We start from the raw sequence: 57671 nt of genomic DNA, 5'->3' as shown, positions 1-57671 counted from the left end.
TGAGCAATCGCCTTATCGTGCTACTGGCAACGGTTGCTCTGGTTGCTGCGGGCCTGTTTAGTGTTAAAAATACTCCCGTCGACGCTATTCCGGATCTTTCCGATGTGCAGGTCATCATAAAAACCAGCTATCCGGGACAGGCACCACAGGTTGTAGAAGATCAAGTCACCTACCCACTCACGACAGCAATGCTGGCTGTACCTGGGGCGGAAACCGTTCGTGGCTACTCCTTCTTCGGTGACTCCTACGTTTATATCATTTTTAATGATAAAACTGATATGTACTGGGCTCGCTCCCGGGTGTTGGAATATTTAAGTCAAGTTGCGCCTAAACTGCCTGAGAATGCCAAACCCACACTTGGGCCAGATGCGACTGGTGTCGGTTGGGTGTTCAGTTACGTATTGCAGGATAAAACCGGGCAGCATGACTTAGCTCAGCTGCGCAGTTTGCAGGACTGGTTCTTAAAATATGAACTGCAAACCGTCGATGGTGTATCGGAAGTGGCTACCGTTGGCGGCATGGTTAAACAGTATCAAATCCAGATTGATCCGGCAAAACTGCGAGCCTATGACCTAACGCTTCAACAAGTGAATATGGCCATTAAAAGCGGTAACCAGGAGGCCGGGGCATCCGTTATTGAAGTTGCTGAAGCAGAGCATATGGTCCGTACCACTGGTTATCTGACAAGTATAGAGGACATCCAGGCGTTACCACTCAAAGTAACGAAAGAAGGGACTCCTTTGATGCTGGGTGATCTCGCTGATATCTCAGTCGGCCCGCAAATGCGCCGTGGTATTTCCGAACTCAACGGAGAAGGTGAAGCCGTGGGTGGCGTTATTGTGATGCGCTTTGGCGAGAATGCGAGCAAGGTAATCAGTAATGTCAAAGCCAAACTGGAGGAGTTGAAACATGGCCTGCCAGAAGGTGTTGAGATTGTTCCGACTTATGACCGTTCAACGCTTATTAATGCAGCCGTAGATAACCTATGGAAAAAACTGGCGGAAGAGTTCATTGTAGTGGCGATTGTCTGCGCACTGTTCCTGTTCCATATTCGTTCATCTTTAGTTATCGCGCTGAGCCTGCCTGTCGGGATCCTGTCCGCATTTATCGTTATGCACTTGCAAGGTATCAACGCCAATATCATGTCACTGGGTGGTATTGCCATTGCGATAGGCGCTATGGTGGATGGTGCCATCGTAATGATAGAAAATGTGCATAAGCACATCGAACGAACGCCTCTTACCGATGAAAACCGTTGGCAAGTGATCGGAGATGCAGCTCAGGAAGTGGGTCCTCCGTTATTTTTCTCACTACTTATCATTACGCTAAGCTTTGTCCCTGTGTTTGCCCTAGAAGGGCAGGAAGGAAAGATGTTTTCACCTTTGGCATTCACGAAATCCTATGCAATGGCTGCATCGGCGGGCTTGTCGGTGACATTAGTCCCTGTGTTAATGGGTTATTTTATCCGCGGTAAAATTCTCCCTGAGCATAAGAACCCAGTAAACAGAATACTGGTTGGGCTGTATCGTCCGTTGCTAAATATTAGCCTTAATTATCCAAAATCTATGATAGTAATTGCGATTGCACTAATGGCTTCCGCTTACTATCCAACCAGCAAACTTGGCAGTGAATTTATTCCACCTCTGGATGAGGGCGATTTGATGTATATGCCAACTACTTTCCCTGGTATTTCCATTGGTAAAGCCCGTGAATTATTGCAACAAATGGATAAGCTAATAAAAACCGTTCCGGAAGTAAAATCGGTGTGGGGTAAAGTTGGACGCGCTGATACAGCAACTGATCCGGCGCCACTGACGATGATCGAAACAGTTATTCAATTGAAACCTCACGAAGAATGGCGAAAAGGAGTAACAACAGAATCTCTGCGTAAGGAATTCAATAGTCTGATCCAGTTCCCCGGTGTCACCAATGCTTGGGTAATGCCTATCAAAACCCGTATAGACATGCTATCTACTGGGATCAAAACGCCTATTGGTATTAAAATTGTCGGTCCGGAGCTAAAAACGATTGAACGTATTGGCTCGGAGCTTGAACCTATCTTAAATGGTGTTAGCGGTACCGCTTCTGTCTACGCAGAACGTGTTGCCGGTGGGCGCTATGTGACTGTGGATATCAAGCGTCGCGCCGCCGCACGCTATGGGTTGAGTATTAAAGATGTTCAGCAAGTGGTATCAACGGCTGTTGGCGGAATGAATGTGGGTGAAACCATTGAAGGGCTTGAGCGTTATCCTATCAATGTTCGCTATCCACAAGACTACCGCGACTCTGTCGATAAACTGCAAAACTTAACATTAGTTACGCCAAACGGTGCTCGAATAGCATTGGCAGATGTCGCAGATGTTCGCTATGAAGATGGTCCTCCTGTGATTAAAACCGAAAATGCTCGTCCTAATGGCTGGGTGTTTGTCGACATTGAAGACCGTGACCTCGGCTCTTACGTTAGTGAGGCTCAAAAGCGTGTGGCAGACGAGCTGAAACTCCCAGCAGGTTATTCACTTGCCTGGTCTGGTCAGTATGAATATATGGAGCGTGCTAAACAACGTCTCAGCATTGTTATTCCAATTACCCTCACAATTATTACGCTACTGCTGTTTTTCAGCTTTGGTCGTGTGGGAGAAGTACTGATCATAATGACGACATTACCACTCGCGATGGTTGGCGGGCTGTGGCTGATGTACGTTCTCAACTACAACATGTCTATCGCAGTAGGGGTCGGTTTTATTGCTCTGTCAGGTGTGGCCGTAGAGATTGGAGTGATCATGCTGGTTTATCTCAATCAGGCCTGGCATTTCACCAAGCTGAAAGCTCAGGATAAAAAAGTTCCCATACTGCCTGATGACCTCAACAACGCCATTCGTGAAGGCGCAGGATTGCGTGTCCGTCCAGTAATGATGACTGTCGTCACCGTTATTATTGGCTTGATCCCCATTATGTATGGAGAAGGCGCCGGCTCCCAAATTATGCAGCGAATTGCCGCTCCTATGATTGGTGGTATGGCCTCGGCCCTGCTACTGACTCTGCTCGTTATCCCAGCAATGTTTAAGCTGTGGAAACAGCGCGAAACAAAGTAAATATCAGCTCCAATATTAAGGAATATATACATGAAAAAACTCGCACTAGCTATTGCCCTGACGATAAGTTCTTCTATTGCACTAGCGGATATGACAATGACTAACCAAGGATCAATGGATCATGGTAATACGATAAATTCAGAAGGGATGTCTGATGTCGGCATGCCTGCGCCTAGTTTAAAACCGACTAAAATCGCTTACGTCATGCTCTCAGACGATATGAAAATCACCTTTAAAGAAGAAATAAAGATTGAACCAAACGATGTTGTTCAGTTTGTGGTTATGAATACCGGAAAAATCAACCACGAATTTTCGATTGGTTCTGAAAAAGAGCAATTAGAACACAGAGAAATGATGAGAAAGATGAGCAGCCAGCAAATGCATCATTCAGGCAGTTCAGGCAATTCTATCACCGTCGAGCCAGGTAAAGCGGAACAACTAATCTGGAGTTTCCACGGTGATAAAAATGTAGAGCTTGCATGCAACATTCCGGGACACGCTGAAGCGGGGATGACTAAAGACATAAAACTTTAACCCCGATGAGCCCCAAGAGCTATCTTTTGGGGTTCTAGACCCTGTAAATAATTCTGTGTAACTGCTCTTGGTTACAAGTATTCAGTTAGTTGCTCTTCGAACATAATCATAAAACGGTTTAGAGCTTGCTTCCAGTGATGGATTGGCATTGTCCACCTCTTGGAAGCATTCATTATCGCTAGGTACACCACCTTTCTAGCCGATTCATCTGTCGGGAATAGTTTACGTTTCTTGGTCGCTTTTCTGATCACGCTGTTCAGAGATTCAATCGCATTCGTTGTATAGATAGCTCTACGGATATCTTGAGGGTAGCTGAACAGAGTATTGAGATTATCCCAATGAGCCGTCCATGAGCGACTGATTTGAGGGTACTTTTCATCCCATTTATCACCAAAGTGCTCTAGCGCCAACAGAGCTTCATCTTCAGTCGTAGCTTGATAGATTTCCTTTAAGTCTGCGGTAATGGTTTTGTAGTCTTTCCACGGAACGTATTTCATTGAGTTTCGTACCATGTGTACGATACAGAGCTGGATTTGAGTTTTTAAACGGTATTGATGGCATCAGGAAAGCCCTTGAGGCCATCAACACACGCGATGAGGAGATCATTCACACCTCGATTTTGAAGCTCGGTGAGTACGCTAAGCCAGAACCTCGCCCCTTCAGTCTCGGACGTCCACATCCCAAGAAGTTCTTTCTGACCTTCCATATTGACGCCGAGAGCAAGGTAAATGGCTTTGTTAATGACTTGCTTATTTTGGCGCACCTTCACAACAATGCAGTCCAGATAAACGATGGGATAAACCGAATCAAGAGGGTGAGATTATCACTCCACAACTTGTTCTAAAACAGCATCAGTGACTTTAGATATTCGACTGGCGGATATATCAGCATCGTACATTTCTTTGAAGGTTGCGACGATTTCTCGGGTAGTCATTCCTTTGGCATACAAGCTTAAGATCTTGTCGTCCATCGATTGGAATCGAGTTTGATGCTTACGAACGAGCTTGGGTTCAAAGGACGCGTCACGGTCACGAGGGATTCCTAGCTGGAGCTCACCATCGTCAGTAATTAGGCGTTTAGAATAGTAGCCATTTCGACTGTTACTATCGTTGGTCGGTGAGTGTTTTTCGTAGCCAAGGTGAGCTCAAGTTCAGCATTTAAAGCTGTCTCAACAGTCACCTTGGTTAACATTTTCCTGAAGTCATCAAAGGAGTCTTAATTGAATTAGCAGCTTCGCGAGCGAAGGCTTCTAAAGCTTTCTTATCCATATTGCTTATCCTTAGCCATGACGGGCTCTATTTAGAACACTAAGCTATAATAAAAGTAACTTTTACCCATCAAGCGGCCTTGTTGCGTATATAGTGAGTTTACGCAGAAACCACATGTGGATTCAGAATAAAACTCTAATGACGCTTCAGTTATCTTCCAAGCAATAAGCCTTTCACTGTTTGATAGGCAACTGTTGAAGTAGATGATTCTTTTACGCAACAAAGCCCAAGAGTGAATGAAAAATACGATTACGTCGATGTACTTTTTTATCATCAGTAAACTAGGAACAGTGTCAGTATAAAGAGCCACACCTGAACTTCGCCTGACCAAAAAAATGACAATAATGCCATAAAAGTATTTTACTTTTTCGATGAACCCCAATAGACATCATTACATCTAAAATGAAAAAGTTCAATCATATATAATTAATAGTGCTGCTCATAAATTTCATACATAAAAATCCGAGTGACTGAATACCACTCGGATTATGGTTTTCTATAAAATGATGTTTTATCTGATTACCACCAAACCTCAGCTTGTACACCTAAATTAAATTCACTGTCTTTTCCTGGTCCTAAAGCATCCGTATTATCGAAGTCGGTAAAATGACTGGCATACAAACGGATTTCTGGTCTTGCCCAATAACTTAAACCCGCGGTCCAAGCTTGAGCCACTGTAATTTTACTCCCTGACTCTGCGGAGCCGTCGCCTACATTTCTATTAAAATATCCTACTTCAAACAAGGTCTTCATATTCTCGTCCCATTTGTAAACCGGGCGCACAACGGAAGAAAAATAAGAGATATCTTTTGTCTGACCAACATCAATATCATCGGTTGAAGATGACCAGACTAGCTGATGCCCCATTTCCCATTGATCTGCAATTTGGATAACCCCCCAGTTAATAATTCTGTACGCTGCTGCTCCGCTCTCAGCTTCAGCCCCATACCAGGAACCGTCACCATAGTCAGCTATTGTTTTACCGTAGCCTTCTGTACCGTACTGGAAAACCGTTTTGTTGTTACCAAAACTAAAATTTTGCGTTAGCTCTACATTGAATAAGAAACCATTTCTCACATCCCCTTTATAACTACTACTTTCATTAGCGATTGCATAATCTCCCCCCACCTCTAAAGACGCATTTCTCCAAAGTGGGATATCTGCCAATCGAGCATCCAAGACATTGACGTTCAAGACTCCGCTCTTGCTTCCTTCGTCGATGACTTTATCACGGTCTGTTCTTATCCAGGCAACTGAGAGTTTGCCTGATTCAGTTTGGATGCCTTCAACACCAGCACCTGCTCCAGAAATATTCCAATAGTAAAAGTCCGCCAAATCGACATTATGTCTTTGATAATAACGTTTCCCAGCCCAAAGCGTTGCTTCAGGATCGGACTTGATTATCCCCTTCGCCTGAACATTAATTTGAGGAAGAACAACGGTGAAATCTTTATCATTGCTGGTTTCCCATCCCGTAGAACCATCGGTATAAATAGCAGCCATCGACTCAACGTCGAAAGATACACCATTTTGATTGTATACCTCATTCTTAATGCCCCATTCGCCATAGGTATCATTCTCATTACCTAAGCGACCTAATTGGTTCTTGTGGAACTGAACATCCTGTCCATTGTTTCCACTCATACCAATACCACTACGAATATACCCAAAATAGGAAGTATCAGAATCAGCTAACGCATTAAAAGCACTAAATACGGACACCACTAATATTGTCTTTTTGAGTTTCATTATTAACACCTCTTTATTGACGTTTTATTTACTAATTGGTGTCAGACTAAGTTTTTGAAAGTGACGAGAATCTGTCAGAAAAATGACAAAACCATCATATGAGGTGCCTGCGGATAAAATTGCTCACTAAAATGTGGTTACAGATTATATAATGTAACTTAACGCTCAAATAAAGCATCCGCCCCATGAACTAACGGGGCGAGAGTGCTAGTGCTTGAAGTCCAAGGTAGGAGTCCATCGATACCTGGCTCAGCTTTCGCTAGCTCTTTTATACAATTGACCATGTAGTCATAGAGGATAAGGCCGTTGGCTTCCGCTGTCTCGACGATGCTGTAAAGCATCGCGCTCGTATCAGCACCATTGGGTGTATTGGAGAATAACCAGATGGTATGACCTTATATACTTAGACTTACCTACTGGTGTGTTTTTGGAGGTCATCAATATGGAATCCGTCAACTATTCTGCTTATATCGGGCTTGATGTGCACAAGGATACAATTGCTGTTGCAAGTCCAGAGCTATGGAAAGTAATGAATGAGAAGTCGAGGAACAACGTTTACTTCAAAAGAAAACGGGACTTCAAGGCAGCAATAGACCAATTTTTTGCAGTGACTCTTCCAGAGAACGCAGGCTCTTTGACATCTCGAATTAATGATAATTTTCAGATTCTCAAGCTTGCATCTTCAAGTTGATTCGGTATACCTATGCAGCATAGTATGGAAATTAACTCGGATTTAATGGGTTAACCAGACGTGATGGAGCATGATTGTGAAGCGAAGTATTAATACTATTGACCTTCCCCTAAGGGAAGGGTTTATAATTTCTTTTAGGTTGTGTCATAAACACAATTTTGTAAGGATTTCTGAGAGGTTGTGATGCTAAAATCGTTGTACACAATTTGGTTAACTGGACTCACACTGTTTGCTTTATTGTTCTCTAGTGTATCTGCCAGTGCCTCTTTTAATATACCGCTCAAAAACAGGGGCGACTCTTTAACTGTATCGTTTCTTTCACATTATGAGCATTTAAAGTGTTTGTCATCACAACTAGAATCAATAACGACCGAAACAGATTGTCATGATTCAACCAATGATATGAATCCAGAGCATCCGTGCTACTCTTCGAGCTGTGCAGCTAGCGCTCTGCTCATTTCTCAAGTCATCATTACAAACTATCGAATCCCCCAACGTATCCCTTTCTTCAAGGAAACTTCTGAGTATGTTAACTCGGTAACAGGCACTTTGAATCACCCTCCAATAGTCTGATTTCTTCTAAAGGGCTAATATCCTCGTTAACATTGACTTTGACATGTTTATCTTACATGAAGTTTGTCTGTATAACCTGCTCAATTTCGTTATTAACTAACGATTATTTTTGTAGTGTCTATCAACTCGAAAAGGGGAATCATCAGTGGGTATTCGAAAACCTTTAGTTTGCTTTGCTGCCTTGCTACTTGTATTGAATTCGATCACAGCATTCGCTCATGAGGGGATGCATGACTCAGAGAGGGACTCTGGTTTGAAAGAAGTGAACCAAGACGTACCAGCATTAGCACTGGATTCTGCTGAATTTAAACAAGCCCAAAACCTTTTTCGTACGGTTGGTGGCTATGGATGCACCGCATGCCACGGGCTGTTTGCTCAAGGGGGCGGTAACGTGGGGGGAAATATAAGAGATCATTCACTAAGCCAGATAAATTATGCCCTTCAGAATGAGCCAACAATGAAGCTACTGAATAATGCGCTTAGCGATGGAGATAAATATGCTCTGGCTGGATATCTCAAAGCTTTGGGTAAATTGGAAATCATTGAGTGGACGATTGATGGAGAGGCTTCATACACCAAGGTGGAAATTGATAAAGAATCAGATAATCAACTGGTTATCTTCAACAAAACTTTTGACTCTATCGATTTGTCTTTGATGCCGATTGGTGATGGTTACACACTTTCAATCGAACCCTATGCAACAGAATCGTATACGTGGAAAGCACAACCCGATGAATACAGATTGCAATACAACCAGCATGTTCTTGATATGTCCTTCAGGTTCTGAATAAAAGGAAAATTATAATGAATAAGTATCTTAATATTACCGCTATTTCAGCTCTTATTTTTAGTGCAAGCACTTTCGCTAAGCCTGTCGTGGAGCTTTATAAGTCACCGACATGTGGCTGTTGCAGTCAATGGGCGTCCACAATGGAGAAGGCGGGATATCACGTCAATATTCACAAACAAGAAAATTGGGATTCAGTAAAGGTCCCATTCAATATGCCTAGACAGCTCGCTTCATGTCATACGGCGCTTATCGATGGCTATATGATTGAAGGCCACGTTCCTGAAGCAGATATTGCTCGTTTATTAAAAGAACGACCTCAGGATATATCAGGTTTGTCAGTCCCGGGAATGCCTCGCTATTCGCCGGGTATGGCCCGAGATGAAGAAAAATATCAAGGATTTAATGTTGTAGCTTTTGATAGTGAAGGTAAACCCAGTCTGTTTAAAAAATACTAGTACTCGATAACGGTAATGCTGATGTTTTAGAGCCTCAGTACGGCGCAATATTCAACAAATGATATGGAGAAAATATTATTTGTTGTAATCGGCCTCCAGCTGGAGGTCCCAATAGTAATAAAATGGGTACCATCCTTAAAGGGTTAGGTGTGTTTTTAGTATTGGCTTATTTCTTTGGCTAACGAGCATTTTGCTGCCAAATAGTCATTCCGGCTATTCCTTTCAGTAGCTGTATTATATCAAATAATAATTATTTCTGTTCAATATACAAGGTTTTTAGTACATGTGCCGTTAACGCATCGGGGCAGCGCAATAATATGGATACGTAGGTCTATCAGGTTTCTATAAGCTGGGTTTAAAAATACGAAGAGGTCGGTGATTATGTAAAATCTATAGGGAATGTAACTTGGCGATTAATAATCAATTTATTCTAAGTTACTCATCTTCATGTTCTCTTCTTGTATTGTATAGGGTTAGACCCTAATGAGCACCGAAAAAATTGACGATATTCTCTTGACATATGTGTCGCACACAGGTTTTAAACTCAGAATGGAAATATAGATAAATATGTAAGGAGTTCGTTATGAGTTGTTGTAATAAAGCGCCTAATGGCGGAACCAGTGACCCTAAATTATTGTTGAAAGTGACTTTAGGCATGTTAGCGGTCATTGTGTTGTTAGTTTTTTTATTTGGTTGATTATCTATAGAAATTTTGTGTTATCTCATTATTTCTTTGCCATTCGGAGGGTTAAGTATGCTGACAACTGAAATTGCCCGGACAGTCGGAGTTACAGCGGAAACGGTTCGCTTTTATACCAGAAAAGGACTTATCTCTGCGACAAAAGACCCAAGTAACGGCTATAAGGTTTACCCACCGAGTGCTGTGGATAGATTGCGGTTTATTAGTCATGCACGAAGTATTGGCTTTAGCTTAAGCCAGATTGAAGAGATCATAGAATATTCTCAGCAAGGAAATTCTCCCTGTCCAAAAGTACGGAAAATGCTGAGTGATATAATTTTTGAGACACAACAAAAAATTAAAGAATATCAGATTCACCTGGCTGTTATGGAAGAAACTTATTCCGAGTGGGTACATGAACCAGACATGACTCCTGACGGGAAGGCTATATGCTGCCTGATTGAAGACTGGTCAGATAAACATCCATCGATTACCTCTCAGGAGGAAAAAAATGAAGGTTAAACAATATTCTCTTGCGTTATCAGGTGTCAGTTGCGGCAATTGTGTTACAAAGATCATTTCTGCTTTAAGGGAAAGCGATCCTGATATCTCGCTAGTTATTAATAATAGTAACGATGAAGTAGATCTTATTACCACATTGGAACCAGAAACCGCCATACAAATTATTTCCAGTACTGGGTATGCTGTTACTTTGCCCGTAATTCACCAATACGAAACAACATTGGCTAACGTTTCTTGCCAAAACTGCGTTAAAAAAATCACGTCTGGCATTAGATATGTTGATAACAACGCTGATGTGTCAGTGGACATTTTTGCTCAGCGGTTAGTTGTCAATAGCCATGTCAATGATTCAGAGGTGGAACGTATTTTACTAGAGTTAGGATACAGTGGCCTAAACGAAGAGCGGAATACCGCTGTTTCCGATGTGGTTGAAGCTAATACGACCAGTGTTTATATGGATTTATTTGCTCAAAAACAGACGGTGAATCTGGCTTTAGTGGGAGTGACATGCGCCAGTTGTGTCAATACCATTGAGGTAGCTCTGACAAATCTGGAAGGCGTTGAATCGGTGGATGTCAACTTTGCCAACCGTACAGCGACCGTTCAGTATCATCAATCAACACTTTCACTTATTCAGGCGATTCAGGCGGTTGGTTACGATGCCAGTGAAATCGTTGATGCTGATGAGACGGAAGATATTAAAGCAGAGCAGGAAGCCCAAGAGTATCAGTTTAAAATCAGGCAAAGTATTATCGGTCTGGGATTGGGTGTTCCATTGATGGGGTATGGTCTGCTGGGTGGCCCTATGAACGTAAATACCCTCTCAGAGCAAGCTCTCTGGCTTGGTATAGGTTTGTTGACATTGGTTATTTTGTGGCGAGCTGGCAGACATTTTTTTAAGGGTGCCTGGAAAGCTTTCTTAAATCGTAACGCCAACATGGATACCCTTATTGCACTCGGCACAGGGACGGCTTGGCTCTATTCAATGGTGGTAGTTTTAGGACCTCAATGGTTACCTGAAAGTGCCAGACACCTCTATTTTGAGGCGACCGCAATGATAATCGGTTTGATTAACCTTGGGCAAGCGCTTGAGGTTCGGGCCAGGGGCAGAACGTCTCAGGCTATCAGACGGTTACTTGATCTGAGAGTAAAAAAAGCGGTGGTGATTCGAGACGGACAAGATGTATCCGTTCCTGTCGAACAGGTAATGCGAGGTGACAAGATCCGAGTAAGAGCAGGTGAGAATATTCCTGTGGACGGTGTGGTCACTGATGGGTGTACGACGATAGATGAGTCTATGTTAACCGGTGAACCGATTCCTATAGAGAAGCAACAGGGCAGTCAGGTATCCGCAGGTACCATAAACGGTCAGGGAAGTTTTGTGTTTGAAGCGAAAAAGGTAGGTAGTGACACTGTTCTTGCTCAGATTATCAGCATGGTCTCCAATGCGCAGAACTCGAAACCTCCTATTAGTCACTTAGCCGACAAGGTTTCTGCCGTTTTTGTACCAACAGTTATGATCTTATCCATTATTACTGCTTTGATATGGTACAACGTTGGTCCGCAGCCAACGCTGGCCTATATGATTGTTGCCGCAACCTCAGTACTTATTATAGCTTGTCCTTGCGCTCTCGGACTGGCGACACCAATATCTACCATGATTGGAGTTGGGAAGGCGGCAGAGTTTGGTGGTTTGATCCGCAACGGAGAAGCCTTACAGCGGGCAAGTGAATTGGATGTTGTCGTACTGGATAAAACCGGGACCATCACACAGGGTAAACCTGAGGTCACAAACTTCCGTGTCTTTTCGGGTGAAGAAAATATTTTGTCGCTGGTTGAGTCTTTGGAAAAAGGCTCTAATCACCCATTGGCGCAGGCATTAATCAGTTATGCGCAACACCACGTTCAATCTGAAGAGTTACCACAAGTATCCGAGTTTGAGTCCTTAACCGGTATGGGAGTGCAGGCTCACTACAACGGGAAAAGGTTGCTCCTTGGTAACGATAAGCTGATGAATCGATTTGGACTGAAAACAGAGACTGTGAGTGAATACGCCATTCTGTGGGAGCAAGATGCAAATACTGTGGTGTACTTCGCTGTAGATAACGATATTCAGGCTCTTTTTGGTATCAGCGATCCTATAAGAGAAGATGCCCGAAGTGCGATTGATCGTTTTCACAAACAAGGTATTCATGTAGTCATGCTGACCGGAGATAACGAAAATACGGCTAGGGCGGTTGCGAGCTTGTCAAATGTTGACGAGTTTTACGCAGGGCTAATGCCAGAGGATAAGCTTCGTTGGATTAAAGAGTTTCAGGCACAGGGAAAAGTTGTCGGCATGGTGGGCGATGGGATCAATGATGCTCCGGCACTTGCTCAGTCCGACGTTGGGTTTGCTATCGGAAGTGGCACTGATGTTGCCATTGAGAGTGCGGATATCACTTTGATGCGAAGCTCTCTACATGGTATTTCAGATGTTATAGGGATCAGCAGTGCAACGATGACGAATATCAAACAGAACCTCTGGGGGGCGTTCATTTATAACTCCCTGGGTATACCAGTCGCAGCAGGATTACTATTTCCATTTACGGGTTGGCTTCTAAGCCCAATCATTGCAGGCGCAGCAATGTCGTTGTCATCTGTTACGGTCGTCACTAACGCAAACCGCTTGCGCTTATACAAGCCTGGCCGTTCTATCGGTAATAAATAGGAGGTTGATATGTGGGTGAACGTAATAGGTATTACAGCCATTGTACTGATCATCTGGTGGTTTTGGGGGAAACAACTCGGCAGAAAATGACAATATTGTCATCATTACCGTCCGATTACTGACAGGTCCTGTAGGCTAAGATCAGCACTAGATAGAGTAAGTAATTTGGAGAAAGTTATGAAAGCTAACAATAAAAATCACAGTTGCCATTCGGGACACGGTAAGCACAAAGGCCATGGTTGGGTGATGCTTCTATGTGTTTTGCTGATGGTCGGAATACCGTTCCTAGTTCTCTCCTCAACCATGAGTTCGTTTAGTCCATCTTTGCTTGGTACCGCACTTGTGCCTCTGATTTTATGTCTGGTCATGCACGGGGTGATGATGAAATTTATGATGCCAGGAAGTACAACAGATCAGGATGATTCTCAAGAACAGCAGCATAAGAAAGATGTGCAAAAGGTAGAGCATAAAACTAATGATGGTGGTCGATTTAGCGCTTGATTTATCTCATTCAAAGCAACGAATGAGGAAACCAATATTCCTAAGTCTTTTGATAACGCCTATAACTTTAAATTTAAAGAAGAGAATAAGAATGAATAATGAAAACTGTTCTTACAACAATGCTGAGCGCTAGCCTTATTTCCACACCAATATTTGCACAGGATATGGTAAAAGATAGCGTTACTGAAGGTTCACATAATCAACACCACAGTTCAGACAGCAATGCGACTTCATCTGCTGATATGCCGATGATGGATATGATGCAGAACATGGAAAATCACCAGCAGATGATACCGCAAATGTATGCCATGATGACTGAAATGCATTAGATGATGTCTGAGAAAGGTTGCGACAAAGTAATGCAAAAAAATATGATGGAAAAAGAAAGCTAGTTACCGATTCCATGTATAATTAAATGTTATCTATGAAGTCGCAGAGTAAACGAATCTTCTTGCTTTAAATACCGCTATTGAGGTAGCAAGAGCGGGGGACATGGCTGCGGGTTGCCGATGAAGTAAGGCTACTTGCGCAGCGAACTCGAGAGTCAATAACTCAAATACATACCATTATTGAAAAACTACAACATGGAATTTAAGATGCTGTTCAAACAATGAACGATGGTAAAAATCAGACCCTGTCCAGTGTTGAATAGGGTCGATTTATGGGAGATGCACTATCGGCGATTGAAGAGTCTGTGTCGATTATTTCTGATATGAATACTCAAATTGCTAGTGCTTCTGGTCAGAAAAGTGTCGTTGCGGAACGTGTCTGTGAACATCTTGAATCCGTTGGTGAAATTGCTCGTAGAAATACAACAGCTATTGGTGGTTTATCAATTCAACTGAGTAAGCAGATCAGCTTTATCAATCAGAAAATTATTTGGAGAGTGCCTACCTATCCCTGTTAACTTGTTGAGGGCTTTGCCCAGAGCGTAAGTCTCCCCAACTTGTGCATTGTAATTATGAAGAGTGAGTGAGGCTCCAAGTAGCTGTTTCACGCGATACATTGCGGTTTCTTAGAGTGAACGCCTGTGATAACCATACTTCTGTTTCCACTTTTTGTTCGATCCATTAAGTTTCTGGCAGCTAACCGCCAGATTGTGTGGATGGCCCTTTCCTAGAAGGCGGCTCCCTCACGTGGAGGGATTAAAGGGATAGCTTTCTTAACTCTAATCGCCCTGTGACACTCCCTTGTATCGTATGCGCCATTTCCAGAGATCTCCTTGATGGCTCGGCGTGTTTGTTTTAGTAGTACCTCATCATCTGTTACGCCTGATAGTGTCAGCTCAGCTGCGATAATTTCATGAGTATCGGTATCAACAGTAAGATGGAGTTTGCGCCAAGCTCGACGCTTACTATTGGTTCCATGCTTTTTCACTTTTTCCATTCGCCTTCACGTATACTTGGAATCCAGTTGCATCAATTGCTAGGTGCTGAATAGCGGCCTTAAAGGGTAAGGCAAAGGTGCGCTTTACCATGAGAGTCGTTGTGATAGCTAAATCACTAAACCTACGTGGTCTTCCACGTCTATCCTGTTTAGGTTGTTTCCACTCAGTTATCGCCTCTTCGTCAATCCAAAACGTGAGTGAACCTCAGTTGACTAAGGAGTTATTGTACTTGGGTCAGTTAGTGGTTTGGTAGCGAGGTTTTTGCATGAAATCAAAGTCAGTGAATGAATATCCCGGATCTGCTCGTAAGATTTAGTTCATTCGATTTCTGCAACAAAGCTAGGAAGATCAACAAATATGAAAATTGGTGCCTTCTTCCTTAGGTCTATTGCTAGTAGTTCATATCAGTACTACTTGTTTCTTTGGTGAAAAGAGCGAACCAGATTTTTCGTATTAGATAGAAATAATGTTTATTAAGTAGTGGTAATAAAAAAGCTGAGCCTAATGCTCAGCTATAAATGGTACAGAAAAAGAATAAACCTCAAATGTTCCCATATGAGTAAGCAGTGGATTCCAGTATAAATAAAATATAATGAATTATTCCTGACCAAAGAATGACAAATTTGTCATGAAATAAACCATAAAGATAAGACATAACGCCATTGTTCTTAATTAGTAAGTACAGAAAAATTAATAGGCTTAGAGGCAAAGGTTAAACTTTACGATGCAGAGGGTATTTTTCATCTCTTATTTATCCCGTGATCATTGAAGATGCTTGATTTCTCATTAAATTAGGATTGTTGGAGTGCATGATGAATACATCTGTTAGAATCCGTCTTAAGCGTTGGTTTTAGTTATGAGGATGAAATTTGATCACTCATGTGGTCGCCCTGGTTGGGCTGTTAAAGACGGTGGCCTTATTTTTAAATATACATAATCGTTCTAGTTAAGAGATGGGAAATTAATTATGGAGTACTTAGCCAAAATTTTGGTTTTTATTGTCGCCATTGAACATGTTTATATACTGATTTTAGAAATGTTTTTATGGACTAAGCCTAGAGGGTTAAAGGCTTTTGGTTTAACGAAAGAGGTTGCGGAGAGTTCAAAAGTTTTAGCTGCAAATCAAGGGCTTTATAATGGTTTTCTTGCGCTAGGCTTGTTTTTGGGATTGCTGCACCCGAATGAGGCATTTGGGCTTCAAATACAAGTATTTTTATTGTCCTGTATTTTAGTTGCCGCCATTTATGGTTATTTTACAGCAAAAAAATCAATTTTGATTACTCAAGGACTTCCTGCGTTTTTAGCCATTTTTTTAGTTTTTTTAATGGATTAATACAGGTATTTAAGGTTTCAAAAAATATCCGCCTTCTTAGAAGGCGGTTTTGCTTTATAACCCAGCTTTGATGTGATGGACGCACCTCCCTTCTAGCATTGTTGTACCACACTATAAAGGTACAGCCATTAAAAGTAGGAGTAACAACCATGTCCATTAAAGTTGTCGGTATCGATTTAGCCAAGAATTTCTTTCAAGTATGCGTATTGAATATTGACGGAACTATCTCGTCAAACCGTAAGGTTCATCGAGACAGATTGCTCCATACAATCCGTCAACTTCCAGATAATGCCCCACTGGCTATGGAGTCATGTGCATCATCACATTATTGGGGACGAGTCTTTTTAGGGCTTGGTTTTAAGGTATCACTCATACCAGCACAACATGTGAAGCCATTCGTTGGTCGGCAAAAGAACGATGCTAATGATGCAAGAGCCATTTGTGAAGCTTATTCGAGACCTGATATTCATTTTGTACCTGTTAAATCTCTTGAACAACAAGACCTGAAAGCTTTGCGCAGCGTTCGCTCTCGTTTAGTAGAACAAAGAACAGGTCTTGCTAACCAAATCAGGGGTCTAACGGCTGAATATGGGATTATTTTCCCGACATCAATAAGGGCATTGCGTAACCACTTACCACTCATCATTGAAGGTGCAGAGAATGAGTTATCCCATGTAATGAGAAACTTACTGCAAACCTTATACTGTGACTTTATCAACATTAGCGGCAAGATTGATGATGTAACTCAGGACATAATTACACTGAGTCAACAGAGTCCACGTTACAAGGTGATTAAGAATATCCCTGGCTTTGGCCCGATCTTAACTGCTGCAATTGTTAGTGAAGTTGGCTCTGGTCAACAATTTCAGAATAGTAGACAGTTTTCTGCATGGTGTGGATTAGTTCCTAAGTAGAATAGTACAGGTGGAAAGAATAGCCTTGGAGCCTTATCAAAGAGTGGGAATCGAGAGCTAAGGACATTACTCATTCATGGTGCTAGGGCTGTACTACGTTGTAGAACTTCAAGCATGGATCCTATGGGAGTTGGTTACGAGGTTTAATTGAACGACGTGGTAAGGCTAAAGCTATCGTGGCTTTAGCAAATAAGCTTGGGCGTATAGTCTGGCGTGTTTTAGTCACTGATTGTGAGTACGACGTTAATCGTGCTTTCAAGCCTATGTAATTGAAAAGGAAATTATTGAATAAGCAACTGAGTTTGCAATAGCTGATGAAAAACGGTGAATCATCCTTACTACACTCTGATTACGCAACAGGTTTATTGAAACCGTGGCTTTGAATAGACAGTAATGAGCGGAATACATCATGGCGCAGGTCGCACAGATGACCTAGAAAGACGTCGGATATATGTTAGCGACCGTACCTGAGGTCCGTCCATATATGTTGCGTAATTCAATGGAACTAAATTCAGAACCTACGATCTGATCATGTCTGGACACTCCCTCGTTTGCAAGTAAATTCAAACGGAAATGAAGGCATGCCTAAACCTCGTTACAAAACAACCTACAACCAATCACTGATTAACCGTAGTTCTCTGACCTTTTGGATTGATGAAGAGGCAATAGGAGGGGGGGGGCAAAGCAAACAGAATAAGCGTGGGAGGCCACGTAGGTTCAGTGATTTAGCTATCACTACAGTACTCATGGTGAAACGAGTTTTTTCTATGCCACTGAGAGCGTTGCAAGGATTTATCGACTCGATATTTAGGTTAGCCCATGTACCGTTAAGTTGTCCGCATTACACCTGCACCAGTCGTAGAGCCAAGCAGGTTGAGGTCTCATTTAAGACTAAAACGAGAGGAGCGATACAGCATCTAGCCATTGATGCTACTGGCCTTAAGGTTTATGGCGAAGGTGAATTGAAAGTCAAAAAACACGGGACGGATGGCAAGCGTAGAGTCTGGCGAAAGCTTCATATTGCAGTCTAGACAAGCACTCATGAGATCATTGCCGCCGAGTTAAGTTTATCAACGGTTACAGATGGAGAAGTACTACTAAAACAAACACGCCGAAGTATCCTTGAGGTGTCTGGTGATGGCGCTTACGACACGAGAGCCTGTCACACTGCTATTAAGATTAAGCGAGCCATTGCCCTTATTCCCCTAAGAGAAGGGGTCGCCTTCTGGGAGCGTGGTCACCCTCGAAATCTTGCCGTGGGTTGCCAGAAGTGTAACTATTCACCCACGAGCTATTGACGTCGGTTTATGCTAAGAACGCTGGTGTTTGATAATCCACTTTGAACATATGATGATCGATGATTTCACGCAGCCATTTATAAGCTGAGATCTGTTGAAGTTTAGCGGTCTCGATAAGTGAGAACATCCGCTCACGGAATAGATCTCCTCGATATGAGCGAGTTACGTAACAGCACTTTCTCATCAATATGTAATTTCGGAGAACTCGCTCTGCAGCCTTGTTTGTTAACGGGCATTCGGAGTCATCTATAAAGCGCCAGACCATCGCATCACCTGCGATGAGATTACGGCACCGACCCCGATATCGTTTTGAACATTGATAACTGCCGAGTTTGAGCCACTGAAGCCAGCTCTTTCTTAATCGCCTGAGTCGACGATAATATTGGTTATCGGTAGTTTTACTCTCGATATATCGATGGTGGCACCTGAATACGCTATGAGCGATTAAAGCGAGTTTTTCTCCTATTTTTTGATTTTCAGAGCAAACACTATCCTCGATAGCTATCACGTTTCTTAAGATGTGGGCCCAACATAACTGTCGCTTGGATTCATCAATATATTTGTAGGCTGAGTATTGGTCGGTGACTAAAAGGTGTGAGACAGCCTCGCCAAGTAGTCGCTTGGCCGCATGTTGGTTTCTACCGCTGTTAATCTTAATCTGGAAAAAGGCTACGTCATTACTAAGTGCAGCCCACATCCAACGTTTATCATTATTACGCTGATGTGAGGTTTCATCAGCCATAATTAGTCGGGAGGCTTTGACTGCTTCATGGATTTGTTTGTGGGTATCCGCTAAGTATTCTGTCACTCTCCCTTGAGCGGCTAATATCGCACCTGTAGAGAAGTTAAGCTGAAAGACATCTTTCAACATCGATTGTATTTTACCTATGCTTTGATGGTGTTGCGTTGCTTGGACTGAGAGAAAGCTATGCAGATTTGGCCCCATCTGAACATCAGGTACATGTTCTGGAAGCTCGGCTTGATGTTGCTCACCGCACCATGAGCACTCGCCTTTAAAGAGTTGATGTCGTTTAAAAGGCTTTCTATTTGGAATAACACAACCACCGCAGTGGCATGTTTTATTTGGTAAGTATTGCTCAACCGAGGCATTGTCTTCAATTGGATGAGGCAGACGGCGATGACCTTTATGACCTGGTTGAGCTCCTTGCTTTTTTCCAGATTTCTTCCGATTAGGTGAAGTATTCTTGGCTTTGTTATGCAAAGGCTGTTGTGATGACGGCACAGAAGAGTTTCGACTATTTTGATTTAGTCTGTCTTCAAGTTCTGCCAACTTATGCCATAGAAAATGGATGATATTTTTCGCCTCTTCAGGCGAATCGAAATCTGGCGGTGGAGGTAATGTTTTCTTATTCATACCTCCAGATTGCCACCTCAGAAAGATCACTCAAGCCGAATGTGTGATCAAGTTAACCTGGTCACAGAACTTTGGTGTCAAGGCCTCGTGGGTGAAGAGCTACCCAGAAGTTATATGGTTCAAGCGGTATGGATACCACTGACGTTCACTGTCAGAAACAGCGATGTATCGTGTTAAACAGTTGCTAGGAGGGCGACTGAGCTTAAGAAATTACAATGCGCAGGTGGGTGAAACTTACACGATGATAAAAGCGTTGAACAAGCTTACTGGGTTAGGTATACCTGAAACTTGTCATATTGACTAAGAAACACACGAAACGGGCGGCTCTGTCTCTAAACTAAATTACGCAACATCAAAGCCGCTTACGTTCGCAATCACCGAAATACGCATTTGAACTCGCTGAAATAACCTGATCTATGGTGGGGTTAGTAGAAAGTGAAAAAGTATGGCACTTGACGGAGGTACGAATTTTGAGTAAGTTATTTTAACCGCCAATTAAGACGGTTGGCATTCCCATAATTATTGTGCCACCATGTGCGGTAAGATCCCCCATCCTTGCCGCTGGTTTATTATTAACTAATACTGTTCCACTGCCTTTTACCACGATGTCTGGTGGCCCTACACAAATACATATTTGACCAAGCGTTGCTGCTGGCAAATTACCTATCAGCACCGTTGTGGGTAATGGAAGTAATGGCCCGCCCACATGAGGGATGGGGACAATAGCTGGTGTCTGCATTGGGCACATATGCATGTCGGTTGCTCTTGCTGCTGGTAACATCTAGGCCTCCAACGGTTGTAGACCTACAGGAGCCCCATTACCACCTTGGGCAATGTTTAAACCCATTTCGATAAATAGTTTGTAGCGCTGTTTTGCTTGTTTACCTTCAGGTAAAACAGCGGTGAGATTGATACTACCTGCCACTGCTTGGGCATACAAATATTGAGGCGGGGGAACGATTGGATCTGAGGGGGCTGTTATACTGCCACCACTCCAAAAAGCGGCTTGAGCTGCCCAGCCTGCACCTGAATCAAGTCCGGTATTGTTTGCACTGTCTTCCGCTTGGCGACGATTAGTTTCATCGGGCACATGAACCCAAGCTTTCGCTGACAGAATCGCTTCATTCTCAACTGGGTTCCAATCAGAACGAGCCGATGCGCAGCATGTTGCCCACCATACCGATTCACGGACAGGTAAGGCATGGGCAAGATATGTGACTGCATCAGAAAATAGCTCTTGCTCAACGGCATGTGTAATTAAATCGAATGGAGAAGTATGCGTTTTGACCAGCTCCGATAGCTCGGCGCTTGGCTCAAAGAGTGATAAAATTTGTGCTGCGTCATCATACGGTACTTTTAATAATTTCATTAGTTCACCTTGGCGATAGCCCCTTGGATTTGTACCATTGCCCCAGCTTTAACTTGGGTCATTGCGCTTCCATTCAAAGTGACAAGTGCACCTTTAACATCTGTTTTTCCTTGGCCTTCAATACTAACCATAGCTGCCTTCATTTCCGCTTTCCCTTTACCGGAGATGGAAACTTGTGGCGCATCAATCTTAATACCACTAGCCGAGATCTCTATTTTACTCGCACCGACTTTGAGCTCTATTTTGCTTTTGCCAGTAATCGATACTTTACTGCCGTCTACTTTGACCGACGACTTCGCCGCAGCTTCTAAATTAGAACCTGAATCAAGCGTGATATTTTTATCACTTTTAGCGGATAAGTTGTCTTTACTGGTTACATCTAGCTGTTTCTCAGTGACGAGTTTGATGTTTTCTTTTGCTTCAATATCAATGGTTTTCTCGACTTTAGACGTGACTTTTCCTTTTACCGTGGTCGTTAAGTCATTGTTGGTATCGATTAGCAGGTCTTTTTCTGCATGGAGGTAGATGTGTTCTTTATCTTTTTGATCTTCAAAACGCAGTTCGTTGCCTTGTTTACTGCTTCCTTTCGGCGTAGAGCGTGTTTTGATTCCACTTTGCGTCGCAGAAGAGTAGGCTGGTGCGTTAGCTTTATTGTAGATTGAGCCGATAATTACTGGCCGGTTTGGGTTTCCTTCAATATATTGAATCAGGACTTCATCACCTACGCGAGGCAGAAATTGAGAACCGAACCCTTTGCTCGCTAAGCCTTGTGAAACAGGTAGCCAACAGGATGCATTCTCGTCTTTTTCCCCTTCCTTATCCCAGTGAAATTGTACTTTTACTCTGCCCAATTTGTCGCGATATATCTCTTCGTTCTTAGGGCCACAAACCGTAGCAGTATGGATGTGCTGACAAGTTGATACTGCTATTAAGCTTGGACGATAAGCCTTTTTTAGATCGGTACATAAAAATTGGTTTTCATAACTGGCTTTCCGGCCTGATTCATCTGCCGAGACCATATGGGTGATGCTAGTAATCACGTAGTCTTGATTAAAACTTGAAACCGGGTGTCGATTGAGTTTGAACTTACCACCACAGTAAAGATTAGCAATAGCGGTGCTACCAGATGCTTCATTTCGGCCACTATCAAGAGCCTCCATTTGGGTTTTTGCGGCATCCCTAATTTCACTTTTGCTTTCAAAGCCGAGGCCGTATTGATAGGAATCGAGTGTTAATGCAGAACTCGAATGTGTACTTTTACGCTCTCCGCTATTAAAAACTTCTGCTAACGTTTGTGAGTGGTCAGCTAGAGTGAGTTTCCCTGTCCCTACTTTAGATTTTAGTTTCCAGTTGGATAATTGGTTATCTGTGGGCTGCCCAGACTGATGAAAAGCTAACCCATCTTGACTACATGTTTTAAATGCTTGATTTGAATCTGCTATAACAACAATCGGTTTACTTCCACTGTGATCAAAATGGTAATGCCAACCCTCTTGCGACAATAAGCGTTGAGCGAATTGAAGATCTGTTTCATCGAGCTGAACACAGTAATCATATTTCTTTCCTGAACTACTTAGAGAAAACCTAAAATAGTTAGAAAATCTAGATGCTCCGAATAGAGAACTCAATATTTGTTTACTGGTCATCTCTTGATAGACTTTTCGATTACAACGAAATGCCAGCAGGCTCAAAGGGTCTTGTGCTTCTATCATATAGTAGAAAAGAGATTTTTCGACACTATGACCAATAAGCTCAATACTGGTCACTAAACCAAGAAAAGTTTGAGTGTTATTGTTGTTTGTGTAACTGACATGCATCACCTCGCCTAGGTTGCTGGCCGCGATTTCTCTATGGCTGGCGATAGAGGCTAAACTGAGGCTTCCTTGGGAAATGGTATCGCTTGATTCAAGGTTAGAAACAACATATTTATTATTAGCAAGTTTCATTACTATAGAACGGTTGCTATATGATAATTCACTATTAGACATAATTGTCGTGTTATTCCTATTTTTCAATCAAATTTGCCTGGTCAGTAATGTGCAACTTAATGGTTATGGTGGCGATCTGGGGTAAGGCATTATAAAGATAGATTAATTTAAATTTTATCTAATGTCGATAATATTCCGATTTTTATAACAGACAATATTAGAGTTATCTAATTAACATAAATATTAATTATAAAAACCTTTTCGTCCTAAAAGCCAACCATTTAAGGCGTAAATGCATCTTTATCATCTACCTTTTATTGATATAATTAGAATGAATACAATTGGGATTGGCAATTATGAGAAGAATAAATTGCAATAAAATATCCTAAATAATTAAAATATAATCTACGTTAGAGCTAGTCAGAATGTATTTCACTGTGTTTTAGATTTTATGTAGTTTGTTCAATTAAATTCGTATTTCGATTGTTAATAAAATAATAATAATAATAATATTAATTAATGACCTTGTTTACTCTCAGGCCTTTTGAGAGTGTTTGCTCCTTTGGGATAAAAATGCTGCTTTTAACACAAGACAATAAAGAACTGCTCACTCCAATTCATGCTGACATGCCATGTGGAGTCTACTTAAAAAACGACAAAAGTGCGTTTAGGCCTTTGCGTAATGAATTTAATGTTGCTCAAACATCATTGCGTAAGCTCAGTCAAAATCCGAGTAGTGACGATTTAGATCAACTTTTAGAAGAGAATAACCAGAATTGGTCGACGTTGGCCAAGAGCTTACATCACTGCTTTATTGAGACAACGCGTGATATAGAGCTAATAGGTTGGTTTCTTGTTTCACAGCTGTTGCTTGATACTACTCTTAATAGTACTGCCAACACGCTAGCTTGGTTCACTGAACTGGTAGAGCAACAATGGGTATCATTAAATCCAGTTTTGGCTGACTCGAAATTGAAAGCAGAGTCAGAGCAAGCTAAAGCTGCTGAGCAAACGGAAGCTAAAGTAAAAGCTTTTTTCCAAATTTGCGGTGACAGTGAGCAAAGCACCTTGTTGTATGCGCCTTTGTTACTTATGCCATTAGTGGGAAACATAACTTTTTTTGACTATCAAAGTGCCGAGCAAAAAGGAACTGTGAGTGAGTTGAAACAGCTTGTCGCGGGGTCTGCTGTACATGAGCATAATCGTATTGTCGATAAACTAGCAAATATTAGCTGTTGTTTGGAGTCGTTAGAGCAACTCCGAAAAAAAACGTTAATTTACAGCCAAGAAGCGCGTATAACGCCACCGAATTTCGGTTTTGCGAAAAATTTGTTTACTAAGTTGAACAACGCACTGCAACAGTTAACCAATATTAAGCACGAAGCTAAAAAGCCGGTGATACCCAACCAACAAATAGCCTCATCTGAGCAGGGTTCGGAGGCGAATAGTGACTTGCAACATATGACAAGTCCCGTGTCAATTCAAACAGTAACTGAACAAACCCATGTACTTATTAGTACTAATAACCTTTCAGATATCACCGATAAAAATCGCATGAATCGCGACCTCGCGTTTCATCAACTACGTGAATTATCTAACTATTTTCGTCAGAGTGAACCTCATAGCCCAGTCTCATTCTTATTGGAGAAGGCGATCCGCTGGGGATATTTGCCCCTACCGAAACTGCTTCAAGAAATGATGGAAGAGCAAGACGGGGATAGCCAAAGCAAAATTTTTAATGCAGTAGGGCTGAACCATCTCGATCAGGTATTGTTGCCGGACATAGAAGCCCCAATTGCTGCAATTAAAAAGCCTTTAGTGTCAACGACGGTAAAGCAAGTAGCTCAACCAACGAAAGCTGAAGAGTTCGTATCAGAGGCATCCCCTGCTGATACTCAATTACAACAAAAGCGTGAAGCACCAGCCCCTTCTAGTAAAACATCTCTAGAGTGGTAATGGCCCTTTCACCAATAAGGAAAGAAAAATTATGGCAAGTATTTACATGCGCGTTGAAGGCCTAAGTGTTACAGGTGGCGCAACAGCTGAAGACGTTGAAGGTCTGGAAAGTAAAAAAGATGGTTGGTTTGCGATTTCATCGTATTCATGGGGCGCAGTGCGTAACGTGTCTATGGATATCGGTAACGCAAATAACTCTGATTCAGGCATGGTAGCCATGAGCGAAGTCAACGTAACTAAAGAAGTTGACGGTGCATCTGAAGACTTGTTGTCTTACTTGTTCAGCCCAGGAAAGGAAGGTAAGACAGTTGAAATCGCTTTTACTAAACCTAAAAGTGATGGTCAAGGAACAGACGTTTACTTCCAAGTTAAGTTAGACAAAGCTCGTTTAGTTTCTTACAACGTTAGTGGGTCTGACGGTTCTCAGCCACACGAAAGCCTGTCACTTTCTTACGTGGAGATATCTCAAAAGCACCACTACGAGAAAGATGGTGGCGAGCTTGTTTCTGGTGGTCTAGTTAGCTACAGCATCCCACTAGGCAAAATGACTTCAGGCGCGAAGTAATTTACTGAAAGGTGCTTTACCTTAGGTAAGGCACCTAATTGTAAGTATTTAATCGATCTACTAGGACCCAATATATGGCGTTAAATTCACAGCACAAGCGTGTTAGCAAAAACCGTGTCAGCATTACTTATGATGTTGAAACAAATGGCGCAGTTGAAACAAAAGAATTACCTTTTGTTGTCGGCGTAATTGGCGATTTTTCAGGACATAAACCTGAATCGGAAAAAGTTGAACTGGAAGAACGCGAGTTTACGGGAGTCGATAAAGATAACTTTGATACAGTAATGGACCAAATTCATCCAACGCTTTCATATAAGGTTGACAACAAGCTTACAAATGATAACAACCAGTTTGAAGTGAGCATGAACTTCCGTTCAATGAAAGATTTTCACCCAGAAAAACTGGTTGAGCAAATCGCCCCGTTGAAACAGCTTGTTGAAACACGTAATCAACTAAAGGTCTTGCTGAGTAAAGCAGACCGTTCTCGTGATTTAGAGAAATTACTGAAAGAAATTCTTCAAAGCACTGACGCTATTCAAGGGTTAGCAGAAGAGCTAGGTCTGAATAAAGAGGGAGCGGAATAATGTCTACAGAACAACAAACTCTCGACCAAGCAAGTGCTGATGCGGCTACGGTTAGCTTTTTAGATCGAGCTCTTACTGCAACTGCCCAAACGCCAGTAGATACAACCAAAGAGCTGCTTGGTATTTTAACTTCGCAGGTACTTGAAGGTACGGTAACGTGGGATAACAACCTGACGTTAACCATTGAAAAAGCAATTAGTGCGATTGATAGCAAGATTTCTAAACAGCTATCAACTGTCATGAAGAACAGTGACTTCCAAAAGCTGGAAGGGACTTGGCTTGGCCTACAGAAGCTGGTTAAAAACAGCGAACTTGGCCCCGATTTAAAGATCAAACTGGCTGATTACACTAAAGATGAGTTGTTAGAACAGTTTGAAGACGCACCTGCGATTGATCGTAGCCGCTTCTTTACAATGGTCTACCAAGAAGAATTTGGAACCGCAGGTGGTCAACCTTACGGAGCTTTAATCGGCGACTATGAGTTTGGCTATGGCGATGAAGACGTTGCATTACTGCGTTACATGGGTGAAGTTGCTTCAGCATCGCATGCCCCATTTATTGCAGCAGCAAACGCAAATATGTTTGACTTCAATTCTTTTGCGACCTTTGCTGATGGTAAACCCGTGGCTGCCGGCTTCGATTCTCCTGCATACGCAAGTTGGAACGCATTCCGTGAAAGCGATGATTCACGTTATGTTGCGTTAACACTACCTAAAACAATGGCTCGTCAGCCTTACGGTGCAGCAACGATACCAGTAAAATTGTTTGAGTTTGAAGAACTTGAGACTCGTGATAATGGTCAGCAGATCGTAAAAAACGATTCTGATTTTGTATGGAGTAATGCAGCTTACGATTTTGGTTTGCTGTTGACTCAATCGTACACTCAATACGGTTGGTGTACAGCGATTCGTGGTACCGAAAATGGTGGTAAAGTTCAAAACCTACCTAATTTTACTCACTACACGAACGCCGGCGATCTTATTCAGCAGTGTCCAACAGAAGTTAACTTGACTGATGAGCGCGAAAAAGAACTAAGTGATCTTGGTTTCTTACCGCTTGTGCATTACAAAAATACTAACTACGCGGTATTTATGGGCGCACAAACGGCTCATAAGCCTAAGACATACGTTGATCCTGACGCGACAGCCAATGCGGCAATTTCTGCACGTTTGCCATACACAATGGCGAGTAGTCGTGTTGCTCAATATCTTAAAGTGATGGGGCGAGACCGCATCGGTTCAAACCTTGATCCAAATGATGTTGAAAACGAGCTGAATACTTGGATTCACCAATATGTGAACCCAAATGCAATCGGTAATGATGCCAAAGCGAAACATCCGCTTGTTGAAGCAAAAGTAACTGTTGAAGAGCAAGCTGGCCGTCCAGGAGCTTACTCTGCCGTTGCTTACCTACGTCCATGGTTACAAATGGAAGAGTTGTCAACCTCACTGCGCATGGTTGCAAATATTCCGGGTTAGCCCGATTCGGGGATGAAGGTCCCCGGATAGCTTTGAATTGGACAGTCTATGAATTCTCACCTTAAAGCAACAGTAATCCCCCAATTACTTTCTGATTTACCTTGGCAGGAGTTGTTACAACTATCCCAAGGGGAGGCGACTGTTCAATTCAAAGCTTTGTTAACGAAAGTTATCGCAGGAATAGATGATTCAATAAGCTGTCAATTGAATGAAGTGATGGTGCACCCACATTTTAAACAGCTTGAGTCGACGTGGTTGGGTTTAAAAAGCTTAACGCAATTACCAGTCTCAAATCGTCGAGTAAAAATAAAATTGCTCGACTTTAGCTGGAAGATGCTCTCGAGCGATCTTAATTGTTCATTTGATATTAAACATACTGCGTTGTTTAAAAAGCTTTATTCCAATGAGCTTGATACTGCCGGGGGTACGCCTTTTGGTTTAGTCGTCGTAGATCACCGAGTGAACTTTGACTTTGTTGATGATAATGATTTTGACGATCTCTACACATTGCAGCTAGTGGCCGAACTAGGTGAGCGTTCGTTGTGTCCGGTGGTATTAGGCGTTGATGAATTATTCTTAGGCGACGATGTTAATCGCCAGCTTCATGATTGTGCCCGCGCGAAACGAATTTTAGATAGTGGTGACTTTATCTCGTGGCAGTTGTTGAGAGGCAAGCCAGCCGCTCGATTTTTGCATTTAGTCTTACCAGAGTTTCTGTTGCGTAATCCGTACCAAGGTTGTTTAGCCGGGTTTATTTATAAGCAACCAAATACACGTGAAAATGCTTTGTGGGGCAATAGCGCTTATCTGTTGGCTCAAAATGTCATTCGTGAATTTGACCGTATTAGTTGGTTTGGCTTCTTACGTTCTTATAACGAAAGTGGCTTAGATGGAGCAATTGTCCAAACAGATCAAGCATTACATTGCAAGGTGAATTTGTTTGCGGAAGACGATGGCTTTTGGGCCGATCAAGGTTTTGTGCCGCTTAGTAGCCTGTATTTAACGGAACAAAAAGGCTTTTTTAGCAACCAGTCAGTCTGGAAAGCATCTAATGATACCGAGAGAATGCTCGGTATGTTACAGACGAATTTAATGGCTTGTCGTTTTGGTCATTATATTAAGGCTCAAATTCGTGACCAAGTGGGCTGTTATGACAGTGCTGCAGACTGCCGTAGAAGCTTAGAAAGCTGGCTGAAGCGTTATATTAGTGAAGTGGATTATGGTGAAGATTCTGTCATGGCTCGTTTTCCATTGAAAGCATGTAGCGTATCGATTGAAGAAGATCCACGTGATAGCACCCGTTATCAGTGTCAGATTATGCTTCAGCCTCAATACCAATATGAAATGATGGATGCTCAAATCGTGCTGACGACTTCCGTGTCAGGTCAAGACGTCGGGGAGTCGGTATGAGTATCATGGCAAAGCTCACGAAAGCTTGGCAGAACGATATCGATGCAACCCGTGACGCGATTGTCACCAATATTTGTTCGCTTATTGCAAGCCGTGCACCTATCTGGGCCAGGGTTCAGTCAGAGCAGGTACTCACGGGCACGATTGCACACCTTGGCCTCGGAAATACAGCTCGCTCACAAAGCAAGTCGAATAGCGATGTATTAGTTGACGATATAAGCGAACAAATTCGTTTATTTGAACCTCGTTTAGCTGAAGTTGAAATAGAGCTCAATGAAGAATCGGGCAAAAGTAATCTACTTCAATTCAGGATCTCTGCGGTGATGCACTCAGAGCTCGGTGATGAAGAGATTGTTTTAGACTCATTTTTAGATTTTAGCCGCAATAAACTGGATGTAAGGAAGTCGAACCTTGTCTGAATCACTACTGCAATATTTTGAGCAAGAGTTGAGCTTTATTCGTGAGGAGTCGACGCAATTTGCGGAACGTCACCCAAGTTCTGCGAGTGCTTTAGGCATTAGTAAAGATGGTGTCGATGATCCACAAGTTGCGCGCTTGATTGAAAGTGTCGCCTTGATGAATGGTCGCTTACAAAAACGTTTAGACGAAACATTTCCAGAATTTACCGATAGCTTAGTTCGTCTATTGTTCCCCCACTTTTTGCGCCCAGTACCTTCTTATAGCGTATTGAATCTTGAGGTAACTGACGAAGCAACAGCGACCCATAAAATTCCAGCACACACCGGGTTTGAAGTGGGTAACGAAAGCAATAAAGCACAATTTCGGACGACAACTGATATTACGCTTTACCCGATAACAATCGATCAAGTTGATGTGACTTTTGCGCCATTTGAAACAGCTAAACCTGTTGGGGCAGAGCACGCTAAAGCCTTAATAGAGTTGACAATCAGTACGGTAGATGAAGCTGGTGAAATTGGCCAGCTCGCGCTGGAACAATTGACCTTAAACTTAAAAGGTGAAAGTAGCTACGTATTAAGGTTGTTTGACTTGTTGGCCCAAGGGACCTCACAAGTGTGCATCAAAACTGAACGCGAAGGCTCTAACCAAGAACCAATCGATTGTTATCAAACTCTGGGTAACAAGGTGTTGCAGCCCATGGGGTTTGACGTTGATGACACGATTCTGCCATATCAAGCGGCAAGCTTTGGGGGCTTTAAACTATTGACGGAATTTTTTGTATTTTCCGAACGTTTTAACGGATTTACAGTACAGCTTGGCGATGCGTTAAAAGGCGTAGGTAACACGTTTACGTTACAAATTTATATTGATGAACTCAGTGTTGATGTAGCGCGTAGCTTGAACCACGAACATTTTTCTCTGTTTTCAACGCCTATCGTTAATTTGAACCGAATGGTTGCCGAACCTGTAGAAGTGGATTTTGCGCAAAAGCAGTACCCAATCGTGTTAGATGCGAGCCAGGGGCATGACCTTGAGCTTTTCTCTGTTGATGAAGTGAACGATGTGACGGATATTGATCCTGAGATCGTTCCGCAAATATATAGCGAAAAGTACACGGGGTCAGAGTCGGGCCTACGTTGGCAACTGATGCAAAAACTGCATGAGAATGGTGGGCTAGAAAGTGCATTGAGTGTGGCTGATCTTAACCATACTAGTGCCAGCGGTGAACGTCGTACTTGGCTTGTTAATGCAACTGTGAGCAACGGTCATAACGTTGGTTCGTTGCCAATCAATAGCCAAATTAGTTGCATGGAGTCATTGACGATTCCCGCTGAAATGAGCCTGTTGCGTCGACCTTCTCAGCCGCTGCGCCAAAAAGATAACGCCAAAAACGTTTGGTCGTTACTGTGCCATTTACATTTTAACTACCATGCGATTCTAGGTACGGAAGACCCTAAATCAACATTGAAAAATGTATTTGAATTATACAACCACAATCAAAGTTCGCAGAATCAGCAATACATTGAATCTTTAGTGTCTATTGAGCAAGAGCAAGTGGTCGCGCCAATTCGAGTTTCTGGACGCACGTGTTTCGCTTACGGAACCAAAATTGTAGTGACGCTGGATAACGCCAATGTAAACGGTGGTATCGCCTTGTTTAGCCATTTGTTGGATCGTTTTTTTGCCTTTTTTGCTGGCTTTAATAGTTTCACTCAGGTGGATATTCGACTGGAAGGTCAAGACGGAGTGTATATGGCTTTTCCACGTCGCACTGGGTGTAAGAGTTTACTGTGATGATGGTGGCTAACGCAGTTCCCGATGCTGAGCTAGAGCGCTTGTGGCAACAGTTTAAACATAAGGCTGATACTTTAGGTCAACGACCTCGTGTTCGTTTTAGTGTTGAGACTTTGCCTGCCCACTATCAAAGCCAAGTTACGCAGGTGTATGCTAACTCTTCAAATAGCTATGTGGTGAAAACATCATTACCTGGTTTATCTGGCAGTCAAGGCTGTATGCCGCGAGCCATGTATCAACAAGCGCTTACTGCAAAATTTGATTTAGGCAATGAGTCTGCCGTTGAGTTTTTTGACATGTTTAACAATCGTTATTTTCGCCTTTATTGCCAAACTCGTTTAAAACACGATTTAGCCAGTCAGATGGAGGAGGAGACTTTCGCTTGGAATCGTCACAAGCAAGCATTGACCACGATGCTGGCGAGTCTGTCAGGTGCAATTGAGAATAACTCTGCGCTGCCCAAGAAAAATTTGATTCAATACAGCGGCCTGTTGGGCTTGAAGTTGACGTGTTCTGTCACGTTGAAAAGTTTGTTGGAAGACTACTTCGAAGCAGAGTTCGACATCGAACATGGTGAACTTGAATATCACACGTTAACACCATGTTCATTACCCAAACTGGGCAGCTCAGGCCAAAACACTCAGCTGGGTATGGGAACTTTGCTTGGCAAAACCACGCCTATGTTAGGCCAGAAACTGAATATTAAAATTCGCCCCCGAGATTACAGGCATTACTTAGAGATTCGACAAGACTCGAAAATGGTTAAAGCCATAGAACACCTTGTACGTAGCTATATGGGCGTGAACATAAAATACAACCTGTATATGAGTGTGAACAGTCAGTACCTGCCGCGAGTTAGGCTGACGAGTAAACCTAACCAAGGCGTAAAAATTGGTCAGTCGGCTTGGATGAATAGCCGAGATAACAATAAAAAACACGTAGAAATGCCACTTACTATCTAAGGCGTATTCCTTAATCAGGACAGATGATGATAAATATTGAATTACAAAGTTTAGTTAAGCGACTTGCTCCAAATGTGAAAACTTCGCTAGAGCAAGCAGCAGGTGATTGTGTAAACCAAGGGCATTATGCTATTGAGCTTGAACACTGGTTTATTCAAATGCTTCAGCTGCCGGCTCAAGGTTGGTCCGCCGCGATAGACAAAGTGTCCATTGCTAAAGAGAGCTTAGTTGAGCAATTAAAAGATCGTTTATCGACTTTATCACGTGGCAATGATACATCGCCTTCGCTGTCACCTCAGTTGGTCGAAGTGATTAAAGATGCGTGGATGATTGCTTCTCTTAATCACGCTCAATCTGTTGTAAACGAGTACCATATCTTGCTGGTGCTTAAACAGCGCCTTGATCAAGGCGCTTATAACGGTCCATTAAGTGTTTGGCTAAAAGCCCTTTCAACCGAATGGCTACGAGCACAAGCGCAGGTTACTTCAAAACCCAGTAGTCAAGCAGCAAACTTTGCCCAAAACATGGAGCCAGCTTTCAACGATGCAGGCACGCCCGCGCTGGATAAATACTCGCAAAATTTAACTCAATCGGCTCGCGATGGAAAGCTAGACCCGATTTCAGGCCGTGGTGATGAAATTCGTAAATCGATCGATATCCTTTGTCGCCGTCGCCAAAATAGCCCAATCCTTGTTGGTGATCCTGGCGTTGGTAAAACTGCGATTGTCGAAGGACTAGCACAACAAATCGTCGATGGAAACGTACCGCCAGTTTTAAAAAATGTTGAATTGCGTAGCCTAGACTTATCTTTATTACAGGCAGGTGCAAGCATTAAAGGCGAGTTCGAAAACCGCTTGAAAGATGTGATTAATGAAATCAAACAATCTGAAACACCAATCATCATGTTTATTGATGAAGCTCATACCTTGATTGGTGCTGGCGGTGCTGCAGGTCAAAATGATGCAGCTAACATTCTTAAACCTGCACTGGCGCGAGGTGAATTCCGCTCTCTCGCAGCAACAACTTGGGCCGAATACAAACAGTATTTTGAAACTGATGCGGCGTTGACGCGTCGTTTCCAAGTCGTGGCAGTGGGTGAGCCTAATGAAACGGATGCGGTGCACATGTTGCGTGGGGTGAAAAAAAGCCTAGAGAAACACCATAATGTAAAGGTAATGCAAGAAGCGATCGATGCTGCGGTCTCTCTTTCTATTCGTTACCTTCCTGAACGCCAATTGCCGGATAAGGCGATCAGTCTTCTGGATACCGCTTGTTCACGTATCGGTTTAAGCCAAAGCGCGACCCCAAGTCAACTCGAAGCTACTGAAGAGAAAATTCAATACACCAGAAACGAGATCGATACTTTGTTACACGAGTCTGCGCTGTGGTCGATTGAAGACGAACGCTTAGGCCAAGCCCAAGAAGCCTTACTTGAATTGGAACAGAATCGTAAAGATCTTGCCGATCGCTGGGAGCAAGAAAAGAGTAGCGTCGAACTGATTATTGAGCTGCAAACTGAGCTTGATTCCTTGTATGTAGCAGGTGAAGACATCTCAAGCCACGCGAGTAAAACTCAACTTGCCAGTGAGATGGATAAACTTCGCGAGCTGCAAGGCGAGCAACCGTTAGTATTGCCGCAAGTTTGTCATCAAACAATCGCTGAAGTGGTTGCGTTATGGACAGGGGTACCTGTTGGTAACATGCTGAGTGGAGAAGTTGATTGCTTAATGCATCTAGAAGACAAAATAGGTGAACGAGTTATTGGCCAAACAACCCCTATTGCCGAGATCTCTCAAGCCATTCGCATGTCTCGTGCTGGTTTGACTGACCCGCGCAAACCTGTGGGGGTATTTTTAATGTGTGGGCCAAGTGGCGTTGGCAAAACTGAAACCGCTTTGGCACTTACGGATCTACTGTACGGCGGTGAACGTAACGTCACCACCATCAATATGACGGAGTTCAAAGAAGAGCATAAAGTCTCCATGTTACTTGGTTCTCCTGCTGGCTATGTTGGTTATGGCAAGGGCGGGGTATTAACTGAGGCTGTACGTAAGAACCCGTACTCAGTCTTACTGTTGGATGAAATGGAAAAAGCTCACCCAGGCGTGCATGACATCTTCTATCAAATTTTTGATAAAGGATCTATTTCTGATAGCGAAGGTCGCAATATCGATTTTCGCAATACCATCATCATCATGACATCAAACGCGGCAGACAGTGCAGTGGTTAATGCTTGTGCGCAAGAGCGCCCGGCTGTTCCTGAATTAACGCAAACGATCTTTCCTGAGCTGCAGAAGTTTTTCAAACCTGCGTTTTTAGGGAGAGCAACCATCGTGCCTTATTTCCCACTGAATGATAATGAAATGGCACAGATCGCGAAATTGTCTCTACGCCGTATTGAAAAGCGTGTTCGTGAGCATTACAGCGCTAGCTTTGAATACTCGCCACAAGTTATTGAGCTTCTAGTTCAGCTTAACCAATCTCCAGAGACTGGTGCACGTGCTATTGAACAGTTGATTAACCGTAAATTGATGCCGGAACTGGCCAATAATTGCATTGTGAAGATGAGCAATGCGGAACCAGTCAATTCGGTGTGTGTGTCGGTGGTGGATACCCAATTTGCTATTGATATTCAATAGCTCGAACTTTTTTAAGTGGCAACTTACTCAGTGTAATTCACCCTTAATAAGAGCACTAAAATACAGAAATAAATAAACAACTTGCAAGGCCCGCAGAGGCCTTCTGCTTATAACAACAATAGAGTTAAACCAATTTGCTACCCGTCCATTGTGTAGACAGTGAGTTTGGGTGTAGCAGTGTTACAGGGAATTAAATATGAATACCGAACTATTTTCATTGGCTCAACTCGAGTGGATCCGCAATAACGTTAATATTGCGGTGATCCACGGCGGCGATAAGTCGCAGGTCGGTAGCTATATTTTTGAAAATTTAAGCCCACGTTCGACTAAAACCTACGAACCCGTGGCGCATGATATTGCGAATGCATTGCGCGAGTCTGGTTTTGAATCGGTTGATGTGTTGGCTGAAGATATTGACCTAGCGAAACAGCTAGAAAGTAAAAAAATCGATCTTGTGATTACTAATAGTGGTGGGTTACAAGGTTTTGATTCTATGTGTCACCTTCCTTCAACGCTTGAAATGCTTGGAGTACCCTATGTCGGTCACTCACCGATGACTGCGGGTATTCTTGATAACAAGCATTTGTTTAAACATGAAATCAAAGCGGCTGGCTTACCGACAGCGCCATTTATTACCATAGGTATAGATGAAGATTTTGACAGTGAAAGCAACCAAAGTGCGTTAGACGGTATTGCTCGCGGCTTCCCACAAGGGTTTGTCGTTAAGCCTGTTTCTGGTCGCGCGTCGATTCATGTTTACCCGGTGTTTGAACGCTCTGAGCTTAAAGCTGTAGTGAACAAAGTTCGTAACGCGACTAACAATATTGTCATGATAGAACCTTACTTATCTGGACGAGAGTTTGTTGTTGCAGTGGCAGGAGAATACGTTTTCAAGCAAGGCGCATTAACTCAATCTAACCTACCGCTTGCATTTTCAGTTACAGAACGTGTATTAAAAGTGGATGAACCCATCTTTACTTCTATGGATGTTAAGCCAATTACTCAAGACCGCTTAGTTGCCGTTAACGATCAAACGCTGCGTACGGAGCTAGCAGAGATCGGTCAGAAAATCTATCGACAACTGGGCCTACAAACCTTGGTAAGAGTTGACTTACGTATGGATGACGAAGGAAACCTATACGTACTTGAAACCAACCCTAAACCAGATTTAAAGCGCCCAGAAGGGAGTAAAGTAAGTTTAGTGTGTCACGATCTCGCACGTGAAGGTATGAGCTACACAGATCTCATTCAGTCGCTAGTATTTAACCGTTTGTCATTTTTGAAAGCCAAGCGACCAAGTGCACTTAAACACTGTTTACCCCCTCAGTTTGATGACCTGGCGGGCGTATAGTAGTGGGTTTGAATGCAGTCAGGCAGCATAGCCGCCTAATTTTAGGCGCCTTACTTGTTGTGCTTTCGTTGTCTTTAATTTTTACCGTGGGTTACGCACAAGCCCTGAAAAGTTATCAGCAGCAAAGTCGTGATGCGGTGATGGCGCAAACGGAAGCCGCGCGTATCGGTTTGGAGCAAATTCTAAGTTCAGGAGTGCCATTACACGACATCGCTGGCTTAGAAAAAGTGCTTTCTCCGATTGTCGATGCTGACCGTTCGGTGGTAGATATTCGCGTTATTTCAGGCTCACAAGAGTTGTATCGTTATACGACTAGTGAGTTTGAAGGAAGCCAAATATCAATACCGTTACGTAACAAGTTTACTCAGGTTGGCTCGTTAGAGATTTTGATCAGTAACGTAGAGATCACTAAAGCTATAAGCGAAAGTTTTGCTCCCATGGCGTGGTTGATCGCTATCTTGGTTGCGCTATTTGTATTTATGGTGATACAGGGTCAACAGGCCAAAATCTACTTCACTGCGTTTGGCATTGTATTTATAGCGATGTCATTGAGCGTGATTTTGATGGTTGGCGCATTGTATAAGTCTGGTCTAGAGAATAAAGCCAATTCGATGGCGAATATTGTCACTCAACGTTTGGCTCCTATTTTGACTTTAGGTATTGATCCACAAAGAGTTAGTGGAATTGATGAGATGTTGGTGAGCTTCCGTCAGTCTAATCACGAGGTGTCTAGTATTGCTGTTGAACAGCATTCAAACGTGATAGCAGTTAGTAGTGCGCAGTCAGATATGATGTCGGCAGAAAGGTGGATTGAATTCCCTATTGCCGATTCAATGGGCAATCAGGTGATCATTTCGTTTCATCCTAAAGTGCTATTATCTCGATTACTTAATATCCTAAAAAGTTTTGCTATTCTTTTTGCTGGTTGCGCCTTTATTTGCTTTTCATTTATTCGCTTGCTCAGTCGCAGTGAAAGCGATAGCCACTCATCGCTGGTACTAGCTCAGGTGAAACCGCTGTTGTTGGTGACGGTGCTGATGGAGTCATTAATGGCACCAGTATTGCCACAGTATTTGGCCGATGTTGCAAGCGCGGCTGGTGTCTCTGAAAGTTGGACGTCTTACTTCTTCACGTTGTATTTCGTCGGTTTTGCTTGCTCGTTATTGCCAGTCTCTCGGTTAGTTGAACAGTTTGATATCCGTCGCGTATTGGCTGCGGGTATCGTTTTGTCTAGCTTAGGCTGCATTTTACTCATCTACCAAAACTATTTGGAGTTAGTTTTGTTTGCTCGCTTCATTTCTGGAGTGGGACAAGCAACGATTTTTGTTTCTATTCAAGCTTATGTTTTACGATTTAGTGAAAAAACAAATAAGACTCAAGCTGCCGGTATTATTGTATTTTGTTTTAATGCCGGGTTCATTTCTGGTGCAGGTATTGGTGCTTTGCTTGCCGATACCTTGGGTGTCAATGGTATCTTCCTATTGTCTACTTTTGTAGGCGGATTGATGTTTCTCTTTTGCTGGGTTTTACCGTCAATGCTGCCGAGCGCAACGAGTAACACTAGCTTAAAAGAATCGTTTAACGTGATGTTAAACGGTTGTACTTCATTGATGCGAATCCCTTCGTTCATGCGAACAATGGTGTTGGTGGGTATTCCAACCAAGATGGTGCTGACCGGCGTGGTATTTTTTGCCGTTCCTTTTTTACTTAGTGATAAAGGTATCGAGAAAGAAAGTATTGGTCAGGTTTTGATGTCATATGCTTTCGCTGTGTTGTTCGTGAGTGGCAAAGTGTCACCAATGATAGATCGTATAGGTTCGACAAAATGGGCTTTGTGTTTAGGCAATGTGGTTGGAGCCCTCGCACTTGCGTTACTTGGTTTTGTATTTGTGATTGAAGATACCACTTATGCTGTGATCGTTGCGACAGTGGCGATGTTAGTTATGGGGATTTCACACGGGTTTATTAATGCTCCTGTTGTTACGCATGTAGTTAGTACTACTGCAAACCATGCGAACAACGACGCAAACTTGGTGGCAACAACCTATCGTTTTCTTGAGCGGTTAGGTCACGTTATGGGAGCTATTATTGTTGGTCAGCTATTAGTATTGCTGGGTGAAAAATCAGCATTTTGGGTCTTAAGCCTGTTCTTTGTCGTAGCTGCGGCTGTGATGTGGTTATTCGACCGTAAAAAGCCAGCCAATATGCTAGCGGCCGTTGAAAATAGCGCGGAGACTGGGAGATGAAATACACGAAATTCAAAAAAATGTTGAGTGTGTTGTTTGTAATGCTTTCGCTGTCCTTCTCTGTGTTTAATGCGCCATTAACTAACGCGGAGTTACCGAATTGGTTAGGGAATGAGCTCGCTCAGTCGAGCCGTGAATCTTGGGTGTCGTCGAGTAATCAAGATTATGTTGATTTTGTACCACGCGATAAGTATCCAAGGATCTGGGTACTTGTTTCCAGAAAAGCACATTCTTACGATACTGCTCTCGCTACTATGCTGAAGGTGTATAGGCAGGAGCTTGCAAATACACGCTTTCGGGTGTTTTTGCTACCTGAGAGCGATAGTGACCTTATTCAATGGACTAAGCGTGCAGAAAAGAGTGCAGATTTGATCTATACCGTTGGCTCTAAAGCAACGGTTAAACTACACAAGCTTTATGCTGGCCAGCGTTTACCTGTTGTCTCGGTAAATGCGAAAGACCCTGTTCTACTTGGTTTAACTAAAGGCTATCAAACTAGCGGTAATAATTTTGCGTTTACTTCACTTAACTTGCCTGCCGATGTTACGTTGAGTTTTATTCTTAAATTTATGCCTCAGTTAAAACAGATTGGTGTGCTTTATACGAAGAAAAATACCAGTGCCTACGTTACTCAATATTTGCCTTTAAAAGAAGAGGCGGAGCAACTAGGGATCGATATCGTACCATTTGAAGTCAATGACAGTGAAAGACGTACATCGTTAACTGAGGTTATGCAAACCAAGGTTGCCAAAATGGAGTCAGCGTCGAATGGCAAAAACGACTCTATATTGTGGCTAACGGGTAGTTCGAGTTTGTTAGAACGAGTGGATGTAATCAACCAATATGCGCAAGGCCTGCCATTGCTGACTGTTGTGCCTGATGCTGTAAACGATACCAAGCAGAGTGCGCTGATGTCTGTGGGGGTGAGTTTTGAAAACAACGCACACCAAGCGGCACTCTACGGGATTCGTATTTTACGTGACAATATTGAGCCTCATCGTCTTCCTGTTGGAGTGCTATCACCCCCAGATATTTCAATCAGCTTCCAACAAGCAGAAAAAATTCAAGTTCAGATGCCATTCGTGTTGATCGAAATGGCCAGTGATCTTTATGCGCAAGACGGACATGCTATTCGTTCTTCAGGCATGGCAATGGAGGGGGAGCGGTGAGTCATAACATACGTTTAGGAATTAAATTCGGCCTTCTAGGGTTGGCTATAACTCATTCAATTGCGGTATTTGCTTACAATAAACCCGAACGTTTATTACTCGCAACGCAAGAATGGTTTCCTTACCAGTATCAAGAAAATGGTGAAATGAAAGGCCCGGGTATCAAAAAGATTAAATGCGTGATGCGGGTTATGAAACAACCGTATCAAATCACAATGACAAGCTGGGATCGCGCTCAGTTATTGACAGAAGTAGGTGCGCAACACGGATTCTTTCTGGCTTCTCACAACAATAAACGTGATGAATATGCCGTGTCGAGCGAGCCTGTCGAACAACAGAATTGGAGTTGGTTTTCCTTATCTGATGCTACCGACGTAGAGGGCTCTATGTTCAAAAGCCAAGTAGAAGTCGCTGCGCTATTCGGTTCAAATAAATGGTATTGGTTACAGAAGAACGGTTACCGTGTGACAATGAAGCCTCGCAGTGCAAAGGCCATGATAGAGCTGATGTTACAAGGTCAAATTGGCGCTATTTTGGGCAACGATGCGGTGATAGAAGAGACAATAAAAAAAATGGGCATTAGCTATCGTGCAATTTCCAAAACACGTGTGAAGTCACAACCATTAGGGGTTTACTTCTCAAAGCCTTTTACGAAAGCGTATCCACAATTTATTGACGAGTTTAACCTCGCGAACAATAAGTGTAAGGGGAACTAATATGCCGTTATCAGTAAGAATAATAAGCTCTCCAGATGGCGAAAGTATCACAGAGTGGAACAAACCTTTCCCCGAAGATGGCGGCGATATTGGTCGTGTACTAGGGGTCACCATGCAGTTAAGTGACTCAACGCGTGAAGTGTCGAGTAAGCACGCGATAATTAATAAATCAGCTCGTGGTTACCAGGTTATGGATACAAGTACTAACGGTGTATTTATTAACGGTGCTACGACAGCACTTGGCAAAGGTAACCAGTCGACATTGAACGATGGCGATGTATTAGATATTGGCCGTTATCGCTTATTGGTGTCGTGCTTTCTTCCTGAAAAAGCAAAAGCACAAAATATTAACACGCAAGATATGAGCAACGGTCTTTTGGGTGATGATCCGTTTGGTAGCGTAAGAGACCCTGTTGAGGTTGAACTTAATCAACCGGTTGCAACACCAGAGCCTACGTTGTCGGCTCGCCGTGAGGAAGTAGTTGAAAATGACCCCTTTGAAAGTGATGTGGTAAATAGCCGAAGTGAACGTCAAGAGCTGAATTTGAGTTTCATCGCGATAGATGACGATCCCTTAGCTGAGTCAGACATTCAATCGGCATTTCCAGCTCATACAAGCATAATGGGAAGTGATGACCTTATCTCGTCTTCTCATTCTGCAGAGACTCTGTCTTCTTTTAGCTCGCATCCTGCGCAAAATCAAGCTGAGGTGACTGGCCAATTTTTTAACCACAACCATTCGTTTGCGCTTAGTCAACACCGTGTGCTTGAAGGATGTTTCCAGCAGCAGACTGAAAAAGCGCTCGAAATGGCATTAAACCGTTTATTGTCTGATATTGCGCCGCAAGGTTTAGAGTCGATGTTTGATGACTTAATGACCCCGCGTTTTTGGCAGAGCAAGCCGAAATATTGGGACATGTATAAACGCTATTTCAACCGTCAAATAGACAACCGAGATTGGCAGATTAAGTTTCACGCGTATTTTCAAGATGCAATGCGTTTACAGAAAAGCCTGGAGAACGACAAATCATGAATCGACTAGTTATCTTAGCCGCGATGTTCCTATTATCTGGTTGTAGCTTTTGGGGAGCCAGCGATGTGACACCGCAGCTCTTTCTTAATATTAAAGCTTCGGCCAACATCAATCCAAACGTTGAAGGTTTGCCTTCGCCATTAGAAGTCCGTGTTTATCAGATGACAGACAGCCAAGCGTTTAGTCAGGCCGATTTTATTCAACTTTATAACGATGCACAGGGCGTTCTTAAAGCGGAGTTGCTTTTGACGCGAGAACTGGCCAGCGTAATACCAAACGAAGAGCGCCAAGTAGTGATGCCGTTGGCAGCAGGCACGAAATACATTGGTGTTATCGCTGGTTTTGCTGACTACCGAGAAGCTAAAAATAAAACTATTTACCAGCCACTTGTCGTAGGTTCTGCGGTATTAAATATTGAGTTAGACGGCGTCAATCTGTCAGTCACAGGTGACGAGGAATAATTATGGATAAGAACAAAGTCGTTTGGAGTGAAGGAATGTTCCTTTCTCCACAGCATTTTCAACAACAAGAAAGATACCTTGAAAACTTTACTCGCGCATATGCAGGGCAGATATCGCCTCAATGTTTTGGTTTAACTGAGTTAGAACTGGATCGTTCCATGCTCAATATCGGTAAGGTGGCCGTAAAACGCGCACAAGGTATTTTCCCTGACGGGACACCATTTGAAATCAAACGTGGTCTTGTACTCGATGTGCCTAAAAATACGACGTATAAAAAAGCCTATTTAGCATTACCTGTTGCGCTGCCCGGTGTAGTGGATGTTGGCGAAGGTCAACGGATGAGAAATACGCCCGTAGAACATAGTTCGTTTGATAGCAGCAGAGAGCAGAGCGAAGCGGTTAAGCTTGAACTTGCTGAGTTGAATATTGAGCTCAAACTTGAAGGTCAAGAGCTACAAGACTATACATTGATTGCGGTTGCTGGTGTGAGTGAGCATAAATCAGAAGGTGCGGTCGTCCTTAACCAAGCGTTCGTACCGCAATGTCTTCATTTTGGTCAGTCAAATTATCTCAAAGATTGTGTTGCTGATATTTTTGCTCAGGTGCAATACCGTGCTCGTACTATCTCTACTCGGTTACAAAAAGAACACAGAAGTAAAAGTTACCAAGCTTTAATGCGCGATTACTTATGGTTGCAAGCGCTTGGAGGTTGGATGCCGAAATTCCAACAATGGAATCAAGACTCGACCCTTTTAACCAAAGATTTGTACATGGAATGCATTTCTATGGCAGGGCAGTTGCAGGGGTTAGAAGGCAAAATGCCGAAAACCTTTATGAATTGGGATCAAAATGATCTCTACGGGATTTTCTCTGCTGTTTTTGCCGAACTGTTTGTTTTATTGCGCGAAGTGCAAGTCGACAATGTAACAACCCTTAACTGGGACACGCAATTGTTCGCTAATCGTCGATTACTGCGCACCATAGTTCAAGATCGTAGCTTGTTTAATGAAGGACGCTTTATTGTCGTCGCGACTTCGAACATCGGCGCATCTCGCTTGAGTGAAGAGTTCCCTCAAGCGACTAAATTAGCCGGTAATAGTGATATTGCGGGCTTAGTTCGAAATGCACTTTCAGGTGTAGCTTTACGGAACTTACCTTATGCGCCTGCTGAGCTTAAGTCGAAAAATGATGCAGCTTACTTTGAAGTGGATACTCGTTCTGAGCTTTGGCAATCCTTAGTTAAAAAAGACGAATCCATCGCGCTACATATTGACGAGCGAATCGATGATATTCACGTCGAATTTCATGTGATCAGGTAGATTAGCGATGTCAGGACTATTTAAAGAAGAGCCAACCATCGTTATTAAACGCAATGGACCTCAGTTGGCTACGGAAAAAGTGGATGTACAGCAAGCGGCAGCAGAGCTATCAGGAACAGAACGGCTAATTGAAAGCTTTGCTGTTTATGGTAATCCATTGCTTAATGCAGCAACAGAACTGTTGGGAACCTTGGTTACGTTACCGAGACAAACCAATCCCCGTGATATCGAAAGATTTAGGCAGCGATTGTTGGATGCGATTGTTTCTTTTCGCCAGCGCGGTTTATATCTCGATTATCACCCAAGTATTGTTGAGAAAAGTTGCTTCGTTTTATGCGCAGCATTTGATGAAGCGATCTTGTATACCTATTGGGGGGAGAAAGAGCGTTGGGAGAACCATTCGTTATTAAGCAAAGTTTTCTCACAGCGTAACGGTGGTGAGGCTTTTTTCGTGCTATTGGATAAAGCGAGTCAACAACCTGCGAAATTGGTGGACTTTATTGAGCTCCAATATGTGTTGCTGATGTTAGGTTTTAAAGGTCGTTACCGCCATGAAGATGAACATCAATTACATGAAATTAAGTCTGATGTTTATGCTGTGATTCGTCACTATCGCAGTGAAAGTGTATTACCTGTACCCAAAACTCCGGATCTCATTGCTGGCAAACAGCCATGGCGAATGTTGAGCTTTAGTAAAATGATTGGCTTAGCTGTGCTTGTTATGGCATGTGGCTATGGGGCTTCAGAGTATTGGTACTCTAATCGTAGTCAGCCAATTCTGCAGCAATTTAGTGCAATAGATATGTCTGGTGTCAGTTTGAAGCAAGAAAACCGAGAGCTGATTTACATCAGTACTGATGCAGATATTGGTGAAGAACCCCAAGCGAACGTTCAAAATACAGAATTCACGCCAAAAGCGGCAACAATCCAGTGGGAAATTGTTTTGGCAGTTTTTACCAGTTCGACTGACGCTGTTCGAATGGCTTCTGATCTACAGCAAGCTGGATACGAGACTTTTTCTCGAGAAACGGAACATGGTGTTGAGCTGTTTTTGCGTGCAGGAGATAACTTGTCTGTAATACGCAAACTGAAAAATGAGTTGAATGTTCGCTTTGGTTTAAACGCTACGATTAGAAGAACGAAGAAGTAATATGATCAAAAAATTTGTCGTCGCGTTAATAGCGATAACCTTAATGATTGTCAGTATCGCGGTTTGGTTTGTCTTACCGAGTGATACTTGGCTGTGGGCACAAGTAACGACTTCTATCACTACGTTTGTAGTCTTAGTTGTTATGGCAGTTTGGCTGTATCAATGGCGTAACAAACAACGTGCTAATAGTGATGTCCATGAACAACATGTTCTGCTTAAGCAAGACACGAAAGTCATACAAGAACTTTTTAAACTCGCGGCTAAAAAAATTCGTGGTCATGGTACTAATAAACTAGAGAGCTTATATAACTTACCTTGGTACATAGTCCTAGGCGGTGAAAAAGAAGCAAAAAGTGCGTTATTGCAACAAAATGGTTTAGAACCAGTATTAGATAAGCACTTACAAGATAGTGATAGTGAGCAGTATTTAAAATTTTGGAGCTGCGATCAAGCTGTTGTTATCGAAATAGGTCACCGTATTTTTGACAGTGAAGGTGTCGACGAGACGCTTTGGCGTATTACGGCACAGCAGCTATTGAAATACCGTCCGCGTCAAGGTTTGAATGGCATTGCGGCTGTTATTGGCTGCGATCGACTGTTACAAGGTGATCAAAAAGAACGTCAGAAGTTGAGCTCGATTTATCAAGAAGCGGCGCTATCTATGAGTGGAGCGCTTGGCTTGTCTTTACCTATGTATTGCTTATTTTCTAAAGCTGACACGATTGCTGATTTTGTTGAGTTTTTTGAAGGTTATTCTGGTTGTGACGTAGAAAACCCATTTGGTGTGACTTTCCCATGTGAAGCTTCGCGACGTTTCGACAAGTATAAGTTCGAAGAAATGCGTAAAACTTTACTGAAATCGATAGCAAATCAACAGTTTGAGTTATTAAGAAACATAAGTAGTGAGAAGGCTGGTTCTGTGATAGCACTGCCGTATCAATTACGGATCTTCTTAGAACGAGTCGAAGAGTTGTTGACTGACATTGGCCGCGAAAACCGCGTACGAGAAGCGGTTTGGATTCGTGGTGCATATCTACTTTCATCTGGTCAAAAAGGTAACGAGTTTGATTTGCTCACTCAAACTGTGGCGGATCGCGCAGAATTCAATACCACGTTTACTAAGGAACAACTACCAGGACGTCGTAGCTACTTTGCTTCACGACTCTTTAGTCATGTCATGCTACCAGAGAAGAGGATTGTTGGCGTAAATGAGTGGCGCCATGCAGGGTATCTGGCGGCGCGAACCGTGACATTAATGGTGGTGGTAGGTGTTGTTTCTATTGCTGGTTTGGTGATGAAAAACAACTGGAATCAGGACGAACAATGGCGCGCGGATGCGATGACCCAATTACGTTTATATGGCAGCGACATTGAGCGTTTAGAAAGCAACTACTCTTGGTCTGATATGACTGCCATTCTAAATGAGCTGCGAGTTGTTGCGGATGCTGGCGTGATGCCTAAGGCATGGTATCAACAGGTGAGTGTTAAGCAAGGAGATACAGGCCAACAAATTTATTTGACTTATCAAGAGCAGTTAAATCTTATTTTATTACCGAAGCTTGAAGAGCTGATCAGCAGCGAATTGTTTGTTTATGTCAATTTGGGTAACCCGACCAAAATTTTCGAAATTTTACGCTACTACCAAATGTTATTTGATAAACAACATTTAAATGTCGCAGAAATGCAAACATATTTGTTGGATAACTTGAAAGATCAAGGTGATGTATCGTCTACCGACATCAATGCATTATCGGTATTGATTGAAGACCTATTTAATAGTGACTACAGCGGACGTATTGAAGCAAATCAAGAGCTGATCGCTGTAGCAACTAATAACTTAGACGGTTTGTCTCCTGACCGCTTAATTTACGCGCGTATTCAAAGTTTGCCTGAATATGGTAAACAGGTTGATATACGACGTCAGTTAGGTGAAAAGTTTGACACTATGTTTGAGTTTGCTGACGACTTCCACGGTTACTTGATTCCTGAAATGTTTACTAAGCAGGGCTATAGCCAGATAGATTTGACTGCAAAATCAGAGCTGTTACGTCGTCAACTAAAAGACTTTAAAGCGATACAGGGTGACATTTCTGGTGCGTCAATTACAGAGTTAACGGATTTGAGTAAACAGATCCAAAGATTGTACTTTGCTGATTATGTTTATTATTGGAAAGATTTGCTCAATAACATTAATGCAAAGCAGTTAACGTCTAGTATTGATTTCGCGTACGCATTGAATAGCGCTCGTGAACCTGCAACCAGCCCAGTCTTGGATGTATTAGGGGCTGTTGTTGTGAATACTACTCTTGCGGTAGAAGAACAGCCAGATACGAAAGGCAACCAACGTGTTGCCGCCAAATTAGGGTTAAAAAAAGTATCCAAAGAGCTAAAAAAGGCCGACAAAGTAAACCGTGCAGTGGGTGCTAAGTTGCTTAAAATTCAACCATCGTATGTGGTAAATGAAGCATTCTTAAGTTATTCAAATTATGTCAATGGAGCAGGAAAAAAAGGTGGAGCTGTCCCACTTGATGGTCTTATTGAGCAATTTGATGCGCTTAACCTTTATTTTGATAGTGCTCTGAGAAGCTCTAATCCAGGGAAATCGTTTCATGCTTATGCTTTGGCTCATGCAGAAGGCAGTCAAGACGCGATAGAAATGTTTCAACGTCAAGGTTCAACAGCTCCGAGTCAAGTGGCTAAATGGACGAAGGAAATTGCAGATCAAACATGGAAACAAGTGGTGTCAGGTAGCTTAGGTTATTTGAATAAACAGTGGAATGAGCAAGTTTATCAGTTCTATTCTGCGGCGGTAGAAGGGCGTTTCCCATTCGCAACTCAAGGCCGCGGCGAAGTGGATCTTGACGATTTTGTTCAGTTCTTTAAACCACAAGGACGTATTGATCAATATGTTGATACGTTACTTAAGCCGTTTGTTTATTGGGATAATGGCACACTCAAGCTCAATGAAGTTGATGGGGTAACACTGCCCATTAGTGCGAATACGCGAGCTCAACTACGTCGTGCACGTCAGTTACGTCAAGTTTTCTTCGGCCCAACTGGTCAAGAATTGGCCCTTAAGTTTGCGTTTCGTCCAAGCTCGATGAACACGAATGTAACGGCATTCCAAATACGCGAATCTGAAAGTGTATTTAGTTACCGTCATGGTCCACGAGTGTGGTCAGAACTTAATTGGCCTACAACGACAATTGATGGCTACTTAACGACAAACTTCTACCAAGGTGATAATCGTGTTGCCACTCGAGCTTATACCGGGCAATGGGCTTTGTTAAGAGCTCTGTTTGATGGTCAATCGAGTAAAACCGCTAAGCGTTTAGTGCGTAAGTTGAATTACAACATTGACGATAATCAAATTGTAATTGACTACACCTTACGCGATTCAAATCAAATATTAGATAAATCATTGTTTGGGGCGTTTTCTTTACCAAGAAAGCTGTAACGCTAGGGGGATCGGATGCAGTTTTTTTCACCGTCAATCAGTGAGACTCATTTTGTATTCGATGAGCAGGTAAGTTGGCATGAAACAGGGAAGTGTTATGCCAACAAGCTAGATTTTGAGCGGGAGTTAGAGGCACTTGATAGTTGCAAAGGTTTGTATGTTCAAGAACTTGTTCGCGTAGACCCAAATAACCAACGGTTGTACTTCAAGTATTACCAACATGCTATGTCACTTGATCGCTTTGGTATTATGCAAGTCGAGCTTTTTATCTTGCTAATACCTGCGGTGATTCGAGCAATTGCCTGTTGCCATCAAAATGGTTGGGTGCATGGGGACGTGAAGCCGGCGAATATTTTGTATTTGCCAGAAACGGGGTCAATTAGATTGATTGACTTTGGAGCGAGTTTCCCTTTAGGAATTTCACGGACAGAGATAGATAAGTGGCAGTTGTCACAACAATATGCATCACGTAATCAGCTCGAAGGTGTGGGTTATGTGGAGGGAAAAGACGATTGGTTTGCTCTATTGGTGATGATTAAAAAGGTTATCAGCCAAATTGAAGATCAAAAATTGCAAAGTCGAGCTCTTTATATCCAACGCTCGATTGAAAAATTGTTTCATCTGAAGATGTCGGGTGAAGCGAGTTAAAACAATGATAATAAGTAAGGAGGCATTATGCCTATTTCGATTGCTGAAGTATTAGCACATACAGATATGGAAGGCTGGAAAGCTCAAGAAAGGCTAGCTTATGAAGGAAGAGTTACAATAATAAACTATTTGTCTAGTTTGAAAGTTGAAAGAACACCTAAAATTGGTTTGGACCTTATCGGGAATTTCGTGATAGACACTACAGCTGTGACTGACGCTTGTGGTGTAGCAAAGAAACTAATTAAAGAACAGGTTGGTGATATCTTACAGAAATCTCAGGTATTGTTAAAAGTGACGAAAGTGGCAGAGAGTGTAAGCACTGCAATTCATCAAAGTAGACCCGTAAAATTTTTTAAGTCAGTTGGAACGTCCATCAAAGATAAAGTGATTTCGACTAAGGAAAGTCTGATTGCTAAATTAGAACAATTGATTCAACGGTTTTGTAGTAACATTTTAGATAAACTTAAAAAAGCCTATAAAGATATAAAGTGGGTAGTAAATTACTTGACTGATATTTCTTTATGGTTAGTGTCATCGATTATAGGGGATTTGAGCTCTCTTATTCCTGGATTGGGTTACGTACAGAATGCAGCTGATATCTATAAGGGAGCTAAGAAAGCCGTTACCGGATTGACGAGTTATTTTTCTCTGAAACTATCGGGCCGTGGTGTCCGATTAAATGATGGTTATCCAGATATTATTGCATACGACATATCTTCTCATGTGGCGTGTAAAGGTTTTCTGGGAATAAAAGACGTTGGTGTGAAAATTGGCCAAATTGCTGCACAAGCTGCTGGGGATGCTGTAGCTGCTGTTGGAAGTATCGTGAATTATGTAATTAATGTTTTAGGGCGTATTGCTACCGCCATTGACTATATAATTCAAAGGGTAAACTTGTATCGTGTAAAGAAAAAAGCAAAAATAGAAAGGGATAAACTACTTAGTGCCAATAGCATAGCTCGTAACGCTGATTCATTTAGTGAATGGTTTGTTGAATCTATGGCTCTGAGTCCAATATTGACAGCTCTTTTGATGCACTCGAATACTATCGCTCATCCTATGGTGTTCTTGTCACTATTGGATCGCTATGGGCACTTGAAAGGTTCTTCTCAGTCGAACTATGAAAAAGGAAGTGCTCATATCAATAATATTAAGAAGCAAGCTTTAGATTACATTAAAGAATATTCAGGTCAGTACTCTGTAAAATTCAAGCCTGGCTCACAAATGCATAAGGATTTACTTGATCTTGCTATGCTACCGACACCAAAAGTTTACTCTGAGTTGACAAATCCATATGCTAAATAATAACGGAGAATAGTTTCTTTCACTAATTTATCTGTTCTAGAAATGTAGTCATTAAGTTTGTTTTCACCTGTATAAAGTTAATTTCAATCAATTTTAATTAAATTTATACGGGTGAAAAGGGTTTGATGCGATGGCCGCACCAACTCAACTTTTATTACAAGAATGTCATCTTACTGAAAGAGACATGTCAGAGATGGCGCTCAATAATGTTATTAGAAACAATTACTCACAGGTAAAAAAAATGAACGCAATAAAAACTACTCTTTTTGTAATTTTAATGATAATGACCAACGCATCTGCTTTCGCTCAACCACTTTTCACTGGCGGTAACTACACGAACCGCGTGAGTATGAAAAGCATCTCGGTTGCCTCGTCGGCAACATCAGATGAAGCTTATCAACAGGCTCTGTCAGAACTGAATGACCTGAAACGCATGTCAGCTCGGGAATTAAACAAAGAGCTAAAAATTCTAAGTTTTAAACCCCGAAGCACGCATTTGGAAGAGGTTGGTTTCGTTACTGTACAAGAACGTATGAATGAAAATAGTCGGTTGGAATACATTGGTAAAGTTAATGTCAAAGTACATTATTCAGAACGGGATAATAGTCGATAATGTTTTGCTCATGAGGAATAATATAAGGTGGTCACATAATACTTATTTCGATTATTATACTTAGCTTTCACCTTCCGGCTAATATAATAGGTAATTAAATTTGAAATTATCGCTCGTCGAAGATGAACAAAAAGCCTTGATCGAATCTGGGTATGTGGCACATAATGGTATCGATGGGCTGATGTCTCTCACAGCCAAAGAATACGCGCTATTAGAACTGTAAAAGTGGTCAAGTGCTTTCGCACACTACCATTGCTTCGTTAGTATGGGATAGCGACACCAATGTTATTGATGTCGCTTCAAGAGTTTGCGCACTAAAGTGGATAAACCTTTTGGTAAGGCACTAATTCATACAGTCAGAGGAATGGGTTACAAGTTTGAAAATACATCCAATGCCTAAGTTTTCACTCTAGATTTCAATTACATCTACAGTGATTGCAAGACGATTGATACAGAGCTAAAGGCCCCCCCCAAGGACGCCTTCAAACAATTGAACAAAAGCTCTCTATATGTGGTTTTTTGAAGGCATGAAGATTCCTCAAGACCAAACTTACACCATCAGTTCAACTCAACATTTTAACCATGAGCAAGCAATTGAATGGAGTGAGGGTGCCTTGAATATCCGTGCTTTTGCGTTTCAAACTGGTGAGTATCTCGTGGTGATTGGTATGAATATTAATCACCACATTCTGTTCTTGGATAAACTAGAGCTGATTCTATTTTGGTCACTCGGTCTTGCGTTTTTAATCTCTTCAGTTTACAGCTATTGGATTGTAAATAGCGGGCTGAAACCGATCATTGAAGTGAATCAGCACATTCAGCAGATCTCCCCCAGAGAAAATAGACACCCGTATTGAACCCGATTCATTGCCGATAGAACTTAGAGAGCTAGCAAATAAACACAACTCCATGTTCGATAGACTACAAATGGGGTTTCTGCGCTTAAGTGAGTATTCTGCTGATATCGCGCATGAGTTAAAAACACCAATCACCAATATTACAACTCAAAATCAGGTCATTTTAGGTGCTTGTCGAACCTCAGAAGAATATCAAGACGCTATTGCCTCCCTTTGGAAGAAATTAATATAATTATCAATGACTTGATATTTATTACAAAGGCAGAGAACAAACTCATCCCTCGTAACGACGAGGTGTTCGCTATACATGAGGTATTTGCCCGTTTGGTCGCGTATTTTGATATATTAGCAGAGGACGCAAAAGTGCGAATTTTGACCTCAAGGTGATACTATTTCCGCTCAAAACTTGCCGTATTTTTTCGATCTTTTCTATCGAGCAGATAAATCACGTCAGCACCTAGGGAGTATCGGTGCTGGATTGGGTTTATCTACAACTCAATCCATAGTGCGAGTATGTAATGGGAAGCTTGATGTGAATTATAAAGAGCAGCATAAAAATTTCAAATAAAACTACATTCAATTGTTTAAATATGATTGAAATAATTATTCTACGAACTATGAGGATCTATATAAATGATTTTTAAAAACTTAAGTGTAGTCAAAAAGATATGGGGAAGTTATTTCGTTGTTTTCGTTGTTTTTGGGTTTGTTTCAGCCATCTTGGTTAACGGAATGCTTACACTAAATAATAAAATTTCAATATTAACCGACAAGAGCTTACCCTCAATCGAGGTATTGAAAGATATAGAAATTGATATTACAAAAGTTAGGAAAAATGAATTTTCATTATTAGCAAATTCAAATCATCAAAAGATTGGGGAATGGGTGGAAGGTTTAGAAAAAAAAAGGCTAGATGTTCAAAAAGGAATTTCTGATTTTGAAGAATTAGATCTAAATCAGCGTGAAAAAAAATCCTTCAAAAAATTTAAAGATTACTGGTTTAAATATATAAATGAAACAAAAAACTATAATGATTTATTAAAAAAAGGCAATATAGACAGCGCTAATAAGATTATTCTGTCGAGCTATGATACTTATTTAAAAGCTTTTACTAGTTTAGAAAAGACTCTTTTGCTAAACAAAGAGGCAGTTCACTCCGTCCATGGAGAAGTTGTAATTGCGGGCACCTTTACTAAATATAGCGCTGGCATCGGTGCTATTTTGATACTTGTCATGATGGGGGGGGCATCTTTATTGCTGTCACGCTCTATTTGTAGACCAGTTAACTATGCACTCAACTTAACAAAGAAAATAGCTAATGGTGAGTTAAATAACGATATTGACGAAAACATCTTGAGTAATGATGAGTTAGGAACACTTCTTAGAGAATTAGCTGGTATGCAACGAAACCTTCACTCGCTAGTTTCAGAAATTGATGAATCAGTTGTTCAATTAAGTTCAGTAGTTGAGGAAGTGAGTATAATTGCATCACAAACAGCATCAGAAATGCAAGGTCAACAAAATGAACTGAGCTCAGTGGCCTCCGCAATGACAGAAATGCAAGCAGCTGTCAAAGAAGTTGCTCAAAACACTGAAGTCGGAGCCGCCTCTTCCTACTCAGCTACTACACTTTCAAAACAAGGAACAGCAACTTTACATAAAACAATTGCTGTAATTGAAAAAGTATCAAACACCATCCAAGAATCGGAAGAGTTATCTCAGGAACTAGAAATAAACTCTAACAATATAAATATAGTTGTCGATGTGATACGCGGTATCGCAGAACAAACTAATTTGTTGGCATTGAATGCCGCGATTGAAGCGGCGCGAGCAGGGGAACAAGGTAGAGGGTTTGCCGTAGTTGCAGATGAAGTTCGTTCACTAGCACAACGCACACAAGATTCAACCTCTCAGATAATCGAAACAGTTAGCCAACTGCAAGAAAAAACTGTCAAAATGACGCAATCAAGCCAAAGTTGTCAACGTGGTATCGCAGATTGTATAGAGCAAGTAAACATAGCAGAAAATCAAATAACTGAAATCGAGCACTCTATTGATAATATTTCTCAAATGAGCACACAAATTGCAACCTCGTGTAGTGAGCAAGATTCAGTATCCGAAGAACTAAGCCGTAGTGTCGAGTGCATTAATAGCTCTTCAAAAGAAATTACTCAAGGTTCCTCACAAACCGCAACTGCTTGTCAACAGATTAATAGTTTAGTACAAAACCTTAAATTAAGGGTAGACTCATTCCAAATTTAAAATCATGCGAGAAGACATCGAACACTATAAACCAAACGGGGCTAGATTAAATCTAGCCCCGTTGCTGCGTATTTCAGTGATTGCGATAGCTTGCTCGAATCGCAGTGAAAATGGCTGCTGCTCGGAATGCTCCAAAATACGCAATCAGTCTCGATTTTGTTAGGAGTTTTAAAAGGCCTAACAGCAATTCTAATTTTCAATAAATTCCCACATATACGTAAGAAACTATGGGGAAAACATTTTTGGGCTAGAGGGTATTTTGTAGATACGGTCGGTGTGAATGAAGAAGTCATTCACGATATGTACGGCACCAAGACAAGCAGGACAGAGAGCCTGAGCAAGAACTGCAGTTATGAAGAACTGATAGCGCGTCCCCTTCTAAGAAGGCGGATGTTTTTTAGTAAATAGATTAAATTTGATTACCTTTATGAGAGTTGAATCTTTAAAGTGGCGGGAACAAGCTTGCGAAATTAATGAAATAAATCAAGAAATGATAATTTAAAAATCTCGCTGTCATTTAGGTGAGCTCGAAGTATAAAAACGCAATATTACTTCAATTTAACAGGTGATACAAAACTAGTTGCTTAGTCCTAGCAAAATATTTCTTGGTTGTTGTCTATTGAATAATTTGGTAAATTTGTGCTTCTATTCATTTCAGATGATGCAAAGTATAGGTAATTTAGACATTTATGTGGGACTTTAGACCTCAGGAACACTCTCAAATTCGAAATAAAATGTCAGGTGAAGAAAAAAGACTAACTAAGACAGAAAGTCAATTACTATTACTATTACTATCGAATGTTCATCAAGTCGTAACTAAAACTGAAATCCATAATAAGATTTGGCGAGGGAAGTTTGTATCAGATGCCAGCATTACACATGCTGTTGCTTCACTACGCTTAGCTTTGAATGATACAGCAGAAGAACAATGTATCATTCGAACTGTACCTAAAGTTGGTTACTTTGTCGTTGATAATAAAATAGATCTAGTTTTAATGAACCAACCTTCAACTTACCTTAAACAACCAGAAAAGACAAAAAAATTCAAATTGTCTAAGAAGTTTTTGATGTTAATTTCATTAATCATTCTGAATTTATTATTATTTTGGTTTCTATTTATCCCTTCACAAACTGCTCACCAATTAAGCATGTCAAAAGTGTACTCCCAGACCAACACTTTTACCATAAAGAGAAATGACTATTATAGTAAATTGTTATTAGAAAAACTTGTAGGGCAATCTGAATTAAAAAACTTAGATTTTTATATAACTTCAAATAAAGTTAGGCTCTATGTAAGTTGCGCCCGTCAAAAAACTTCAGTAATTACAGAGCAAAGTGTAAATTTTTCCATTGATATTAAACGCCCCATAGCGAAGGTTACCAATGAAATTGTACAGAAATGCCAATAAATACTTTTCAATTAGCGTAGTGTTATTAATTATATTATTGCCTATTCAAGTTCTCATAAATATTTCCTTTGTACCTAATTTCGTTCAGAATTCTAATGCTAAAATAATTAAAAATATTTTTATTTATGGTGAGAAAATTGACGATAAAAAATCCAGAAAGATTTACTATCGCTTAAAACCCTATATATGGAATCGCTTCATCTTACTTGCTTCAATTAAATTCGATAGTGGGGAAAATAAGAATGCGCAGTTCCTTATTACTTTTTTGCCAAAAAACGTTTATTCCATAAAACACACCAACAAATTGGTCGAAGCACAAGAAACAAAATATTTTGACTTGCCGGAGCAACATGTTCTTTTCGATGGGAACGAAGAAAACTTTCAGGTCCTAGTGGAAAACTCCTATCGATATTGTTATATCCAACTATCGAGCAGTTCAGTTCAATGTGTAGATATACATGAAAATAATGAAAAGTAGTTGACCTTAATGACTAAACAAAAAAACAATCTATGGACATTCAATCCAACACTTAGACGACAATTAACCAAAAAAAATGGTGAGATAAGCAAAAAACTGCACTCTACAGATTGCAAAATTTTAGAGATTCTGTGCCAACATGAAGGAAGTACAGTGTCTAAAAGTACTTTGATAAAGGCGGCTTGGCCAGGGCGAGTAGTCTCGAAAGCTAGTTTGACCCAGTCGATAGCCCACCTTCGAATGGCTTTAGGTGATAACGGTCGCGAGCAAAACATAATAAAAACCGTTCCTAAACATGGTTATTGCCTTGTAAAAGATGTTATAGAAATGAAAATGCCAGTTGTCAGCGTACAAGATAACCGGTTAATACCTCCTCCAAACTCGCCCCAAGAACCTCTTAAGGTAGAGGTTCAAGAAAAAAAACTTTCTCCACAGCGCTCGAATTACATTCAAAAGTTTATTTTATTGGTTCTGTCACTTATTTTATTACTTAGTATAGCTTGGTTAACGCAAATCATATATTACGATAATACCACAGAACGTATTGAATGGGAGCGTCGTGATTACTTAGGAGTAACCTACTTTTTTAATAGTAATGAAAGCGGTGAGAATCACTTCAAAGCATTCAAAGGGGCATACAAAAATAATTTGTTTATGTTATATATTTCTGAGAATCCAGAAGAAATCTATTTATCTTGTGTATATCAACTAAAAGACTTACATGTACGAAACACCTTGAATATGAGTTTTTCTCGAAATTATTCAATTGAAAAAATGAAGGAGGTAATTAATGAACAATGTCAATAAGATGATTATATTTTTATTTGTCGTAAATGCGCTACTAATTACTCTTATCTCATTGTTGAGTGTCCTTAACCATCCTCCATTCCTCGATGGTCGCGAGAATACTATGTTGTTCTCGCGTGGTCGCACATACACTAACTTAGAAGCTAAATCCTTCAAAGAAGTTATTACCTTTGCTCACAAATTTGGAGGAGTTCATGACCTACATTCGAGTATGCTATCTGAAGGTGAAACCAAAGCATTAAATGTCTACTACTCTGTTTATTTTTTTGGAAAAAATCTTTTCTCTAAGACTAACACTCTAGGTAGTAAAAACTACACTCATTCAACTGAGCCTGACCTCGTAAAAGCTCACTTAATGGCGGATTCCTCAGAACAGTTTTTCCAAACCTTGTATCAAGACAGATATACTTTTTGTTATTCAAGCTTATTGACCAACAGGGTTCAATGTCTCACCGCAGATTAAGTGGAGTAATTAATCTAAATTATCAACAGATTTAGTTATAACTTTAAATTTTAAAAAATAACCATTAAATATCAATTAGTTAAGATTGAAAATCATTCATAGCAATCAATGAATACAATTTAACATTTGGATTTCTTTATTAGTTTCAAGGTGGCTATTCAGACATAGTATTGGCAAATGGGACACAAAAGAGAAGCGCGATACTTATGCTCGACAAAAGAAAACCCTTAAAGATAACGGCACTCTTGTTAGAAGGAAGCCCAATAACATCAATATTGGGGCCCGTTGAAATGCTGACAATCGCTGCAATACAAGCTGGGGTTCCTGTACCACAGGTTAGTTATATCTCCATTGCAGAAGGCCCTACTCAATTTCTGGGAGAACTTACAATAAACGGTTATACACATTGGAAATCCGTTGAATATACAGATGTTTTACTAATAGGCGCATGTGGTGATATAAATAAAGAGTCTTATGTATTCTCCAAAGAAGTTAATTCTTGGTTAAAAAAACAAATCATGCAGAGCGAGTTTGTTCTTTCTTTATGTACGGGGGCATTTCTTCTAGCAGAACTTGGTGTTTTAAACAAACGAAGCGCAACTACACATTGGGAGTATACTGAACTCTTTCGTGAATATTTTCCTCAAGTAAAATTAAAACCCAATTTGAAAATAACTCATGATGGCCGATATATTTGCACCTCTGGTATTAAAGAATATTTTCAAGCAACAATTTTGTTAATAGATGCCTTTTGGGGGAGCGCCCAAGGAGTTAAATGTGAGCAGTATTTAGGAGGTGACATTTCGAAAGTAAAACGAATTTGTTTAACAAGTTTTTCTCAATACCATCAACATAATGACGATTTGATTTATCGATTGCAAGAGTGGATGCATAATGAAACCCCTAGTATGCTATCCGTCTCTGTATGTGCAGAAAAAAGTTTTTTGAGTG

General features: G+C 41.6%; 42 protein-coding genes and 10 pseudogenes (2 of these 52 cut by a window edge). 43 read left to right on the top strand and 9 right to left on the bottom strand.

Translation table 11 applies throughout. The features are described from left to right. A protein-coding gene (locus OC193_RS25875; RefSeq protein WP_048659232.1) for an efflux RND transporter permease subunit crosses the window boundary here: on the top strand, window positions 1-3092 show its 3' portion. It extends 28 nt beyond the left edge of the window; 3092 of the gene's 3120 nt are visible here — the last part of the coding sequence; its start codon lies beyond the left edge, outside the window; it ends in the stop codon at window positions 3090-3092. Between the two features lie 30 nt (window positions 3093-3122). Next, window positions 3123-3626: a copper-resistant cuproprotein CopI gene (gene copI / locus OC193_RS25870; protein ID WP_048659231.1), complete on the top strand. Its 504-nt coding sequence runs from the start codon at window positions 3123-3125 to the stop codon at window positions 3624-3626. Between the two features lie 71 nt (window positions 3627-3697). Here copI and OC193_RS26130 read toward each other — a convergent pair whose 3' ends face one another. From OC193_RS26130 to OC193_RS25855, 4 genes and pseudogenes are all read right to left on the bottom strand, one after another. Next, the gene (locus OC193_RS26130; protein ID WP_048659230.1) at window positions 3698-4123 is read right to left on the bottom strand and encodes an IS256 family transposase; all 426 of its coding nucleotides are present in this window, start codon (window positions 4121-4123) and stop codon (window positions 3698-3700) included. Window positions 4124-4167: 44 nt separating this feature from the next. Further along, window positions 4168-4707: pseudogene (locus OC193_RS26125) on the bottom strand (IS256 family transposase); the annotation flags it as partial. Between the two features lie 706 nt (window positions 4708-5413). Further along, on the bottom strand, window positions 5414-6643 hold the full coding sequence (gene lamB / locus OC193_RS25860; protein WP_048659228.1) for a maltoporin LamB: 1230 nt from the start codon (window positions 6641-6643) through the stop codon (window positions 5414-5416). A gap of 158 nt (window positions 6644-6801) precedes the next feature. Next, window positions 6802-7038 (bottom strand): annotated as a pseudogene (locus OC193_RS25855) (hypothetical protein); the annotation flags it as partial. A 122-nt stretch (window positions 7039-7160) separates the two neighbouring features. On the opposite strand from OC193_RS25855, the pseudogene OC193_RS25850 reads away from it, so the two are divergent. The 8 genes and pseudogenes from OC193_RS25850 to OC193_RS25810 form a co-directional block, all read left to right on the top strand. Continuing rightward, a pseudogene (locus tag OC193_RS25850) lies at window positions 7161-7334 on the top strand (IS630 family transposase); the annotation flags it as partial. A 718-nt stretch (window positions 7335-8052) separates the two neighbouring features. Next, window positions 8053-8694: a c-type cytochrome gene (locus tag OC193_RS25845; RefSeq protein ID WP_048659226.1), complete on the top strand. Its 642-nt coding sequence runs from the start codon at window positions 8053-8055 to the stop codon at window positions 8692-8694. A gap of 17 nt (window positions 8695-8711) precedes the next feature. Then, on the top strand, window positions 8712-9152 hold the full coding sequence (locus tag OC193_RS25840; protein ID WP_048659225.1) for a DUF411 domain-containing protein: 441 nt from the start codon (window positions 8712-8714) through the stop codon (window positions 9150-9152). A gap of 754 nt (window positions 9153-9906) precedes the next feature. Then, on the top strand, window positions 9907-10353 hold the full coding sequence (locus OC193_RS25835) for a MerR family transcriptional regulator (RefSeq protein ID WP_048659224.1): 447 nt from the start codon (window positions 9907-9909) through the stop codon (window positions 10351-10353). Next, complete coding sequence (locus OC193_RS25830) at window positions 10343-13063, top strand: heavy metal translocating P-type ATPase (protein WP_048659223.1); 2721 nt, start codon at window positions 10343-10345, stop codon at window positions 13061-13063. Before OC193_RS25835 ends, OC193_RS25830 begins: the two co-directional genes overlap by 11 nt. A 177-nt stretch (window positions 13064-13240) precedes the next feature. After that, on the top strand, window positions 13241-13564 hold the full coding sequence (locus OC193_RS25825; RefSeq protein ID WP_048659222.1) for a hypothetical protein: 324 nt from the start codon (window positions 13241-13243) through the stop codon (window positions 13562-13564). Between the two features lie 98 nt (window positions 13565-13662). Then, the gene (locus tag OC193_RS25820; RefSeq protein WP_048659221.1) at window positions 13663-13893 is read left to right on the top strand and encodes a hypothetical protein; all 231 of its coding nucleotides are present in this window, start codon (window positions 13663-13665) and stop codon (window positions 13891-13893) included. Window positions 13894-14225: 332 nt separating this feature from the next. Then, window positions 14226-14471 (top strand): hypothetical protein, encoded by a 246-nt coding sequence (locus OC193_RS25810; RefSeq protein ID WP_055318343.1) that lies wholly within the window; start codon window positions 14226-14228, stop codon window positions 14469-14471. Here OC193_RS25810 and OC193_RS25805 read toward each other — a convergent pair. After that, window positions 14397-15218: pseudogene (locus OC193_RS25805) on the bottom strand (IS5 family transposase). The gene OC193_RS25810 and the pseudogene OC193_RS25805 sit on opposite strands and share 75 nt — an antisense overlap. A 700-nt stretch (window positions 15219-15918) precedes the next feature. Between OC193_RS25805 and OC193_RS25800 the strand changes: the two are divergent. From OC193_RS25800 to OC193_RS25790, 3 genes and pseudogenes are all read left to right on the top strand, one after another. After that, entirely contained in the window at window positions 15919-16284 is a 366-nt protein-coding gene (locus OC193_RS25800) for a DUF1304 domain-containing protein (RefSeq protein WP_048659220.1), read from the top strand. A gap of 149 nt (window positions 16285-16433) precedes the next feature. Further along, window positions 16434-17467, top strand: a pseudogene (locus OC193_RS25795) (IS110 family RNA-guided transposase). A gap of 312 nt (window positions 17468-17779) precedes the next feature. Continuing rightward, window positions 17780-18469: pseudogene (locus tag OC193_RS25790) on the top strand (IS5 family transposase); the annotation flags it as partial. Between the two features lie 34 nt (window positions 18470-18503). On the opposite strand, the gene tnpC reads toward OC193_RS25790, so the two are convergent. After that, on the bottom strand, window positions 18504-19871 hold the full coding sequence (gene tnpC, locus OC193_RS25785; RefSeq protein WP_048668523.1) for an IS66 family transposase: 1368 nt from the start codon (window positions 19869-19871) through the stop codon (window positions 18504-18506). A 115-nt stretch (window positions 19872-19986) separates the two neighbouring features. On the opposite strand from tnpC, the pseudogene OC193_RS25780 reads away from it, so the two are divergent. Next, window positions 19987-20175: pseudogene (locus tag OC193_RS25780) on the top strand (IS5/IS1182 family transposase); the annotation flags it as partial. 180 nt (window positions 20176-20355) lie between these two features. Here OC193_RS25780 and OC193_RS25775 read toward each other — a convergent pair. Genes OC193_RS25775 through OC193_RS25765 form a run of 3 tightly spaced genes read right to left on the bottom strand, consistent with a single transcriptional unit; the run spans window position 20356 to window position 23228 of the window. After that, window positions 20356-20652 carry a PAAR domain-containing protein gene (locus OC193_RS25775; protein WP_048661425.1) on the bottom strand — a complete coding sequence of 99 codons (297 nt, stop codon included), beginning with the start codon at window positions 20650-20652 and terminating at the stop codon, window positions 20356-20358. Continuing rightward, complete coding sequence (locus OC193_RS25770) at window positions 20653-21240, bottom strand: DUF6931 family protein (RefSeq protein WP_048661426.1); 588 nt, start codon at window positions 21238-21240, stop codon at window positions 20653-20655. Then, on the bottom strand, window positions 21240-23228 hold the full coding sequence (locus OC193_RS25765) for a type VI secretion system Vgr family protein (protein WP_048661427.1): 1989 nt from the start codon (window positions 23226-23228) through the stop codon (window positions 21240-21242). Before OC193_RS25765 ends, OC193_RS25770 begins: the two co-directional genes overlap by 1 nt. Window positions 23229-23741: 513 nt before the next feature. Between OC193_RS25765 and OC193_RS25760 the strand changes: the two genes are divergently transcribed. From OC193_RS25760 to OC193_RS25620, 29 genes and pseudogenes are all read left to right on the top strand, one after another. Continuing rightward, window positions 23742-25124 (top strand): type VI secretion system protein TssA, encoded by a 1383-nt coding sequence (locus tag OC193_RS25760; protein ID WP_048661428.1) that lies wholly within the window; start codon window positions 23742-23744, stop codon window positions 25122-25124. 31 nt (window positions 25125-25155) lie between these two features. Next, window positions 25156-25689, top strand: a complete 534-nt coding sequence (locus OC193_RS25755; protein WP_048661429.1) for an Hcp family type VI secretion system effector — start codon at window positions 25156-25158, stop codon at window positions 25687-25689. Between the two features lie 74 nt (window positions 25690-25763). Continuing rightward, window positions 25764-26273, top strand: coding sequence for a type VI secretion system contractile sheath small subunit (tssB, locus tag OC193_RS25750; protein WP_048661430.1), 510 nt, complete (start codon window positions 25764-25766; stop codon window positions 26271-26273). After that, complete coding sequence (gene tssC, locus OC193_RS25745) at window positions 26273-27751, top strand: type VI secretion system contractile sheath large subunit (protein ID WP_048661431.1); 1479 nt, start codon at window positions 26273-26275, stop codon at window positions 27749-27751. The genes tssB and tssC overlap by 1 nt, the downstream gene beginning before the upstream one ends. 48 nt (window positions 27752-27799) lie before the next feature. Then, window positions 27800-29161, top strand: a complete 1362-nt coding sequence (locus OC193_RS25740; RefSeq protein ID WP_048661432.1) for a type VI secretion system contractile sheath domain-containing protein — start codon at window positions 27800-27802, stop codon at window positions 29159-29161. Next, a complete protein-coding gene (locus tag OC193_RS25735; RefSeq protein WP_048661433.1) occupies window positions 29158-29580 on the top strand; it encodes a GPW/gp25 family protein in 423 nt (140 codons plus the stop codon). The genes OC193_RS25740 and OC193_RS25735 overlap by 4 nt, the downstream gene beginning before the upstream one ends. Next, a complete protein-coding gene (gene tssF / locus OC193_RS25730; protein WP_048661434.1) occupies window positions 29573-31375 on the top strand; it encodes a type VI secretion system baseplate subunit TssF in 1803 nt (600 codons plus the stop codon). Before OC193_RS25735 ends, tssF begins: the two co-directional genes overlap by 8 nt. After that, window positions 31375-32337: a type VI secretion system baseplate subunit TssG gene (locus OC193_RS25725; RefSeq protein WP_048661435.1), complete on the top strand. Its 963-nt coding sequence runs from the start codon at window positions 31375-31377 to the stop codon at window positions 32335-32337. The genes tssF and OC193_RS25725 overlap by 1 nt, the downstream gene beginning before the upstream one ends. A 26-nt stretch (window positions 32338-32363) precedes the next feature. Further along, window positions 32364-34976, top strand: coding sequence for a type VI secretion system ATPase TssH (tssH, locus tag OC193_RS25720; protein ID WP_048661436.1), 2613 nt, complete (start codon window positions 32364-32366; stop codon window positions 34974-34976). Between the two features lie 196 nt (window positions 34977-35172). After that, complete coding sequence (locus tag OC193_RS25715; RefSeq protein WP_048661437.1) at window positions 35173-36327, top strand: D-alanine--D-alanine ligase family protein; 1155 nt, start codon at window positions 35173-35175, stop codon at window positions 36325-36327. An 8-nt stretch (window positions 36328-36335) separates the two neighbouring features. Beyond that, window positions 36336-38573, top strand: coding sequence for an MFS transporter (locus OC193_RS25710; protein WP_048661456.1), 2238 nt, complete (start codon window positions 36336-36338; stop codon window positions 38571-38573). Next, window positions 38570-39742 carry an ABC transporter substrate binding protein gene (locus OC193_RS25705; RefSeq protein ID WP_080967329.1) on the top strand — a complete coding sequence of 391 codons (1173 nt, stop codon included), beginning with the start codon at window positions 38570-38572 and terminating at the stop codon, window positions 39740-39742. The genes OC193_RS25710 and OC193_RS25705 overlap by 4 nt, the downstream gene beginning before the upstream one ends. A 20-nt stretch (window positions 39743-39762) precedes the next feature. Next, window positions 39763-40458, top strand: a complete 696-nt coding sequence (locus OC193_RS25700) for a transporter substrate-binding domain-containing protein (RefSeq protein ID WP_048661458.1) — start codon at window positions 39763-39765, stop codon at window positions 40456-40458. Between the two features lies 1 nt (window position 40459). Continuing rightward, the gene (locus OC193_RS25695; RefSeq protein ID WP_048661438.1) at window positions 40460-41491 is read left to right on the top strand and encodes a type VI secretion system-associated FHA domain protein; all 1032 of its coding nucleotides are present in this window, start codon (window positions 40460-40462) and stop codon (window positions 41489-41491) included. Further along, the gene (gene tssJ / locus OC193_RS25690; RefSeq protein ID WP_048661439.1) at window positions 41488-41952 is read left to right on the top strand and encodes a type VI secretion system lipoprotein TssJ; all 465 of its coding nucleotides are present in this window, start codon (window positions 41488-41490) and stop codon (window positions 41950-41952) included. The genes OC193_RS25695 and tssJ overlap by 4 nt, the downstream gene beginning before the upstream one ends. A gap of 2 nt (window positions 41953-41954) precedes the next feature. Then, window positions 41955-43271, top strand: coding sequence for a type VI secretion system baseplate subunit TssK (gene tssK, locus OC193_RS25685; protein WP_048661440.1), 1317 nt, complete (start codon window positions 41955-41957; stop codon window positions 43269-43271). A 7-nt stretch (window positions 43272-43278) separates the two neighbouring features. Continuing rightward, on the top strand, window positions 43279-44421 hold the full coding sequence (gene icmH, locus OC193_RS25680; protein WP_048661441.1) for a type IVB secretion system protein IcmH/DotU: 1143 nt from the start codon (window positions 43279-43281) through the stop codon (window positions 44419-44421). A 1-nt stretch (window position 44422) separates the two neighbouring features. Then, a complete protein-coding gene (gene tssM, locus OC193_RS25675; protein WP_048661442.1) occupies window positions 44423-47878 on the top strand; it encodes a type VI secretion system membrane subunit TssM in 3456 nt (1151 codons plus the stop codon). Window positions 47879-47893: 15 nt separating this feature from the next. Then, a complete protein-coding gene (locus OC193_RS25670; protein WP_048661443.1) occupies window positions 47894-48526 on the top strand; it encodes a protein kinase domain-containing protein in 633 nt (210 codons plus the stop codon). Window positions 48527-48553: 27 nt separating this feature from the next. Continuing rightward, entirely contained in the window at window positions 48554-49831 is a 1278-nt protein-coding gene (locus OC193_RS25665; RefSeq protein ID WP_048661444.1) for a hypothetical protein, read from the top strand. Window positions 49832-50072: 241 nt separating this feature from the next. Further along, on the top strand, window positions 50073-50444 hold the full coding sequence (locus tag OC193_RS25660) for a DUF3316 domain-containing protein (RefSeq protein WP_048661459.1): 372 nt from the start codon (window positions 50073-50075) through the stop codon (window positions 50442-50444). A gap of 181 nt (window positions 50445-50625) precedes the next feature. Then, a pseudogene (locus OC193_RS25655) lies at window positions 50626-50844 on the top strand (winged helix-turn-helix domain-containing protein); the annotation flags it as partial. Window positions 50845-50847: 3 nt separating this feature from the next. Then, a pseudogene (locus OC193_RS25650) lies at window positions 50848-51869 on the top strand (histidine kinase dimerization/phospho-acceptor domain-containing protein); the annotation flags it as partial. A gap of 65 nt (window positions 51870-51934) precedes the next feature. Next, the gene (locus OC193_RS25645; RefSeq protein ID WP_048661445.1) at window positions 51935-53563 is read left to right on the top strand and encodes a HAMP domain-containing methyl-accepting chemotaxis protein; all 1629 of its coding nucleotides are present in this window, start codon (window positions 51935-51937) and stop codon (window positions 53561-53563) included. 144 nt (window positions 53564-53707) lie between these two features. Beyond that, window positions 53708-53919: pseudogene (gene tnpA / locus OC193_RS25640) on the top strand (IS200/IS605 family transposase); the annotation flags it as partial. Window positions 53920-54297: 378 nt separating this feature from the next. After that, on the top strand, window positions 54298-54972 hold the full coding sequence (locus OC193_RS25635; RefSeq protein ID WP_230682303.1) for a winged helix-turn-helix domain-containing protein: 675 nt from the start codon (window positions 54298-54300) through the stop codon (window positions 54970-54972). 487 nt (window positions 54973-55459) lie between these two features. Then, window positions 55460-56257 (top strand): winged helix-turn-helix domain-containing protein, encoded by a 798-nt coding sequence (locus tag OC193_RS25630; protein ID WP_048661460.1) that lies wholly within the window; start codon window positions 55460-55462, stop codon window positions 56255-56257. After that, window positions 56241-56720, top strand: coding sequence for a hypothetical protein (locus OC193_RS25625; RefSeq protein WP_048661448.1), 480 nt, complete (start codon window positions 56241-56243; stop codon window positions 56718-56720). The genes OC193_RS25630 and OC193_RS25625 overlap by 17 nt, the downstream gene beginning before the upstream one ends. Before the next feature lie 206 nt (window positions 56721-56926). After that, on the top strand, window positions 56927-57671 hold the 5' portion of the coding sequence (locus OC193_RS25620; protein WP_048661449.1) for a GlxA family transcriptional regulator. 236 nt of this gene lie beyond the right edge of the window; only the first 745 of its 981 coding nucleotides appear in the window; its start codon is at window positions 56927-56929; its stop codon lies off the right edge, out of view.

It is taken from the genome of Vibrio crassostreae, assembly GCF_024347415.1.
Classification (GTDB): Bacteria; Pseudomonadota; Gammaproteobacteria; order Enterobacterales; family Vibrionaceae; genus Vibrio; species Vibrio crassostreae.
Note: the sequence above shows the minus strand (reverse complement) of the source record. Positions and strands in the feature narration are given on the sequence as shown.

What these genes read in the sequence shown, in the direction of transcription:
- OC193_RS25760 (WP_048661428.1), top strand. Translation starts at nt 23,742, where the DNA reads ATGCTGCTTTTAACACAAGACAATAAAGAACTGCTCACTCCAATTCAT.
- OC193_RS25810 (WP_055318343.1), top strand. Translation starts at nt 14,226, where the DNA reads ATGGGAGATGCACTATCGGCGATTGAAGAGTCTGTGTCGATTATTTCT.
- OC193_RS25840 (WP_048659225.1), top strand. Translation starts at nt 8,712, where the DNA reads ATGAATAAGTATCTTAATATTACCGCTATTTCAGCTCTTATTTTTAGT.
- OC193_RS25725 (WP_048661435.1), top strand. Translation starts at nt 31,375, where the DNA reads ATGATGGTGGCTAACGCAGTTCCCGATGCTGAGCTAGAGCGCTTGTGG.
- OC193_RS25765 (WP_048661427.1), bottom strand. Translation starts at nt 23,228, where the DNA reads ATGTCTAATAGTGAATTATCATATAGCAACCGTTCTATAGTAATGAAA.
- OC193_RS25825 (WP_048659222.1), top strand. Translation starts at nt 13,241, where the DNA reads ATGAAAGCTAACAATAAAAATCACAGTTGCCATTCGGGACACGGTAAG.
- OC193_RS25835 (WP_048659224.1), top strand. Translation starts at nt 9,907, where the DNA reads ATGCTGACAACTGAAATTGCCCGGACAGTCGGAGTTACAGCGGAAACG.
- tssC (WP_048661431.1), top strand. Translation starts at nt 26,273, where the DNA reads ATGTCTACAGAACAACAAACTCTCGACCAAGCAAGTGCTGATGCGGCT.
- OC193_RS25625 (WP_048661448.1), top strand. Translation starts at nt 56,241, where the DNA reads ATGAACAATGTCAATAAGATGATTATATTTTTATTTGTCGTAAATGCG.
- OC193_RS25705 (WP_080967329.1), top strand. Translation starts at nt 38,570, where the DNA reads ATGAAATACACGAAATTCAAAAAAATGTTGAGTGTGTTGTTTGTAATG.
- OC193_RS25830 (WP_048659223.1), top strand. Translation starts at nt 10,343, where the DNA reads ATGAAGGTTAAACAATATTCTCTTGCGTTATCAGGTGTCAGTTGCGGC.
- OC193_RS25800 (WP_048659220.1), top strand. Translation starts at nt 15,919, where the DNA reads ATGGAGTACTTAGCCAAAATTTTGGTTTTTATTGTCGCCATTGAACAT.
- OC193_RS25660 (WP_048661459.1), top strand. Translation starts at nt 50,073, where the DNA reads ATGAACGCAATAAAAACTACTCTTTTTGTAATTTTAATGATAATGACC.
- tnpC (WP_048668523.1), bottom strand. Translation starts at nt 19,871, where the DNA reads ATGAATAAGAAAACATTACCTCCACCGCCAGATTTCGATTCGCCTGAA.
- OC193_RS25630 (WP_048661460.1), top strand. Translation starts at nt 55,460, where the DNA reads ATGACTAAACAAAAAAACAATCTATGGACATTCAATCCAACACTTAGA.
- tssK (WP_048661440.1), top strand. Translation starts at nt 41,955, where the DNA reads ATGGATAAGAACAAAGTCGTTTGGAGTGAAGGAATGTTCCTTTCTCCA.
- OC193_RS25715 (WP_048661437.1), top strand. Translation starts at nt 35,173, where the DNA reads ATGAATACCGAACTATTTTCATTGGCTCAACTCGAGTGGATCCGCAAT.
- OC193_RS25670 (WP_048661443.1), top strand. Translation starts at nt 47,894, where the DNA reads ATGCAGTTTTTTTCACCGTCAATCAGTGAGACTCATTTTGTATTCGAT.
- tssJ (WP_048661439.1), top strand. Translation starts at nt 41,488, where the DNA reads ATGAATCGACTAGTTATCTTAGCCGCGATGTTCCTATTATCTGGTTGT.
- tssH (WP_048661436.1), top strand. Translation starts at nt 32,364, where the DNA reads ATGATAAATATTGAATTACAAAGTTTAGTTAAGCGACTTGCTCCAAAT.
- OC193_RS25635 (WP_230682303.1), top strand. Translation starts at nt 54,298, where the DNA reads ATGTCAGGTGAAGAAAAAAGACTAACTAAGACAGAAAGTCAATTACTA.
- copI (WP_048659231.1), top strand. Translation starts at nt 3,123, where the DNA reads ATGAAAAAACTCGCACTAGCTATTGCCCTGACGATAAGTTCTTCTATT.
- OC193_RS25695 (WP_048661438.1), top strand. Translation starts at nt 40,460, where the DNA reads ATGCCGTTATCAGTAAGAATAATAAGCTCTCCAGATGGCGAAAGTATC.
- OC193_RS25755 (WP_048661429.1), top strand. Translation starts at nt 25,156, where the DNA reads ATGGCAAGTATTTACATGCGCGTTGAAGGCCTAAGTGTTACAGGTGGC.
- lamB (WP_048659228.1), bottom strand. Translation starts at nt 6,643, where the DNA reads ATGAAACTCAAAAAGACAATATTAGTGGTGTCCGTATTTAGTGCTTTT.
- OC193_RS26130 (WP_048659230.1), bottom strand. Translation starts at nt 4,123, where the DNA reads ATGAAATACGTTCCGTGGAAAGACTACAAAACCATTACCGCAGACTTA.
- OC193_RS25665 (WP_048661444.1), top strand. Translation starts at nt 48,554, where the DNA reads ATGCCTATTTCGATTGCTGAAGTATTAGCACATACAGATATGGAAGGC.
- OC193_RS25735 (WP_048661433.1), top strand. Translation starts at nt 29,158, where the DNA reads ATGAGTATCATGGCAAAGCTCACGAAAGCTTGGCAGAACGATATCGAT.
- OC193_RS25645 (WP_048661445.1), top strand. Translation starts at nt 51,935, where the DNA reads ATGATTTTTAAAAACTTAAGTGTAGTCAAAAAGATATGGGGAAGTTAT.
- icmH (WP_048661441.1), top strand. Translation starts at nt 43,279, where the DNA reads ATGTCAGGACTATTTAAAGAAGAGCCAACCATCGTTATTAAACGCAAT.
- OC193_RS25775 (WP_048661425.1), bottom strand. Translation starts at nt 20,652, where the DNA reads ATGTTACCAGCAGCAAGAGCAACCGACATGCATATGTGCCCAATGCAG.
- OC193_RS25770 (WP_048661426.1), bottom strand. Translation starts at nt 21,240, where the DNA reads ATGAAATTATTAAAAGTACCGTATGATGACGCAGCACAAATTTTATCA.
- OC193_RS25740 (WP_048661432.1), top strand. Translation starts at nt 27,800, where the DNA reads ATGAATTCTCACCTTAAAGCAACAGTAATCCCCCAATTACTTTCTGAT.
- OC193_RS25820 (WP_048659221.1), top strand. Translation starts at nt 13,663, where the DNA reads ATGAAAACTGTTCTTACAACAATGCTGAGCGCTAGCCTTATTTCCACA.
- tssB (WP_048661430.1), top strand. Translation starts at nt 25,764, where the DNA reads ATGGCGTTAAATTCACAGCACAAGCGTGTTAGCAAAAACCGTGTCAGC.
- tssM (WP_048661442.1), top strand. Translation starts at nt 44,423, where the DNA reads ATGATCAAAAAATTTGTCGTCGCGTTAATAGCGATAACCTTAATGATT.